At 40.4% G+C, this 57671-nt stretch carries 44 protein-coding genes (1 of these 44 running past the window's edge); 5 read left to right on the top strand and 39 right to left on the bottom strand.

What is annotated here, in order from left to right; translation table 11 throughout:
- Positions 1–378: 378 nt before the first annotated feature.
- Positions 379–2382: a right-handed parallel beta-helix repeat-containing protein gene (locus BMY66_RS12705; RefSeq protein WP_090395399.1), complete on the bottom strand. Its 2004-nt coding sequence runs from the start codon at positions 2380–2382 to the stop codon at positions 379–381.
- Between the two features lie 434 nt (positions 2383–2816).
- On the opposite strand from BMY66_RS12705, the gene BMY66_RS12710 reads away from it, so the two are divergent.
- Entirely contained in the window at positions 2817–4094 is a 1278-nt protein-coding gene (locus BMY66_RS12710; RefSeq protein ID WP_090395400.1) for a hypothetical protein, read from the top strand.
- Between the two features lie 107 nt (positions 4095–4201).
- On the opposite strand, the gene BMY66_RS12715 is transcribed toward BMY66_RS12710, so the two are convergent.
- The 29 genes from BMY66_RS12715 to BMY66_RS12855 all read right to left on the bottom strand — a co-directional run bounded on the left by BMY66_RS12715 (position 4202) and on the right by BMY66_RS12855 (position 41739).
- Positions 4202–6253: a methyl-accepting chemotaxis protein gene (locus tag BMY66_RS12715; protein WP_090395401.1), complete on the bottom strand. Its 2052-nt coding sequence runs from the start codon at positions 6251–6253 to the stop codon at positions 4202–4204.
- 160 nt (positions 6254–6413) lie between these two features.
- Positions 6414–7568: a CgeB family protein gene (locus tag BMY66_RS12720; protein ID WP_090395402.1), complete on the bottom strand. Its 1155-nt coding sequence runs from the start codon at positions 7566–7568 to the stop codon at positions 6414–6416.
- A gap of 53 nt (positions 7569–7621) precedes the next feature.
- A complete protein-coding gene (locus BMY66_RS12725; protein WP_090395403.1) occupies positions 7622–9487 on the bottom strand; it encodes a glycosyltransferase in 1866 nt (621 codons plus the stop codon).
- A gap of 61 nt (positions 9488–9548) precedes the next feature.
- Entirely contained in the window at positions 9549–10046 is a 498-nt protein-coding gene (locus tag BMY66_RS12730; protein ID WP_044938905.1) for a hypothetical protein, read from the bottom strand.
- 142 nt (positions 10047–10188) lie between these two features.
- Positions 10189–11697: a flagellin N-terminal helical domain-containing protein gene (locus BMY66_RS12735; RefSeq protein WP_090395404.1), complete on the bottom strand. Its 1509-nt coding sequence runs from the start codon at positions 11695–11697 to the stop codon at positions 10189–10191.
- Positions 11698–13747: 2050 nt separating this feature from the next.
- Positions 13748–14230, bottom strand: a complete 483-nt coding sequence (locus tag BMY66_RS12740; protein ID WP_049960431.1) for a hypothetical protein — start codon at positions 14228–14230, stop codon at positions 13748–13750.
- 84 nt (positions 14231–14314) lie between these two features.
- The gene (fliS, locus tag BMY66_RS12745; RefSeq protein ID WP_044938909.1) at positions 14315–14728 is read right to left on the bottom strand and encodes a flagellar export chaperone FliS; all 414 of its coding nucleotides are present in this window, start codon (positions 14726–14728) and stop codon (positions 14315–14317) included.
- Between the two features lie 39 nt (positions 14729–14767).
- Positions 14768–17239 carry a flagellar filament capping protein FliD gene (fliD, locus tag BMY66_RS12750; RefSeq protein WP_090395405.1) on the bottom strand — a complete coding sequence of 824 codons (2472 nt, stop codon included), beginning with the start codon at positions 17237–17239 and terminating at the stop codon, positions 14768–14770.
- An 11-nt stretch (positions 17240–17250) separates the two neighbouring features.
- Positions 17251–17676, bottom strand: a complete 426-nt coding sequence (locus BMY66_RS12755) for a flagellar protein FlaG (protein WP_044938913.1) — start codon at positions 17674–17676, stop codon at positions 17251–17253.
- An 813-nt stretch (positions 17677–18489) separates the two neighbouring features.
- Positions 18490–18711: a carbon storage regulator CsrA gene (gene csrA, locus BMY66_RS12760; RefSeq protein ID WP_033152215.1), complete on the bottom strand. Its 222-nt coding sequence runs from the start codon at positions 18709–18711 to the stop codon at positions 18490–18492.
- A gap of 2 nt (positions 18712–18713) precedes the next feature.
- The gene (locus tag BMY66_RS12765; RefSeq protein ID WP_090395406.1) at positions 18714–19166 is read right to left on the bottom strand and encodes a flagellar assembly protein FliW; all 453 of its coding nucleotides are present in this window, start codon (positions 19164–19166) and stop codon (positions 18714–18716) included.
- A gap of 15 nt (positions 19167–19181) precedes the next feature.
- Positions 19182–20813, bottom strand: a complete 1632-nt coding sequence (locus BMY66_RS12770) for a flagellin N-terminal helical domain-containing protein (protein WP_090395407.1) — start codon at positions 20811–20813, stop codon at positions 19182–19184.
- Positions 20814–20951: 138 nt separating this feature from the next.
- Positions 20952–22838: a flagellar hook-associated protein FlgK gene (gene flgK, locus BMY66_RS12775; protein ID WP_090395408.1), complete on the bottom strand. Its 1887-nt coding sequence runs from the start codon at positions 22836–22838 to the stop codon at positions 20952–20954.
- A 20-nt stretch (positions 22839–22858) separates the two neighbouring features.
- A complete protein-coding gene (locus tag BMY66_RS12780; RefSeq protein WP_090395409.1) occupies positions 22859–24676 on the bottom strand; it encodes a flagellar hook-associated protein FlgK in 1818 nt (605 codons plus the stop codon).
- Between the two features lie 46 nt (positions 24677–24722).
- Positions 24723–25235 (bottom strand): flagellar protein FlgN, encoded by a 513-nt coding sequence (locus tag BMY66_RS12785; protein WP_143064540.1) that lies wholly within the window; start codon positions 25233–25235, stop codon positions 24723–24725.
- A 17-nt stretch (positions 25236–25252) separates the two neighbouring features.
- Positions 25253–25534 (bottom strand): flagellar biosynthesis anti-sigma factor FlgM, encoded by a 282-nt coding sequence (gene flgM, locus BMY66_RS12790; RefSeq protein WP_033152224.1) that lies wholly within the window; start codon positions 25532–25534, stop codon positions 25253–25255.
- 884 nt (positions 25535–26418) lie between these two features.
- On the bottom strand, positions 26419–28386 hold the full coding sequence (locus BMY66_RS12795) for a hypothetical protein (RefSeq protein WP_090395410.1): 1968 nt from the start codon (positions 28384–28386) through the stop codon (positions 26419–26421).
- Positions 28361–29260, bottom strand: a complete 900-nt coding sequence (locus BMY66_RS12800) for an ABC transporter ATP-binding protein (protein ID WP_033152228.1) — start codon at positions 29258–29260, stop codon at positions 28361–28363. Before BMY66_RS12800 ends, BMY66_RS12795 begins: the two co-directional genes overlap by 26 nt.
- Positions 29244–29630 (bottom strand): GntR family transcriptional regulator, encoded by a 387-nt coding sequence (locus BMY66_RS12805; RefSeq protein WP_033152230.1) that lies wholly within the window; start codon positions 29628–29630, stop codon positions 29244–29246. The genes BMY66_RS12800 and BMY66_RS12805 overlap by 17 nt, the downstream gene beginning before the upstream one ends.
- A gap of 201 nt (positions 29631–29831) precedes the next feature.
- Entirely contained in the window at positions 29832–31196 is a 1365-nt protein-coding gene (locus tag BMY66_RS12810; protein WP_044938930.1) for an AAA family ATPase, read from the bottom strand.
- A gap of 230 nt (positions 31197–31426) precedes the next feature.
- Positions 31427–32356 carry a hypothetical protein gene (locus BMY66_RS12815; protein ID WP_044938933.1) on the bottom strand — a complete coding sequence of 310 codons (930 nt, stop codon included), beginning with the start codon at positions 32354–32356 and terminating at the stop codon, positions 31427–31429.
- 120 nt (positions 32357–32476) lie between these two features.
- On the bottom strand, positions 32477–34339 hold the full coding sequence (locus tag BMY66_RS12820) for a DUF4163 domain-containing protein (RefSeq protein WP_090395411.1): 1863 nt from the start codon (positions 34337–34339) through the stop codon (positions 32477–32479).
- 84 nt (positions 34340–34423) lie between these two features.
- On the bottom strand, positions 34424–35443 hold the full coding sequence (locus tag BMY66_RS12825) for an SPFH domain-containing protein (RefSeq protein ID WP_074789518.1): 1020 nt from the start codon (positions 35441–35443) through the stop codon (positions 34424–34426).
- 90 nt (positions 35444–35533) lie between these two features.
- Positions 35534–35986 carry a hypothetical protein gene (locus BMY66_RS12830; protein ID WP_090395412.1) on the bottom strand — a complete coding sequence of 151 codons (453 nt, stop codon included), beginning with the start codon at positions 35984–35986 and terminating at the stop codon, positions 35534–35536.
- Positions 35987–36015: 29 nt separating this feature from the next.
- Positions 36016–36717, bottom strand: coding sequence for an SGNH/GDSL hydrolase family protein (locus BMY66_RS12835; RefSeq protein ID WP_090395413.1), 702 nt, complete (start codon positions 36715–36717; stop codon positions 36016–36018).
- 446 nt (positions 36718–37163) lie between these two features.
- On the bottom strand, positions 37164–37781 hold the full coding sequence (locus BMY66_RS12840) for a class I SAM-dependent methyltransferase (protein ID WP_090395414.1): 618 nt from the start codon (positions 37779–37781) through the stop codon (positions 37164–37166).
- Positions 37782–37895: 114 nt separating this feature from the next.
- Entirely contained in the window at positions 37896–39086 is a 1191-nt protein-coding gene (coaBC, locus tag BMY66_RS12845) for a bifunctional phosphopantothenoylcysteine decarboxylase/phosphopantothenate--cysteine ligase CoaBC (RefSeq protein WP_090395415.1), read from the bottom strand.
- A 71-nt stretch (positions 39087–39157) separates the two neighbouring features.
- Positions 39158–40075, bottom strand: coding sequence for an ECF transporter S component (locus BMY66_RS12850; protein ID WP_074789500.1), 918 nt, complete (start codon positions 40073–40075; stop codon positions 39158–39160).
- A gap of 173 nt (positions 40076–40248) precedes the next feature.
- Positions 40249–41739 (bottom strand): methyl-accepting chemotaxis protein, encoded by a 1491-nt coding sequence (locus BMY66_RS12855; protein ID WP_177175670.1) that lies wholly within the window; start codon positions 41737–41739, stop codon positions 40249–40251.
- 166 nt (positions 41740–41905) lie between these two features.
- Here BMY66_RS12855 and ybaK point away from each other — a divergent pair, with 166 nt between their 5' ends.
- Positions 41906–42385, top strand: coding sequence for a Cys-tRNA(Pro) deacylase (gene ybaK, locus BMY66_RS12860; protein ID WP_090395417.1), 480 nt, complete (start codon positions 41906–41908; stop codon positions 42383–42385).
- Positions 42386–42441: 56 nt separating this feature from the next.
- Here ybaK and BMY66_RS12865 read toward each other — a convergent pair whose 3' ends face one another.
- Complete coding sequence (locus BMY66_RS12865) at positions 42442–44493, bottom strand: methyl-accepting chemotaxis protein (protein WP_090395418.1); 2052 nt, start codon at positions 44491–44493, stop codon at positions 42442–42444.
- A gap of 112 nt (positions 44494–44605) precedes the next feature.
- Complete coding sequence (locus BMY66_RS12870) at positions 44606–44842, bottom strand: cysteine-rich small domain-containing protein (RefSeq protein ID WP_044938965.1); 237 nt, start codon at positions 44840–44842, stop codon at positions 44606–44608.
- A 143-nt stretch (positions 44843–44985) separates the two neighbouring features.
- On the opposite strand from BMY66_RS12870, the gene BMY66_RS13860 reads away from it, so the two are divergent.
- Together BMY66_RS13860 and BMY66_RS12875 are read left to right on the top strand one after the other, a co-directional pair.
- Positions 44986–45147: a hypothetical protein gene (locus tag BMY66_RS13860; RefSeq protein ID WP_177175671.1), complete on the top strand. Its 162-nt coding sequence runs from the start codon at positions 44986–44988 to the stop codon at positions 45145–45147.
- 8 nt (positions 45148–45155) lie between these two features.
- Positions 45156–45884 carry an ion transporter gene (locus BMY66_RS12875; RefSeq protein WP_044938967.1) on the top strand — a complete coding sequence of 243 codons (729 nt, stop codon included), beginning with the start codon at positions 45156–45158 and terminating at the stop codon, positions 45882–45884.
- Between the two features lie 46 nt (positions 45885–45930).
- Here BMY66_RS12875 and BMY66_RS12880 read toward each other — a convergent pair whose 3' ends face one another.
- The 5 genes from BMY66_RS12880 to BMY66_RS12900 form a co-directional block, all read right to left on the bottom strand.
- The gene (locus BMY66_RS12880; protein WP_044938972.1) at positions 45931–47226 is read right to left on the bottom strand and encodes a UDP-N-acetylglucosamine 1-carboxyvinyltransferase; all 1296 of its coding nucleotides are present in this window, start codon (positions 47224–47226) and stop codon (positions 45931–45933) included.
- Positions 47227–47234: 8 nt separating this feature from the next.
- Positions 47235–48977: an ABC transporter ATP-binding protein gene (locus BMY66_RS12885; protein WP_090395419.1), complete on the bottom strand. Its 1743-nt coding sequence runs from the start codon at positions 48975–48977 to the stop codon at positions 47235–47237.
- On the bottom strand, positions 48970–50742 hold the full coding sequence (locus BMY66_RS12890) for an ABC transporter ATP-binding protein (protein WP_330387121.1): 1773 nt from the start codon (positions 50740–50742) through the stop codon (positions 48970–48972). Before BMY66_RS12890 ends, BMY66_RS12885 begins: the two co-directional genes overlap by 8 nt.
- Entirely contained in the window at positions 50711–51910 is a 1200-nt protein-coding gene (locus BMY66_RS12895; protein ID WP_090395421.1) for a hypothetical protein, read from the bottom strand. The genes BMY66_RS12890 and BMY66_RS12895 overlap by 32 nt, the downstream gene beginning before the upstream one ends.
- A gap of 533 nt (positions 51911–52443) precedes the next feature.
- Positions 52444–53526 (bottom strand): GGDEF domain-containing protein, encoded by a 1083-nt coding sequence (locus BMY66_RS12900; protein WP_177175672.1) that lies wholly within the window; start codon positions 53524–53526, stop codon positions 52444–52446.
- A 187-nt stretch (positions 53527–53713) separates the two neighbouring features.
- Here BMY66_RS12900 and BMY66_RS12905 point away from each other — a divergent pair, with 187 nt between their 5' ends.
- Positions 53714–54301 (top strand): ECF transporter S component, encoded by a 588-nt coding sequence (locus BMY66_RS12905; RefSeq protein WP_090395423.1) that lies wholly within the window; start codon positions 53714–53716, stop codon positions 54299–54301.
- A 7-nt stretch (positions 54302–54308) separates the two neighbouring features.
- Here the strand turns inward: BMY66_RS12905 and BMY66_RS12910 are convergent, their stop codons facing one another.
- Entirely contained in the window at positions 54309–54728 is a 420-nt protein-coding gene (locus BMY66_RS12910; protein WP_090395424.1) for an acyl-CoA thioesterase, read from the bottom strand.
- Positions 54729–55302: 574 nt separating this feature from the next.
- On the bottom strand, positions 55303–57671 hold the 3' portion of the coding sequence (gene mfd / locus BMY66_RS12915) for a transcription-repair coupling factor (protein ID WP_090395425.1). The gene runs 1159 nt beyond the window's last position; 2369 of the gene's 3528 nt are visible here — the last part of the coding sequence; its start codon lies off the right edge, out of view; its stop codon occupies positions 55303–55305.

Genomic DNA, 57671 nt, shown 5'->3' on the forward strand with positions numbered 1-57671 from the left:
TATAGCAACTCGGATTCTATTTCTGCTATAGATTTAAGCTTTTTCCAATTCTTATAGCAACTCGGATTCTATTTCTGCTATAGATTTAAGCTTTTCCAATTCTTATAGCATTTCAGCTTTTATTTCTGCTATAACTTTGAGACTTTCTTTATTCTTATAGCAATCCCACTTTCATCCCTGCTATAATCTCAGGCTTTTTCCTAATCTAATAGCAAGCAAGATTTTAAAACTGCTATAATCTTCAGCTTTTCTCAAATTCTATAGCGGCCAAAACTTTATTTCTGCTATAAAATCAGGAAAAGCCCCTCATATATAGCAAAAGGCCAGCCCGTAGGCTGGCCGAAGCACAAGAGAATTCAAATGTGCTTATAGGGTATGTTAGTCTGCGTACTCAGATACTGTAATTGTGTATGAGCTTGTGCCCTCTACGTATACAGTTCCGTCTGTACCAACGATTGAAACTGTGTTGCCGTCTTCATCAACGATTGTTCCGTTGTTTGTAAGTGATGTGAGAACTGAATCGCCTGTTACAATCCACTTAGATGAAGAATCGATTGTGAGATTTGCGTAGCCGTCGCCACCGTTGCCTGCAGCTGACTCGTCGTCGATGAATGCACCTGTAAGAACTGAACCATCTGTCATTTCCATATCAAGTGTTGAGATTGTATCCCAAATGATATCGCCTTCCATTTCCTGGTTGATTGCTGTGAATGAGCACTGTGCTCCGTTCTCTCCGCTTGTTCCCCAACCTCTCTGGTTAGCGTTTCCTGTAACCTTAAGGAAGAAATCATTTTCATCAGCGTATGTGATGTCAACGTTTTCAAGAACGAATGTTGACTCTGTATTTGTTGTGTAGAACATACCGCCATTCTTTGCAGTGATGCTACCACCTGTCATAGAGAATGTAGAGTTACCTACTTCTGAATCACCTGACATTGACTGGTAAAGGATGATATTCCAATCGCAGTCGTTCTGCTCGCTTGTTGGAATGTTACCTGTTAAGTCGCAATCTGTAAGTGTAAGTGAGTTTAGACCTTCGATACATACGGCCTCAGCGCCTGTTGCTGTAAGAGTTGCATTTGAGATTGTGATATCTGCTGTACAGTAAACTGCTGGTGAGCCTGTACCGTTTGATGTGTATGTACCACCATCAACTACCATTGTTCCGCCGCCTCTGTCTGAACGGATTGCAGCTGAAGATTCGCCGTTTGTTTCAACTGTGTTGTCGTTAGCGTAAAGTGTACCGCCGCCTGCAACGTGGATACCGCCTGAAGTGTTCTGCTGTGTTGTGATTGTTGAATTAGATACATAAGCCACACCATCGCCATATGCGTATACGCCAGCACCACCTGCTGCATCTGAGTCAATAGTCACATTGTCAACTGTAAGTGTTCCACCTGTTGTAAGTAAAGTGGCGCCAACTCCGTAAAAACTAGAATTGTCGCCGCCTGTGCTGTCATCTGAAGTTCTTGTAATTGTTGAATCCTTAACTGTAACTTCACCATCTGTTACAAGGATTGCATTTTCATCAGTGCCTGTAGAGGCGATTGACTCGCCCTCTACAGTCTCATCTGCATTGTACTCATATAATGCTGAGTATGTAATGTCTGCAGCTGATGTCATATTTCCACCTGGCTGACCCATGGCTGACTGAGTACCACCAAGAATCTCTACTGATTCAACGTTACCATCTGCGTCGAATGTAACTGCAACCTGTGTGCCTACTTCGATATCAGAAAGTGTAAGTTCTGTCTGAGCATCGCCCATATCTGCTGGTGCTTCCCCGTCACCTGATGGAGCTTCGCCGTCGGCTGATGCCCCACTGTCTGCTGGTGCTTCGCCCTCGGCTGCTTCGCCATCACCTGATGGAGCCTCGCCCTCTGGCTTGTCACCTGAAGGAGCTTCACCGTCTGGTTTGTCTCCTGAAGGAGCCTCGCCATCGGCTGGTGCTTCAGAGCCTGCTTCTACAGTAGCTTCTGTCATTGCTGTATCATCTGAAGAATCCTCTGTATCTTCTGTTGTCTCTTCATCTGTAGTTTCTTCTGTTGTTTCCTCTGTTGTCTCATCTGTAGACTCTTCTGTTGCCGCATCATCTGGCTTTGTAGGAGCTTCGCCATCACCTGATGGGGCTTCGCCTCCGCCCATTGCCATAGAGTAAGTTGTGTCATCATTTACTGTGATGTCTGCTGTTTCCTCACCCAATGTAAGTTCGTTGTTTTCATAAGTTCCTACGGTGATTGTAAATCCCGTATCACTGACTGCTGTTACCTCGCCGTAGATAGTTTCACTGGCATAAGCTGTTGTGGAATCTGATCCGCAAGCTATCAATGAACCACAAGCAAGTGCTGCAGTCATCATTAATGCAGTAAGTCTTTTCCTCATTTTATGTCCTCCGTTATCTGCATCGGGTTTCCCCAATGGTCAATATTTATCTGCGCTCCAACCTCAGCGCGTTACGAGTTATAGTTAACCACCGGATTGTGAAAATTAACGGTACTAAAAAGTGTTGATTATGTGATTGGTTTCTAAATGTTTAAATTATCCTATGAGTCTGTAGGCATCAAGCTCTGAGGTTACTCAAGTGAGACATGATGTCGAACGGAGTAACTCTCAGGCTTGTAGCCGTAACAGACGGTCTTGGCTAGCCACAACCTACATATTGTGAATAATCTGAAAATATTTCTAAATCTATGGGGTTTTCAAATAGTTTGACTTGTGGTATTATGATAGTAACTATAAATATCGAAATCTTTGCCCTGGCGTAGACAAAGGATTGTCGATGACTCAATTTTCAAGGAAGAAAGGAGGGGCGTCTTATGGCACGCATTGATGCTGCGTATAATTATTTCATGACGACCTATGGTAATAACATAGGATCACGTTACGAATCTCATAAGAAAAGCGAACTACGCGACACTTACAACAAAATAGTTAAGGCGAACAAAGAAGCTCCTCTGTACAAGATAAATGATTCTGAGGACATCGGTCAGTTTGCAATTGATATTAAAGAGCACGCCAATGCTATGACTCTTTCAGTATCAAATTTGACATCTACCGGCGAGGATATTTCTTCTGTTTTAGAGAAGCGAATTGCATCTTCATCAGATCCTAATTCTGTTGATGTGCTTTACGTTGGCGATAGTGCAGATGGCGCTGAGGATTTCACAATCCAGGTTGATGCGCTTGCAAAGCCTCAGGTGAATACCGGCAATTTCCTTCTTTCAGATGGACATGATTTTGAAGAAGGCCAGTACTCATTTGATTTGGATATTCGAAATCACTCATATGAGTTCCAGTTCAATGTAAATAAGAACGAAACCAATCTTACCGTTCAGAATAAGATTGTTCGTTTGCTTAATACTTCAGATGTAGGCTTGAGTGCAAAGTTACTTTCAAATGACAGAGACGGAAGCAAGGCTATACAGATTGTTTCCAAGTCTACTGGCGTGGCAGATGACGAAAACACATTGTTTAATATTTCCTCATCAATCTCTTGGAGAGAGTTGAACATCCTTGGAATTGACAATGTTACACAGCAGCCTTCCAATTCAGATTTCAAGCTGAATGGAGTTTCGCATCAGTCATTGTCCAACACATTCACAGTAAACAAGACCTACGAGCTTATTTTAAAGAGACCATCCAATGGCGAAGTAAGCATCGGTCTTATGAACGATACTGAAGCTCTTTCAAATGGAATCACACAGCTGCTGGATAGCTATAATGGAATGCTTGATATCGGATTGAAGTACAACGAAGCTCATCAGAATCGTACACTTTTCAATGAGATATCTTCCATTGCAAAGAATGATGCAAGCAAGCTTGCTGCAGTAGGAATTCAGAGCGATTCTATGAATCACCTGTACTTAGACAAAGATGTTTTATCCGATGTGATAAACAGTGAAAACAAAGAAAGCGCTTTTGAAACTCTTAACAACCTTAAGAATTCAATTTCAAAAGCTGCATCGAAGGCCTCTATCAATCCGATGAATTACGTAGATAAATCGATTGTAGAGTACAAGAATCCTGGAAAGACACTTAGCGCACCATATGCGTCAAGCGCTTACTCCGGTATGATGATGAATTATGGATTATAGGATATTTAAAAATCCCCTGTAATTCACAAGCTCTTAGGTTTCTCAAATGAGACGTGTTGTCGAATTGAGAAACACTAAGGCTTGTGAATGTAACAGGGGATTTTTTATTATTCTGAATCGTCTTTAAAGAATTCCATCTCCTGGTTCAGCTTAATTGCGATGTCCTTCAGATCGTCAGCTGAATTAGCAAGGCTTGCAACTGTAGCAGAAAGCTCCTGTACAGATGCGCCTGTAGTTTCAGATGAAGCTGCATTCTCTTCTGAGATTGCTGAAAGTGATGACATAGCATCTGATACAACGTCGTTGGAGGTTACGCATGTAGATGCGCCACCGGCGATGTCTCTAATACCGTCAACTGTTCCATCAATATCTTCAAGCATTCCATTTACAGATTCAAGGGTGCCACCGATAGCCTCCTGCTGCTCAAGGTTGCCCTGCTTAACAAGATTTGCTGCCTCTACGGCTGCTTCTGCCTGCTTCAAAAGCTCATCCATTTCTGTACGAATATCCTGTGCCATGCTATCTGAATCATCAGCCAGCTTTCTGATTTCCTCGGCAACGACTGCGAATCCCTTACCTGCTTCACCGGCGCGAGCTGCCTCAATAGAAGCATTCAAAGAAAGGAGGTTTGTCTGAGCTGCAATGCCGGAAATACCTTCAACGCGCTCATTGATATTTGCAACAGCATTCTGTGTAGCAGAAATTGTTCTGGCAATCTCCTCGATTTTAGCTGTCATATCGCTACTAGAATCCTGAAGACTGACAAGTGATTTGCTGGATGTCTGTGATGCCTCCTTCATTCTGCCTGCCAAGCTTTCAACATTATCTGTAGATGCCTGTACGCCACCGACTGCGTCTGTAATCTTTCCAACATTTTCTGCTGCTTCCTGAATCTCCTCAGCCTGCTGTACAGCACCTGTAGCAATTTCCTGGACTGCATTTGCAACTGTATCTGTTGTGGCTGCAATCTGGTTTGCCATGTCTGCCAAATCCTCAGAAGAAACTGTAACTGTAGAAGCCGATTGCTTAATAGCGGCAACTATGCTTCCCAATTTTTCGATAACGGAATTGGTGCTTCGAACAATTTCACCGAATTCGTCTTTACGTTTTGTATATCCATCAATCTTTTTGAATCGACCATCGGCAAGCTTGGTCATGGTATCTGTAACTGCCATGATTGGTTTTGTGAAGCTTGTTGCAACTACGAGGGAAATAACTATACCAAGAATCAGCATTATTGTTCCAATTATCACTATGATAAGTGCTGATCTAATTGCTGATGCCATGATTTCGTTTCTAGTTTTTGAAACCACAACATAGTATCCACTGATAGGTTCTTGTTCCCAGGACATATATGTGATTTTACCATCAAATTTCGATGTCATCAGTCCACTAGTATCTGTTGATTCTACGAAACCGAAAGCGCTTAAATCATATTCATCCTCTGGGCTGATTTCGAACTGAGCATGTGCAACCATCATACCTTTTGTATCAGCGATGTAACCGTCGCCAACATTTTCAGCAAGGAATTCATGAAGCACATTTAAGTCAAAGCTTCGCTGAACTGTACCAATCACCTGAGTGTGGGTTTCATTGTAAATTGGTACGCAAATGATTGTTATTCTATTTCCAACACTCTTGCTGACAACAACATCCGATATAGCTGGTTCTCCGGTGGTAACGGCCTGAACAAAGTAATCTCTGTCTGATATATTTGTAAGTTCTGCTCTATCTGTTCGTACAAGCTGATCACCCGAGACTTTACTGATGATGATATTGTCGTTACCATCGTTCATGTAAGCATTCAACTCGTCAAGCTGGGCCAACATCGCAGAATCCGGAACTGCCTGTCCTTCTGTGCCATAGGATTCAACAAAAACTATCGCACTAGGAGAAGTTGCAATTGCCTCCAACATGGATGTATTTTTCTCAACAATTTCAGCAAATTTTGCCTCAACAACTCGTGCATTAGAATTTAAAAGTTCCAGCGCATCTGCCTCTGCTTTCGAGGTAGAGCTGTTGTAGCTGATAATGATAGAAATTAATAATGGCACAGCCACCAAAGCAGCCATCAAAAGAATTAGTTTCGTTTTAATGCTGTCCTTTGGGCTAATGCCACCAGCTAGATTTTTATTAGACTTTTTTTGCACCTTACTCATAGAAACCTCCTTAGTCAGTCCTTAAAATAAAGAAAAATTTCTATATTGATTTTATAATGTACATAATCAAATTGTGTGTAATAATTATAAATTTTTTGTGAAAATATGTTTTTACAAAAATTGAGTGTAAAAAAGCACATCTTATCGATGTGCTCTTAGTCTATATCTGTTCTAGCATTTCCTTGATTCTAGCTTCGTAGGTGCAGGCTTCCCTGACGTACTCCTGGCCGGCTGCTGCAATACGTTCTCGCTCGCTATCATGCTTTAGATAGAAGTCTACTTTGTCGTATAAATCCTCATTGTTATAGTACCAGACCAAGTGCTTTTCATTTTCAAAGAACATTGGCAACTCCGCTTGGAAGTTTGTCAGACAAAATCCACCTGCTCCTAAAATATCGTATACACGAAGTGGAACTCCGCTTTTTATATTTGGAATGGTCATGTTTAGATTGATTTTGGACTGGTTAAATACCTTTGGCATCTCGCTCCAATAATCAACGCTGCCTTTGTAGTTTACTCGGAGCAAATCCCTAGTGAAGGAATTGGTGTAGATGCTCACATCATGATGCTTTGACAGGTCGATAAGAATTCGTCTACGTTGCTTTTGAGCTATTTTGAAGCCCAAAGTTGTTACTGAAAAGATTAGGTTTAAATCTGAAAGTGAATCCTCAGATTTTTCCAGTTCAAAGTAGTTCTCCAGCTCCATTAGGATTTCTGGTGTGAGCATTCTATCGATGATGTTTACACCCATCAAATCACGCTGAGCTTCCATGGTTGCCTCGAAATATCCACGTAAATAATCTGGCAAAGTGTATTCCATTTTGTCGTAGGAATTCTTTTCGTAAAGGGAGCCTACGAAGCTGATTTCGTTTTTGTAGGCCTCCAAATCTGTTGAGTTGCCGAACAGGTAATCAAGTCTATTACAGTCCACGGCCAGGGGAAGATGGTAGACATGCTCCACTCCCATGCCACGGAACTCTTCTACATTTGTCAGGTCAAACAGGAAAATGCGATTCACATCATTGAAAACCGACTTGTGATACATGGAAATCAGCGGGTTATCGCAGCTCCAGCAAACGTAGCGGAGGCCCTGTTCCTGGCAAACATTTGAAATCAGAGGAAAATAATTTACCGTAAAGAAGAAATCATAATTGTCGGCCTGAATCATGCCGCGAAGCTTTTCTGCGAACTCTTCATCTACATCATAATTGAGGAGGTCCTGGTAAACCTCCTCAACTTCATACCCTAGTGTCTCGAATGTGTGCTTTATATCTTTGTAGTTGTACGCCTTCCATCTGTACATCAAAATCTTCATGTTGTTCTCATACCTCTAGTCCGCTAGTTACAGCAACAAGCCTACTAGCTCATTTAAATATGTAGCGTATCGACCCCATATGAGCCCTGTAGGATACCTACCAACTGTTTATAGGTAGCTACGGCTTCGTCGCTGCGGCCGGCTGCGTCAAGCTCGGCGATTTGAGCCAGGATGGTTTCCTCTAGCTTATACATTTCGTTGAATTTATCTGGGTCGTTGCGCTTAGCGTCGCGAATCTTAATACGCATTGTGTACAAGCGCGACAGTTCCCCAAGAGCCCCAGTCATGGCTGGCCTGAATCCAAAGAGATTCTTGAGAATCTTCAAGCTGGCAGTCACATCCACATCAGCCTCTGCAATAAACTGCTGCAAGCCCTGGCCAAGCTTTGTAGAGTGGTTCAACGGCTTGTCATCATCCTCGTCAAGAAGCCAACTGTCATGCATCTGCTGCCATGTCAAAGTCATATTACCGTAGTTTGCAAGAGCTTCAATAAGTTCATTATAGCTATCCCAATATTCGATGCCGGCAAATTGTTTTTCCAGCAAACGAATGTCGATATATAAGCGAATTTCCTTTTCGCCGTCTGTTGTCTTAAATGCGGCTGCTATGTTTTCAAGCTCCTGCTCGCTAAGATCTGGCGCCACCTTATCAATGTGGAACTCAATCATGTCGCGGAAGCCTGAGGATGTAAAGAACTTGTTCAGCACATCGCGAAGCTCCTTCTTGTAGCCTAGTTCCGAACACTTCTTAAGAAGCATGACGATGAAGCCACGGTTTAGACGAACAATTGGGGAATCCCAGGCGATGCGTCTGTAATAGTGAACCAGTGGGCCAAAGTCATCATTTTCCATGCCGATGGTCATGATAAAGCAGTAGACCATGTTGACCTTTGTAGTATCGAAAGTGTCTGCCGAGAAAAGGCCACCCTGGATGAACATCTCAGCCTTGTTGTTGGCAAGCTTGTCACATATCTTCAAATAATAATTGCAGGCAGCCAGGCACTCGTCATTTTTCTGCTCGTTAAAATATGCAGTGGAAACATAAAATGCTAGGCAGGCAAGTGGGAGCTCCATGATTGTTGGGTTCTTCGCCTGTGTTTCGTAAAGCTCTTCCAGCTCCTTATTCTTATCAGTCTGATGAAGGGCGATTGCCATACCGCAGATAAAGCTTCCGCGATAGCGCATATCGTCACTATCATTTTTAATCAGGGATTTTTCAGCTGCAGCCTTGCAAACATCGTACATTTCATCAAACTGCTTGATAGCTTTAAGCTCCTGTGCCAGCTGATATGGCCAGCGTAGATTGTCTGGATCCTCCTCCATCATCTCTCTAAGCAGAGGCACATTTCGCATGGAATGCTTGATGTTTTCCTCCTCTGTGGCGTATACATATCCGAAGTGGGCAGCCTTGGCGTCCATAAACATGGCCCTTCCATAGGATGGCTCGATGTACTCATGAATCTTGCCCACGAAATGGGTCTCTGGAGTAACAGAGCACATACGGCATACCTCAATATCCTGGTATTCCTTGCCGTCGAAATCAAGATAATTGTGCTGGAAATATCCGCCGATATTGTAGGTTGTGCAGTCTGGCTGCTGGAAAAATTCGATGATATATTTGCAGTCAAGGAACCACTCATCATCGTCTATATACAAGAACATCTTGCCGTTGGCCTGATCCAACTGGAAGTTTCTGGCCTTGGCAAAATCGTTGCACCATTCAAATTCAAAAACTTCATCTGCATATTTTTCAATAACCGCTCTGGTCTCTGGGCTGCAGCCTGTATCTACAACCTGAATTTCAGAATCGATTGCCTCTCTGATTGGCATCAACGACTGGAGGCAACGCTCGGTTGTCTCTGGTCTGCCGCAGCAAAGAAGTGAAATTGTAAGCAATTTAGTTTTAGGTTTGTTGTTCATATTGTTCCCACCCTTTAATCACTAAAAGGCTCGTCATCTGACGAGCCTTACTTTATTTATATTAATATGTTCCAATTACAAGTGGTCTGTACATTTCCTCTCCTTCCACGAGGCCCTCCACCTTGCCAAGGCAACTATCAATCAATCGATTGATTTCCTTGCTAACGATGAGCTTTTCGCCAGGTGCTTCAACCAAGCCTCTGAAGTCATATACATCGATACTTCTAATTTCGATTATTCTGTTTTCGATTTCACTTAAGATATCGCTGAGAACCATGTCGATTCTGGCTTTGTGATCCATAATCAATGCTGTGTCTCTTAAGTTCTCACTTATATCGTATATCATATTGCAGTACTTTTCAAACTTTTCAACGATGTCCGAGTAATCCATTCCCATGGATTCCAGGTACTCTCCCAATACTAAGGCTTTTTGCTGACATCCGATGAGCACCTGTAAATCTGCTGCGTCATCGCCTGTACTTCCCTGTGCAAATCTATGGTTTGCTGTGTAAAGCTCTAATACCATTGTTAACATCTTGTTTCTTGTGAAATATGCCATACGCCTTACCTCTATTCTATAAATCCCTCTTTCGAAGGAGTTGCAGTCGATTTTAAAGTTACTATTCAATTTTCTTTTTAAAATCATCCCCACCCCTGTGAAAGAGGTGGGGACATTTTATTTATGGTTTTCCAACCTTAGGTTACTGAAGAAGATTCATAACACCCTGTGTAGCCTGATTTGCCTGAGCAAGCATTGACTGTCCAGCCTGCTGGAGGATGTTGTTCTTGCTGTACTCAACCATTGTGTCAGCCATATCTGTATCACGGATACGAGATTCTGCTGCTTCTGTGTTCTCAACTACGTTGTCGAGGTTCTTGATTGAGTGCTCTAATCTGTTCTGGATAGCACCAAGTTCTGCACGCTGTGCTGATACTCTCTGGATTGCATCTGCGATAGCGTCGATTGCGTATGTAGCTGCCTTACCAGTTGCATCTGATACGTTGATACCGTTGATACCGATTGACTTAGAGTTCATAGCCTCGATAGTAACGTTGATCTTGTTTGTCATGGCTGCGTCAGCACCAACATGAAGGTTAAGTGTAAGTGCGTTCTGAACATTTACATGTCCCTTTGTAAGTGTGAAGCTAATAGATGTTGTCTTTACAGGATCTGTCTCGCCAGCAATTGTCTTACTAATAGTTCTTACTTCCCAAATAGAACCTGTTCCGTTTTTATCACTTTTATCCATATCTTCAAGCTGTGCCGAACCATCTGTTGCACCAACTGAAGAAGCGGCCTTAAGCTCTGTTGCTACCATGCTATATGCTGCTGTTGCCTTAACTAATGTTACATTAGCATCATCAATACCTGTGCTTTCATTGTAGCTATCAGAGAATCTTGTTACTTCATTACCGTTATACTTAATTGTAGAACCCTTAGTAATGAGCTTATCAAGGTATCCGTTTGTTACCTTTGCATTTGCTACATCTGTTCCGACATCATCCGAGTTAATTGTATATGTCTTTCCATCTATAGAGATTGTATCGCCAGCTGCAATCTTCCATGTTACTGTGCCGTCTCCATTATCTGTATACATATCTGATGTAAACTTAAGTGCCTTAACAACTTCTAAGTTATCTTCTGCACCGATTGTATACTGAACACCACCAATACGATATCTCTCACCTGCTTCAAGAGATTCCATTGTAAATGTAGCCTTTGTTGTATTCTGGATAAGTGTTCCATCAAGACCAGCATCATGAGCTGAGATATACATTCTCTTTAATCCGATATCGCCCTTTAATAAGAAAGTCTCGTTGAACTTTGTTGTAGATGCGATTCTATCGATTTCCTGTGAAAGCTGATCAATTTCGTTTTGGATATCATCACGATCTGACTCTGAGTTTGTTCCGTTAGCTGCCTGTACTGCTAACTCGTTCATTCTCTGGAGCATGTCGTGAACTTCTGTGAGGGCACCTTCAGCTGTCTGTACTGATGAAACACCGTCAGATGCGTTTGTAGAAGCCTGGGTCAAACCACGAATCTGTTTTCTCATTTTCTCAGAAATTGAAAGTCCAGCTGCATCATCTGCTGCTCTGTTGATTTTATATCCAGATGAAAGCTTCTCTGTACTCTTTGACTGAGAATCAGTTGTAATGTTCAATGTTCTTGAAGCATTAGCTGCCTGCATGTTGTGTTGTACTACCATAATAAATTCCTCCATGAGATTCTGCTAAATCCTTTTAGCATTTAAATCCGTTTTTTGTGATAGCCCAACATCCGTGTCTGGCCTGGTTATTAAATTTGATTTTTAAAAAGATTCGAATTCGATTTGTAAGGTAAAGTTTTTGTGTTCAATTGTTCCTTACACCTTATTTATCGTTCTGGGGCAAAAAAACTTTACCCCTTTAAGCAAAAAAATTTAATTTTGTTCCAATTTTCTTATTTTTTGTGCAATAGAAAAAAGTCGCTAAGCCCTTGATTTTACTGGCTTTCTGCGACTTTTATTTTTGTTAAAATTTATAACAAAATTTTTGTAAAATTTGCCATAAATTCTATTATATTCTCATAATTTACGGGTAAATTGGCGGGATTTGGAGGGGGAATTTGAGGGTGATTCAGGGTGTTTTGGGGTTGGAATTTTCAGTGTGTTTGGGAAGTTCAAATGCTGTGTCAGGAATTTGTTTTCAGGAATATAGCTGTTTTGTATTTAGATTTGAGATTTAAAACTGGATTATCTGGATTCTTATATATTTGCTGTAATCTACTTCTTGTTTTTCCAATCAAATTAGATGAATTGTTGAGTGATATTGTATTTTCTCCTTAAAACACTTACCTGTTTGTTCCAATTGTTAAGCGTAATTATCCCACATCCTGAAAAAGCTTACTTTTTATTGGAATAGTTAAGCGGAATTCTGCTGCAGTTGATATAACACTTATATAGATATGGGTGCTTTATCAATCCCTATAGGAAACACTTAACTATGCCATAGTATAGGATAAGCTTATTTCTGCTTCTCATGAAAACCACTCAACTTCTTTTTATAGTATGTAAATTCCTATAAGTGTTTTTACTATTCCTCATGAATACACTCAACTATTATCAAAAAAAGTAAGCTTTATATGCCTTTCTTTGAAATGCGCTTAACTATTTTCCCTTACCAGGGTGACAGAGTAATCCCCGCACAATAATCTATGCCTATTCTTTTCTCAACCTAGCTTCTTTTGCCAAGCTTCCTCTCCAGAATGAAATACATTCTTCACTTTCTTCAGCTCTCACTGGATGACAGAGAATCATAGTTCAAAAATCTATGCCTATTTATCTGCACCTGCCGAAGATAGAGGTTGGCTCTTCTATATATTAGTAAGTGATTCACTATATTCTTGTAAATTCACTTAACTTTTTACAAAGAGCGGCATGACTAATAGCTCTAATTAATAGTTGATTTTCATTATTAATGCCTGAGTTAAGTGAATTTAATGATTCCTCATTTTCACTTATATAGAAATTAGTAAAAAGTTAAGTGAATTTCAAATCTATATAATCTCCACTTAAAAGTGCAACTTGCTGTAAAGTTTATCTAGAATTTAAGCAAATCCACTTAACTTTTTTACTTTGATTTGAGGCGAAGTTAAGTTTTATTCTACAGAATTAGAAATAAACTGAATCTCACATCACACTTTGTTAAGTGAAAACACATACTTATAAAATAAACTTAACTTTAATTCAAATATTTTAATCTATTTTAAGTTTATTTCATTTTTTCTCATATAAACTTAACAGCTCCCTCAGTTTTTAAGTGAAGCCTAGAGAATTTATTTTTTCACTTAACTATTTCCTCACCAGGATGACAGAATAATCCCAGCACAATAATCTCTGCCTATTCTTTTCTCTACCTAACTTCCTTTTCTATGCTTCCTCTCCAGGATGAGCTACAATCTCCACTTTAATTAGCTTGAACAGGGTGACAGAGTAATCCTAACCAGGTATCTGGGACTATTTATCTTCTCTACTTAGGTTAATTTAACAAGCTCACTTCCCTAAAGAAACTTCAGTCCTCACTTTAATCAGCTCTCACTGGATGACAGAGTAATCTTAACCAGATATCTATGCCTATTATCAAGACAAAACAATGAAATTGTCAGCAAGTATCCTAGCCCAAAAATCTATGCCTATTAAAAAAAGACCTTGCACTGCTGCAAGGTCTTAGTATCCACATTAATCTCAGAAGCCACATAAAACAAGAGCTCCTCCACCCTTATTTTTTCTTATCCAAAAAGGCTGGGTCGGCGGTGGTTTGTGGGCTCATCATGTGCTTGTAGTATGATGAAACAACATCGCCGGATCTTTTAATTTCGCGGGCTTCTTTTTTTACATTGGCGAAGCGAGTTTTGGCATACTCTTTGTTGCGATATTCTGTAGCCTCCACATCTGCTGTAAGGTCTGTGACCTTTTTGATGAGCTCCTGCATGAGCTTGATTTCATCAGCGTAAGAAGCGCGGTCCTCATCAAGGATGGCCTTTACTCTGTTGAACAGCTGCTGGAAGCCATCATCAAGCATCACGATTCTATCGATGAGCTCAGCCTTCATGTTCATGTTTTTCTCTAAATCGTCTGGAGTGGAATTAGGATCCTTAAGAATGGCTTCCTGTTCCTTGTTTCTAATAAGAAGAACTCTAAGAATATCTGCCTTCTTTTCCAGCGACTCTCTAAGCATTATTACGTAATCTCTGTTATCCATGGTTCCCTCCTAGACTTTATCTCGAGCGCAAGTGTATAGCTTACCCTCCACATAAAGACAGCCCCTCGCGTGAGGGGCCATCCTTTAACCTGCTATATTTGTTGAAGTACCGTCTAGCTTTTTGCCGTTGGCGGTGAGCTTCATTACATCCTTCCAAGTATCTCGCATTGTTCGAAGGTGCTTAAGCACTTCCTCGAGCTGTGCTGGGTCCTTGGTGATCATGGCATGTCTCAAGCAGCTCCTAAGATAAGTATACACTGCATGGAAATCCTTTGCCACAGGATATTTCTCATCGAGAGTCAATTCAAACTCTTCGATAATTCTATCTGTCTTTCTGATATTGATGTGTGCTTTCTCAATATCGTGATTCTCGCAAGCTACGATTGCTATGTTACAAAACTTGATTGCTCCTTCATATAGCATCAATGTTAACTCAGCAGGGCTAGCTGTAAGTATTCTGTTTTTTGCGTATGCATCATAACCATTTGTTGGTGTCATAGTACCGCCTCCAAAAATCTAATATTGTATTACTTACTATCAACCACCTAATAGTGATGATATTGAAGAAGAATTGCTTTGTAATGTAGCCAACGCAGACTCCATTGCGGCAAATTTCTTATAATAAGCGTCTTCCATGTCCTGAACACGATCAGTCCATGTCTTAATCAATGAGCTGTAGTTTGAATACTCAGATGCCATTTCCTTATCATTGTAAACAGTGTAAACAGATTTAACTGCCGTAGATTTCATCTTTTCATCTAGCGACTTGTAAAGGCCAGATGTCATCTGCTTAAGGAATTCAATAACTCTATCTGGGTCCTCAGCTAAGGCTGCGCGGAGCTTTTCTTCATTACCAGATGTTTTGCTATCCTCTGAGTCACCATCGATATGGTATGCATAGCCTTCGTTCTTTTCTGCATTTAATGTACCAAGTGTATGGATACCGAATGTAGACCATGATATTTTCTCACCATTTACCTCATACACTGACATCATTGACATAGTCATTGCAGAAATGATACCGCTCAAACTTGTATCTCTACGAAGAAGCGAATCCTTAATCTTCTGCTCCCACTTCTCGATTTCTGTCTCAGACATCTCTGCCTTTTCATCATCTGTAAGTGGCTCGTAGTCCTTAGCAGAATCTGCATTGTAAAGCTTCTGCATCTCGTTCATCAAGTTGTTATATGATGTAAGGAAATCCTTAACTTTGTCGTAAAGAGCGTCAGTATCGTTGGAAACGTTTACTGAGATTGCACTTGTAGTCTTTGCTAAAGCTTCAATTGTAAGGCCATTGACAGTGATTGAATTAGTGTTTGATGTATATGTAACGTCATTTAATTTGATTATTGCATCCTCGCCATTTACCTTTGTTGCAGTATTTGAGTTATCAAGAGCAATATTTCCTGCTGTAACATTAGCAGCCAAATCTACTCTGTAGAATACACTCTGGACTAACTCAAGGTTATCGCTCTGAATCCAGAAGTCGCTGTAGCTACTATCATAAGCTGAATTCTTTACACCAAAGTTAGTTTCTACATATTCCTTCCACTTTTGGTTTGTTGGGTCAGCTAATGCAGCATCAAGTTGCTCCTGAGCAGCCTGCATTTTAGCAGATCTGATTGCGATTTCTTCTGATGTAGTAGCTGGAAGAGCTTTTGCCTCAGCTACTGCCACATACCCATCTCTGATTTCATTGATAGACTTTGAAATCTCCTGATAGGTTGCATCATTAGAAATATCATATGTTGATTTAGAATAAATCTGCTTTGCCAATGCTTCTAATTTATCAGAGTCACCAGCAATCTCAGACCAATCTATTTCGCCATCAGTACCAAACTTCAATACTTGAATTCCAGCATCTGTGGTCTCTGTCTTGTACACTTCCCCTGCAAATGTCTTGTTCAGATAATCTCTGAGGGCAACAACATCTTCATCTGTACTGTCACCTATTTCTGCAAGCAACTCTTTCCAGCCATCAAGATTCTTCTGGAATGAGTACTCTTTTTTATCGTCCCCTTCGCCAACCGAGAACTTAAGAGTTCTTGTAATAGCCGTACTCTTTGTTCCTGTTGTGTCGTATGTTGCAGAGTTATAAAGCTTTGTAGCTAATGTAGATAAATCGTCCTCTGAAATAGTCGACCAATCTACTGCGCCAAATTTATCAGTATCGCTTGCGATATATGAAACAATTTCATCATACTCAGTGTTTGCTGTAGCTGATGAATCATTTTTATATTCCTTGATTTTTGCTAACAGACTCTTTGTATCTGACAGGTCATAGTAATTTTTTGCAGTTGTAAAATCAAAGAGCTTCTTAGCCAAAGTGTTGCTGGTGCTTTTAGTGATATCTTCAATTTCAGTGTTAGACATCAATCCCAGCTTATTTAACGCACTAAGTCCCTGTGAACTATTTGCAGAAATAGAGAAATCACCTTCCTTACCAGACGTTTTGGAACTGATAAAGAAACGCTGATTCTTCTCATCGAAATTGGCAATAACTCCAGCTTCATTAAGCTTATTTACAAACTGATTGATAGTCATAGAGCTATCGATCTCGATGTTTGTAGTCTTAGTACCTGTTCTTACAGCGATACTTGCTTTATCTAATGCATTGCTGTTCTTTATTCCAAGTGAAACCATAGTTGATGAGCCAGTAACTGATCCATCAAGCTCTCCACCTGTGATAAAAGCAGTCTTTGCAAGCTGGTTGATTTCAAGTGACTGGGTACCATTAATAGCGCTACCACTGGCTGTTGCTGTAGCCTTAGAAGTATCGCTAACTGTAGTCTTCTTTGCTGTATAGTTTGAAGAATAGCGCATAGTACCAACGCTAGTATACAAACTATATACTTTACTATTTAGGGTGCTCCAAGCTTCCTGTTTCCATGAGAGCTTTGTCTGCGCCTTTACATATTTGTCTTTCTTGTAACTGTATGCAGATACGAGGGCACCTACAATCGCCTCGGTGTCTAAGCCCGAAGCCAAACCAGATAATCTAATAGGCATAACCCTACCTCCTATCTCTTCTCATCGACCATGATTCCTGCAAGCTCCCATGCCTTTGCAATAAGGTCAAGTGTCTGCTCTGCTGGGAATTCCTTAATGACTTCCTTTGTCCTTTTGTCGACCATCTTAATCATTACGCGATTTGTTCCCTCATGGATACCAAATACAGCCTCTGCATTTCCTTGTGCAGAATTAATTTTTTCTACAGCTTCTTTTAAAGAAGAAGATGCCTGCTTTGAAGAATTTTCCTCATCTTCGATTTCAGGGTTTGTAGAATAGTTTCTATTCTCAAATTCAGCAGCTTTGCTTTCTTTTACAGCAGCTGAAAAATCAACTATAGCATTATCTTTTTGCACTGCTTGTGCTGGCGCCGCTTTTGCTGAACTTCCCTGTCCCTGGTAGTTGCTAACTGCACTACTTACTTCGCCTATTTTCATTGTTTTCCTCCTTACGCCCAAGGGAATTTAGTCCCATTCTAAACTCCATTTGGACAATATACATCCTTGTACTATGGGAAATTATTAGTTTTCTAATTGCTATATCGACCGGTGGGATATTAAAGTTTATAGAGATTTTAAAAAATTTTCTTTTTTCTTAGAAAAGAATGATGATGTTCTGATGTGTGCTTTCAATTGATGGGCTTTTTGATAGCCTTTGGGGTAGCTCTTTGATGAGGTTTTAATGTTTTGCTGGCGTCAGAGGCCAGAGTTAAGTGGATTTCAGCATTTTCAAATTTCACTTATATAATTCTCGGGTGAAAGTTAAGTGGATTTTATATTTGGATTATTTCCACTTAAAATCGCTCTTCGCTCTTAAGTGAAAATAGGATAAATATAATATCACTTAACTTTTTCTTCTCAATTCTCGACCGATTTAAGTTTATACGAAAGAAATGAGATTCCACTTAACTCTATCTTAATTTTAGTTAAGTGAAAATATACATCCTGAAATTTAACTTAACTTTAATTCAAATTTTTTAACCTATTTTAAGTTTATTTATATTTTTCTAGAATAAACTTAACCGCACTACGACTTTTTAAGTGAAAAATATCCATAATAATTTTTCACTTAAAAATTCCAAGCACTATCCATGAATCTATGCCCTTATAATGCACCAAGTTTTCATTTTTGTCACTCTACTTTTGGTAGAATGCTATATTTAGGCCTTTTTAAATAAAGATTTCTCCGCAGGAGAAATTTCCTACTAAAATAAAAAAATCCAGCAACCGCAGTTGCTGGATTTATCCTTACTAAAGTAAATTCTTGAGTGCTTCCAGGTCGTCCATGCTGATTGCCTGTGCTTCCTCGTTTTCTTTTTGAATTTCTAAGTATACTTCTTTTCTGTAGATAGATACTTCCTTTGGAGCTGAAATACCGATCTTTACCTGATCACCGCGAACCTCAAGGACTGTAATCTCGATGTTGTTGTTGATCATGATAGCGTCGCCTGTTTTTCTTGTTAATGCCAACATCGTTACTCACCATCCTTTCCATGTATTGCGTCATGAATAAGGTAGCGTACTGGCTCATTGCCCTCGATGATAATCTGGTCACCGATGTTTGTGTCTGTATTGATGATGATAGGTGCCTTAAGATTAATCGATGCTTCCTTAGGGTTCTTTGGTACTCTGACTGTGACAAGCATGTAAGTATTGTCTGCTGTGAGCTCTCCGAGCTGCTCAAGCGCGCCAACGTTGAGCTCAGGTGCATAGTCTGGCTTAACCACGTGAGGCAGCATTACTGGCATAGCAAAGTCTGTCTCATCAAGTGACTGAAGCCACATGATATTACCTTTGTCTTTCTTCTCTTCGTCGAAAATGAGTGTGTATCTCTTCATGTCTGGGAAACCAATAAGACCATGGATGAGATTGATGATTTTTTCTTCTGCAATTTCAATTTCGCCGAACAGTCTAGTTTTTACCTGCATTATCCCTTCTCCTTTTTAGATGTAATTTAGTAATGTCGAATCACCCAGCTTTCCTGCTGCGGTGAGCGAAGCCTGATATGCGGTGTAAGCTGCTGTGTAGTCGATGATGATTTGGGATAGATCTACATCATCATTCTCTGTCTGTAACTGCTGAACAGTCTCTCTTTGATCACCTACTCGAACCTTTGTGAGGCTTAAAGACTGCTCCTTACAACCCAAATCAGTTAAAGCTAATGTTATTTTATCACAATATGACTGAATATTGCCTATTTCTGAGTCAAAAAGTTTTCTCATATTGTTATTATAGTAATCATATTCCTTCTGAGCTGCATCCTGCCACTTGTCGAGCCATTCCTGATCCTCGTCTGAAGCATACTGAGTTTCACTCTTCATCCCCTGGATTGTATCAAGTTTGTCGTATGCAGCGATAACTCTCTGTACCGCATTCATCATTTCATCAAGGTCGCGCTGAAGAGAGCTGTCGAAAACATCCGAAGCCTCTGTGTTAATTGCGATAGTCTGATTTGCAGCTATTGTATATTCGATATCAAAGTGGATTACGTTTCCATTTGCATCGAATTTTGTGTATTCATTGTTGGATGTAAGTGTTGCACCTGTGCTATCAATCATCTTGGTGCAGTTGTAGTAATACTCTGGACGAAGCTGGCCCTCTTTGAATCCTGTCTTGTCGTACTGAACTGCAAGCTCAGCTTTGTTAGTCTTAAGAGTAGATGCAACAGTATCGCCAAAAATAATATCGCCTGTTTGTCTAATGAAAACTATTTCGTTATTTTCAACCTTCTTTACCTTATCGGTTGTATCTGCATTAGCCCAATCAGTTTCATTCTCGTATACCCTCAATGAAAAACCATTGGATGTTAACGCTCCACCAGAAGTATCATCATTGTATACTCCGTTTGTTTCTGTAAACGCAAAAGATATATCAGGTGTATCTGATGTATTACCTTCATACTTTATGTTAATGCTATTTACAGAATCAATATCCTTGTAGTTGAGGCGAAGTCTGTAATAGTCTGTCTCAGTAATGTCTGAAATCAAAGTTGCATTATCCTTTGGTGCAATAACCTCTGCCTCTGTTGTAGGAACAACTACATTTCCAGAATAATATCTGTGCTCTTCCATTAAATCCTCAATGCTAAGAGTCTGGTCGATTCGATATTTTGTCTTTGTCTCATCTTCTGTAAATGTAAGATTTGAGTTTGTTCTGTATCCTGTGAAAACTGTACGGTTTGCATAGTCTGCGTTACCTTCTGCAAAAAGTGCCTTCTGAAGGGACTCAAGCTGAGTAAGCATAGTCTTTCTATCACTCTGGCTGTTGTAAGAATCAGTAGAACCGCCTACGCAGATTGTCTTGCAGTCTGTAGCAACATCTTTGATATTAATGAGAGCAGTCTCAGTAATATCAAGCCACTGATTTGCATCAGGGATGTTCTTTGAATAATACTGTGATACCTGTGATAATGTTGTTGCAAGTCTCAGCGAACGAACAGCGATTACAGGATCATCCGATGGTTTGTCAATTCTCTTCTGAGATGTCATCTGCTTATTTCTAGTGTTGACTACCTCTTTCGCGCTATTAATGTTTGACGCCGAATTGTTCATTATCATCTTATTAGTTACTCTCATAATACTTACCTCTAGTCCGTTAGTTACGCTCTCAAGCATCATATTACTCAGTTCAATACACATTTCACTTGAGTAACATGATAGCTTGATAGCTACTAACTCATTGAAAAACTTAAATTGTTCTATTTACTCGAATTGTCACACACCAGTATTTAGTATCAACCTATCATATATTTCGGAGAATACGGAAATACATTTAGATGCTAGGTTGTATGCGTTTTGGAACTTGATTAAGTCCAAAGCCTCTTCATCTTCATCAACACCCGCAACTGACATTCTCTGCTGAGAAATTGAAGACTGGATGTTGGTAAAGTTTGTTGTGAAAATCTGGCACTCCTGTGTGTCGATTGTTACATCGGCGTAGATACACTGAAGGAACGCATCACCACCACCGCCTCTGAACATTGTTGTTTTGCTCTGAAGTTTCTGAAGCTCAACTACCAAATCCGCTGCATCAACACCTGATGTAAAGTTTTCCTGTGTTGTTGTAGCAAACTTTCTTGCATCCTTATCAGTTTCCTTGATGATGGATACGTTGCCGGCGGTCATTAAATAATATGTTTCATAAGAATTTGAAAATGTTTTTCCTGTGACAGATACTACATTTCCATCTGTATCTTTTACTGTATCTACAAGCTCGTCTCTCATCTGGTGCTCTGAGCTGGAATCCAAATCATCCTTTGCAATAAAGAATGCAGTCATTGCATTTCCATCCAAATCCACACCGCTCTGCTCGATTTGATTAAACTTCTGGCAGAAGTTTCTCAGGAACATGTTCATCTGATTCTGATAATATGGGATACCCATGTAGTCCACATCGTCACCAACCTGAAGTGAACGGCCTGCCAGCTTGCTTGCTACATCGCTTGTGATGGCATCTGCGTCATCCAAATTGAATGTGACAGAAACCACATTGCCTTTTGAATCCGTTGTGAAGTCAAAACTCTGATAGCTGAACAACATGTTGTTTGTGCTTATCTGTCCACATTTTGGCATGTTGAACTCGTTTATATCAGTGATGCTAAGGTTTGTAACTGTGATTGAAGTTGCAGTTGCAGATGAAACTGTTGCATGCAAGTTTTCATTGTTGTTTCCGTCACGAACCTCGAACATAGCCTTCAGCTCACCACCGCTTGAGCTTGGAGTAGCATTAAATGCATTTCCATCCTCTTCCCAAACAATGTCGTAAAGACCATCGATATCTGACTGATTGTACATCTGGTCAGTTTCTCTTGATACAACCTTGAGTCTGTTGTACTCGTATGTGTCTACAAGCTGCTGGCCGTTGATGTATACCTGGAAGTAGGTTGCACCTGTGTACATATCAGGGTTGTTTGAATTTGTAACTGGTGTCTCAACTGCCTTAACATCAACAATCTTTGAAAGCTTATCAATCAAAAGTGAGCGCTGATCTCGAAGTTCGTTGGCTCGGCCACCGCCCTGCTCGATTACGTTAATCTGCTTTGTAAGGATTGCCACCTTTTCTGAAACAGAGTTGATATCATCAACAGCAGTCTTGATTTCATCGTTGATAGAGTTCTGTAAATCCTGCAGCTTTGTGGATAACTGGTTGAAGTATTCTGTAAGCTGCTTTGCAGTAGAAATAAACTGCTTTCTAACTGTATCGTCACCAGGGCTTCCCTGAAGTGTGCTCATGGCGTTAAACATTTTTGTGTAGATAGTGGTGAATCCAGATTCCTTATTAGTCTCATTGAAATAATCCTGAATCTGATTCATGTAGTACTGCTTTTTCTCGTAGAAGCCCAAAGCTGTGCTGTTGTTCCAGTATTTCTCATCGTAATATAAATCACGGCTCTGAGTTACAGACTCAACCTCAACACCTGTACCGGTTGTACCATATGCCTGGTAAACTCGAAGTGCAGATGATGCAACTGTGTTTACAACCTGCTTGCTATATCCAGTAGTATTTACATTGGAGATATTGTTTGCAGTTGTATTAATCTGAGCCTGAGCTGTGTTCAGTCCAGAAGATGCAATTGTCAATCCAAAGAATGTTGATGACATAAGCTATTTCCTTTCCTGCTTTACAAAGATGTAAGCAGATGTTCTATCATTTCATTTACTACGTTTATATATCGGCTAGCTGCGTTGTAAGCTGACTGATATTTAATCATTATTGTAAGCTCTTCGTCTGAAGATACTCCGATAACACCCTGACGGCTGAATTCGATTTCTTCCTTTGTGCCTTCAAGAGATTGCTCTGTGCTAGAGTAAACGCTACCTGTGTTTGCTATTTCGCCAATCCACTTTACGTAGAATCCGTTGTATCCACATGGTGTTGTATCGCTTGGATTCAAATTGAAATCTGTCTTGTTCCAAATAGCACTAAGATTCTGACCAAGTGTCATATCCACCTGTGTCTGGTCCTTGTAAACCTTGTGTGGAATGTAAGATTCCTGCTTAATCAAATCTTCGTTAACTGTCAAAGATTTGAGAGTGTAGCACTTTGATGTGTCTGTAATATCCTCTTCGTTGTAAAGATATATCGTCTTTGTTTGAGTCTCATTATTTGCGTCTGTGTAAGTGATTGTCGCTGTTGTATAGCGGCTGCAACCATTTCTTACAAACAACTCACGTGGTGGAAGCTCTCCATCAGATCCAACCGAACAATTTGCCTCATCCATAACCTGGATGTTCTTCATCTGGGCGTCAGTAGGGTTGACTGTAACCTGATATCCCTCTTCGTTTACATATGTGTAGGAAACGTTTGTAACATCTCCTAATGCAGATGACATTGATGTAAGTGGGCTGTAGATATTGTTGATATCAACTACCAATTTATGAATCAATGTATCAAGCTCTGCCTCTGAATTCATCATGATTGAGTTTGCAATTCCATCCTCGTATACATCAGCGGAAATGGCATTGCCATTCTCATCGCAGTAGCCAAGGTAATTGCTCCAGCTATCTCCTCTTGCAAGAAGAAGGGCCTTTATTTCACCTTTATCTGTATCTCTTTCAGCACTTACATTTCCTAAGTTAAAAATAGGATAATATGTGTTAAGAGACTCATCATCCTCGCTTACAATATCTGAAAGCTGAGGCCAGTAAGGTGTGATGAAACCTGTCTTCTTATCTTTTAAAATACCTACTTCGTAGTAGTTATTTTCATCGATAAACTCAACACCTTCGATTTCAACATGAACGATACCGTTGTAATCCTCACGGTAGCTCATCTTTGTAAGGCCTGAAAGTTTATCCAAAAGTAAATCTCTGGTATCGCGAAGGTCCATGGCCTTTTCAACACCAGCTGCTTCAATCGCCTGTATTCTTTTATTTAAATCGACTATCTTCTTTCCGATATCGTTGATTGTTTCCAAATCTTCCTGAATCTTCGAGTTGATGATAGTCTGATAATCTTCAAATCCATCCTCTACAGCCTGAGCTCTAGACAAAAAAAGACTAGCCTTCTGCAATACAAGGTTCTGATTAACTGTATCAGAAGGATCCTTGGCGAACTCCTCAAATGCCTCTTCGAAATCGGCAATTGCCTGCTTGAAAGCCTCGCCCTGGGTCTCCTGAAGCTGTGTCTGAACCTCCTGCACTGCTTCTGAACTAGCGCTATAAAAAGAATATCGTCCATTCTCTGAGCGATAAGCTTTATCTAAAAAGATATCGCGAGCGTGGACGATTGTTCCTACCTGCACACCAAGGCCAGCGTACTGTGTGCTGACCGATGCGTTTCCTATTTTTCTATAATCTCTGTCTTCGTAAACAACCTGCTCACGTACATACCCTTCAGTATTTACGTTAGAAAGGTTGTTTGCAGTTGTATTTAATCCATGTGATGCTGACTGTAGGCCTGATGCCCCAACATATAAGCTTCCAAAACTATTAGCCATAGTCTATCCTCCAAAGTCTTACTAAAACTTTAAGGACATCCTTTTCCTACTGTTTAGCATCAAATCGTATATTACCTAATATTTCGCCTGTAGTTGTAGCATCTTTTCCGTAATTTGCTGTCTGTGGTGCCTGCTTCACACTCTTAATAAGAGTAATATCAAACTCCACCATTTCAATTGCCTGCTTCAGCAAGTTCTGAGTCTGAAAATTCAGCACCTGAACTTCATCAGCAACCTTTACCAATTGATCTCGTGCTACAGTAAGCCTTTCCTGCTCTACAGGTTGGTTAGCCAGATTATTTATCATCCATGAAACAGTAACCTGCTCACCATCATGCCCCATTACCGAAGCAATACTCTTCAACAAATGGGCGCGTTTATCCTCCAGTTTAAGCAGGGAGTCTGCAATGGCCTGCTCCTGAATGGTAATAGCTTCAAGTACGTCAAGCTTCTTATGGATAATAGAATCCTTCTTTTCTCCATTAAGATTAATTAACTTTTCATATTTCGACCTTTCACCATCCATAGTTAGGATCAATTCATCCAGTAAACTAGCCACGCTTTTCCCTCACAAAACTAAAGAATAGAACCAAACTGAGACATAAGCTTATCAGCAAAGTCCTCTGTGCTAACTTCATAAGTGCCAGCCTTAATTCTAGCCTTAATATCAGCTACAAGATCCTCTCTGATATCTGAAGCCTCAGATACTGCTGCCTTTGCAACATTAAAATCACGACCAGTAGATGAAATCTGAACCTCATCGCGACCCATGCTGTTTGTTTTTGCAGCCTGTGATGTGTTTTTAGTGTTTGATGTCTGATAGAGCTGAGCTACCTGGTTGTAAGCCTCTATACGCATATCGCCACACTCCTTTCCTCCCTGTGTTTACGTCGTTTTATGTCACATTAATTCTAGATACACTTTTCTTTACAACTCATTTATCGGTACTCCCAATCAAAACTTTAGAGCATTTTTAAAATTTTTTCAAATTTTTCTGAAAAAATCACTTTATATATGCCACGCCCACTAATACGTCAGGAATCTACCTACTTATTTACTTGCATCGTCTGCGGATTATGTTTTTCTAAGCATCACGTGTCGCATTTATTATGGTGCGTGTTCTTTAAATTCTTTGCACTTCTAACACCGCTGTTGGTAGAGTAGGCAGACACACACTATTTATAAGTATTAATCTCCACAGCAAGCTTAGGAATAATTGCCGCGACATTTGAAGTGAGCCTAGAAAATTAGAAAGGGGTATTTTGCGATGAATAGGCGTGAGGCGCCACGGACGGCGCCGAGAGCCCGACAACGAAACGGACTGAGTTAAAGGGCGGCGCCTAAGCATCCAAAATCCCCTTTCATAATTTTCTTGGCAAACGGAGTATGAGCGCAATTATCCTAAGCCTTGTGTGGAGACTAATACGTAGACTTCAAGTGTCTGCCCTCTACCCACAGTGGCTTCGAAGTGCAAAACCAATTAAAGGACACGCACTTAATGCTCCCTTGTGATGCTAAGAAAAACTATAATCCTTGCGCTGTCGGCGTAAATAAGTAGGTAGATTCCCTCCTATCAGTGGGCGTGGCATTACAATCTACTTCATAGGGAGGGATGAGGGCCCCACAGTTACCCAGGCGGGGCGGGGGGCGGCGGGATTTGGGCAAAATAAGTGCCCCAGGGGTGAGAGGTCCCTGGGGCTGTTAGAGAATTGTATCGGATAGAGAATTAAGATGTAAGCAATTTAATAGTAGTCATAACCCATACGCTGGTTATACTCGCCGTATGTGAGGATTTCCTCATCATCGGTATAGAAGCCTTCTTCTTTGAGGGCCTGCAATGTGTTTGTGCAGTCTCGTGTGAGCTGTACGTATATGCTCTGCTCATATCTGACATATGAGCTTCCGTATTCGTAGCCCCAGAAGAAGTCTGTGTCTGAGAAGTATGGAGTCTTCTTGTTTTGGATTGTGAAGCTGAAGTCGTTGTATAGTTTGTCTTCGCTATTGTAGTAGTTAGTGCCAAAGCTTGTAGTGAATAATTTGCCGGCATCTACGTCCTTCAATACTGCTTCGTAAACTCTTGCGAATTTTTCCTGCTTCTCTCGGTCTGTAAGATAGTCAAAATCTACGTATGTAGAGTAATAATCTTCAAGGCTTTCATCATAGAGGTAGCCGCTAAAGCTCATCTCTGTGATTGTGCAATCATCGTAAATATTTCCGATGACATGCTCTTTAATCTGGATTGGTGAATTTACAAAATCAAGGATTGGTTCTGTAGCTGCAACATACTGTGCGCTAACCTCTTCTGATTCTGTGTCTACAACTGAGTAGTCACGAATGATTGTCTTGCCATTCTTGAGCTTGTATTTGATTGTAAATGAGTTGCCAGGTACATCTGAGTAAAGCACATTTACATCACGAAGCTCCTTTTTGTCTTCAAGGAAGTTCTTGTGAAGCTCAATCATTGTGCCTATTTCGTCTTCATCAGTAAATACCATAGCGTAATCACAGTTGAAACCTACCCATTCAACGTCGTTTGCATTTGGCACTTTGTTTTCGATTTTGAAAACATCAAGTCTAAGGCAAAGAAGAACTACCAAAGCTGCTGCAGAATAACCTGCACAGTATAAAAACTTCTTTGCTGAGAATACTCGTACAGTCTTCTCTATCATCATCTGTGTCGCGTAGAAAAGTATGCATCCGATGATAATGGCCGATACGATAGCGATAGCAAACTTTGTGCTGTATGTAAGTGTTTTTGCCGCATTGATCATTTCTGCAACAAATCCACCTGCAACCATTGAAATGAAGAATGACATTCCAACAGTAAATACTGGCTTGAGGAATGGTACGGCAATGAAATCGTGTACTGTTTCAAGCTTCTTGTATTTGTAAAGCATGTAAGCGATGAATGTAATCACTACTGCTGCTACTACGTAAATAGCAAGATATTTGGCTCCAGTCAATTCATATGAGAAGCCTATAAGTTTGCCATAATCATCTGTGTCGACAACTGCGTTTATTCCACAATTTGCGCTAATGAAGAATGATGGTGTCAACATTGTTGAGTCTAAATCAGACAATGCTGATGACATACCAAACATCAGGAATGATGCTGTGATTCTAAAAGCAACTTCCATCAGTGTGTATAAATAACAGAAGATGAAGTAGAATACCACGCTTGTAATAATCTGACCTGATGTCATCATTGAGAAAACTGCTATTGAGATGAACAGCTCTGTTGCAACTGCAACTATCAATGTCCAGTACCAGATAGCATCTATAGCTGGTGCCTTTTCAACAAAGGCAACGATTGTCATGATGATGCTGTTTACTACAAGTGGCACAAGGCTCACAAGGGATGCTGTTGTAAATCCTGTAAAGAACAAGCTCTTTCTGCTAACAGGAAATGCGTGCATCATGTAGTTGTCGCGCTTGTTAAATAAGAACCAGAATGTAATGCCTGTGGCCACAATGGCAACTGTAAGTGCCAGTCCTGACTTTGGCACATACTGCATATGCTGATAAAGCATGATTTCACGTGTGTATCCTGATTCGACATACCATGAATTATCAAAATCAGCCATGGTAAGCACAAATGATATAGGAATCATGAGTAATAAGGCGATGAAGTATAACAGTCCTACTATCCAAGTCCTACTAAGATTTTTCTTAAACAAAGCCATGTTAAAAAATGATGTCTTTGACTGCATAGTTCTCACCTCCCAACTCGTAAATAAAGATTTCTTCCAATGTAAGTGGAAGCACATCCATCAAAAGTGGATTGAGTGCACCGATTGCTCGCTCGGCAGCTCTAGGCTCGCCCTTAACAATAAGTGTGTGTACTCGTCCATTTGTAATCTTCTTAAGCACTTCTATTTCTGGTGGGAGGGCAGGCATATCACCATCAAATGCGATTTGAATCTTTGTGATAGATGTCTGCAACTCATCAAGTGAACGTTCGATGAGAATCTTTCCATTATTCATGATTCCCACATGGTCACATACATCCTCCAACTCTCGAAGGTTGTGTGAGCTGACCAAAACTGTAAGTCCATTCTCCGAAACATCAGACATGATAAGGCTCCAAATCTGACGTCTCATTACAGGATCAAGGCCATCAACAGGCTCATCCAAAATCATAAGCTCTGGACGGGCTGCAATGGAAAGCATGAATGCCACCTGCTTTTGCATACCCTTTGAAAGTGTACGAACCATTTTCTTTGGGTTGATGGCTGGGAAGCAATCCATGATTTTCTTGAATAGTACTTCGTCAAACTTTGGATACATGTCCTTGTAGAATTTCATCATATCCATGGTGTTGGCCTGAGTAAAATAGAAAATGTCATCTGGAATTACAGTGAACATCTTTTTCAACTCAGTGTTTTCATATACTGGCTTGCCATCGATTGTGATTTCACCAGCATCCTGTTTATATACACCGCAAAGATGGCGAATGATTGTGGATTTACCAGCGCCGTTTGGACCTACAAGACCATAGATGGCGCCGCGCTCAACGTGCATGTTTAACCCATCGAGGGCTGCAAAATCGCCAAACTTTTTAGTTACGTTATTTACCTGTATCATGTTCAGTCCCTCCCTTCGCAAGCTCTTCAATACGTTTGATAAGAATGTCCTTATCTTCGCACAGATACAGAAGTTCTTTTACAATCTCATCGAATTCTTTCATCAATTCTTCATTCCTCCCTGATGCAACGTCAGCTCGCTGTGCAGCGAAGCTTCCCTTGCCCGCAATCGTGTAGATGTAACCTTCTTGCTCTAGCTCTCGATACGCCTTCTGAATAGTATTTGGATTTATTGACAGGTTGGTGGCTAGCTCCCTTACACTAGGCAACTTTTCATCCTGCTTTACCGCACCAGATACTACTAGGCGCCGAAGCCCGTCTTTTATCTGCTCATATATAGGCTTCGAATCTCGGTAGTTTAACTGAATCATCTAATACCTCCCCTACTAGGTATGTGTGTATGACACTGTATTACGTGTTCTAATACACTTATAGCACGATTGTTTTTTTTCGTCAAGGGTTAAAAATAGATTTTCTACTAAAAAGAAAGAGAGAAGTCTTCAAAACTTCTCTCTTCCTTTTGTTATTGTTAATTATAACTTTCTAATATATTTTCTACTAAAAGCTCAGAATTAGGTAAATAACAACATTTCACCATCGATCAGACTGTATTTATTACTTTTAAATTCGAAGCCGTTGAGATTAACAAACCCCAATTCTATAACACCTAGATTTCCGATGTTTTTTACTTGCTTCTCCTCATCTTCGCACTCCTCTAACGTCATCTTACGGTTAAAAAACTTGCATTCATAAATGAGATACTCGTCTTCTTTCTGTAGAACCACATCAAATTGTCCGTTCTTTTTTTCTTTAGGGTCGTCATACCAGTACGAACCAATATTTAGGACTCCTTTTATTGAACGAGATCTAACTTTTCTTTTGAAATATTGAACAACAATCCCTTCAAAACGCCTCTGTATAAATTCATCTATACTTTTCTCTATATATGTTTCATAAAATACTTCTTCACCAAGCATCTTAATAACCATGTCATTTCCAAAAATATATGTAAAATAGAATCTCATAAGATTATCAGAAATAACATAAAACTGCTTTTTCTTGTCATCAAGTTTGTTTATTGGGGCAATTTTTTCTATGGCTTCCATATTAATTAAATTCTTTAATTGCTTATCAAGAAGCCCATTGCCACCCCCTCCTAATCCTGATGTTAAATCTGAATACTTCTTGCTACCATTACCAATAATCTGGAATATCCTAATATCATACACCTTTTGAATTTCCTTCAAGATTACATTTTCGATGTATGTTCTTAAAATACTCGTTTCTGGAAGCAGCAGCTTTATTATATTTTCTTTTATCGATTTTTTTGAATCTATTGCAGATAGCACATATGGACTTCCACCAAATATGGCATAATTTTCGAATTTACGTCTTAATTCAGCCTCCGGATATAATAGGGAAGCGTCGTAATAGTCGAACTCTTCTATGTGCATTATCTCTGTAAATCTTCCAAATAATGGATTGCCTTCTTCCATTAATTCTTTCATTATTGTGATATATGAACCACACATAATAAGTTTCACGTTACTAGGAAGCATATCTATTATTATCTGCATGTAAGAATCAATTTCATTTTTCTTTCCAGCCTGCTTTAAATATTGATATTCATCAATTACAAATAGGAATGTTCCATTCTGACTTCCCAAGTAATCGAATATATCCTTCAATGTTTGAAATCTAATTTCAGGAATTCCAAGAGCAATAGAAATACTTCTAGACATTAATGTTAAATTACCCTCAAGCGTGGATTGAACACACATATAATTTATGACTTTACCATTAAATGTTTTTGATGCTTCTGCGATAAGCGTAGATTTTCCTACTCGACGTTTACCATATATCAGTATGGCAGCCTTATCTCTACTATTTAATTGTTCTTTTAGTTTAGATAATTCTTCAACTCTACCTACAAACATACTTCCTACCTCTATTGCGCTATACTGAATTATTTTTCACTGAATAAGTTTTCACTGAAAACATTTTCACTAACCTTTAATTCATTATAAAATATTTAATTCTTAATCGCAAGCTCGCATTTCCATTTCCAAAACAGTGCAAATGTATTAATCCCCAAAATAAAAACAACCCCTTTTTTTCTTTTGAAAATAAGGGGTTGTCTCCTTTTTAAGATGCATAGATTTAGTTTTTATCCAATCTGATAAGAAGTGAATGCCTGCTTTCTAGCTTTGATAACATTCAAGATTGTTGGAACTGCGCCACCTGCTGTGAAGAGGTATACAAGAGCAAGATCACCGATGAATGATGATGTTGCATCTGCGTATTCCAAAATATCCCAGAAATAGAAGGAAGCTTCTGATAATGAGAAGTCTGCCTCTGTCATCATGGTGATCATCCAATCAAGCTTCTCTCCGAAGTATGTCATGATAATCATGACGATTGAACAAATGATGATGCCCTTTGTGCTCATCTTTTTACCTAACATTTCGTATCCCTTTACAGTACAAACACCCATAACGAGACCAGAAATAACTGCTACATAACCCAGCTGACCAAGAATAATGATTGTTATCACGCCGATAACTGAACCAAGGAAAGCTCCTACAACTCCCGCAACAACACTTTCTTTTGTGTTGCTCATTTCTACTTCACTCTGCTGCAATGACTGTGTCACCTGTGTGTAACACTCATCGCAGAGGAATGATACGCTACCTGAAACGCAATAGCTGCCTAAGTTTGTGTGAGGCTTGCCGCAAGATTCGCAAACATCCTCAAAACCGTACATGTTGAAAGCTTCTGTCAAAGCCTTAATTGCGTTGATAAGGTAAGCGATGACCTTTTTAGTTGTCATGCCTCTGACTGTTGCAATTACATAATTGCCTTGAACTCCAAGAGACATCATGCCCTTATTTGCTTTGCAAATGCTCTTTAACAATTCCTTGTCTGGAAGCTGACCGTTCTTGCGAACTGAAGCGTAGACCATGTAATTATTGTTTGCCATATCCACCTTGAGATGGAAACCGCTGGCCTCTCCCATTAATGTATCTGTTTGTTCGTTTATGCGTAAACCTGTTGCCTGACCTACTTCGTCGTAAATCTTTCTAAGTCCTTTGTTCATATTTTTCTCTCCTTATCTAAGAACTGTATTCATCATAATAATTATTATATCGCTTGTCAATAGGTAGTATAATAATACTCACATTGTTTTTGAATAAGTACAATTTTACTACTTAACATATTATCTAACCATTGTGGCTGTTCCAAATAGCTCCTGGTATGAGAACTCATAGAACTTGAAACCATCTGCGTATGAACCTAAATCATATGGATAGAAATATACAAGGACCTTATCATCCTGGAATGCAACATTTCCTGAATTAATAGATGCATATTCGTACGCAGTGTCATATGCATCCTGATCTGTGGCTGCAAAATATCCGCCATTATCACCATCTGTGCTGTTTTCCAGGTAATCCTGGCGAACCTTCTCAGCAACCAAGGTCTTGAACTCTTCCTCAGTGCCTTTATAAAAATCTGCAAATGTCAGCTCCTCACCTGTCTGCAAATCAAAAATGTACTCATACATGCTAGGCATGCCGTGGGCGCCGCCACCATACCAATATCCGTTGAAGTCCACAATGAGATACCTGTCATTTATGATATTCACACCTGAGACATTATATGTGTCTGTCTCATGGTATGTGTCTGGATATTCCTTATGGTCCTCGCAGTCAGTTTCTTCTGCTTCCGCAACTGTCACTGGCTCATAAGAAACCTCTCCATCCATATACTCTTTCAGCTTTGCATTAATCTGATCTGCCACTGGTGAGTACTTGCCATCAAGAACAAATGCTTCTGCGTAGCATGAATACAAAGGTGTGCCGCAATATGGGCAGACAAAATTGCTTGTTCCGTAGATTATGGTGCCGTATTCGTATGCTTGGATTGTATCACTTAAAATGTCGATATCTGTAAGCTTGTCAGCTCCATCTACTCTGTACCATTTTACATCGGCCCCTTCCAACTTCATTACATATGGTTTTCCTGCTCTAAAGATTACATTATCAATATATGAAGCTCCTGGCGCAAACTCACTTTCGTACATCTCACTATAGGTATCTGCTACCGCATCGTATTCTGTAATCTTTTTTGTAGTTACATTGTACTGGTCAGTTTCGATTGTGGTAGCGTAATATACCTTGTCATCTGTCACGCCAACTACTATTACAGTCTCAGCATCGCCAAACTGCTTTGCTTCGCCAGTTTCAATATTGTAGACATATGACGTACTTTTGTAATCATCACCATCGTCGATGTCATAAATAATAACTTTGTCATTGTAGGCCATCACATATGAGGCATTGCTATTAAGGGCATCCAGCTCAGTGATGTTTCCTTCGGCATCCATTGTGGCAAACCGCTTATTTTCATAATCATATGAGGACAACTCAACATAGCCGAACATATCTATTTCTCTGGCAATGCAGTCTCCTCTACCGCTATCATTTGTGTCCACTGAATATCCGTCAATCTCTGTCTCAGAATCCTTATCCTCAGTCATCGTTCCATCATCGGATGGAACAAAGCAGAACTCCTTGAACTTTTCAGCATCATTGTTTATGCCAGCAATGTACAATTTTCCATCATAAAAATCTGAGTAATTAGCCCAATAGCTTGATTCCATTTCAAAGAACACATCAGCCTTTTCTGTGCTTAAATCCAAAGCAATGAATTCATATGTGCTGTCCCCATTATCATCAGTGGCATACTGTCTTAAGTACATCTTTCCATCATGGATTGCTTCAATCGTTGCATCTTCATCACAGCCGTTGTCTTTTAAAATCTTCTTAATAACGCTTCTGTCATAGGTGTTCATCTTATTTCCATCGGCGTCGACAGTATAGAAAATATCAGTGTCATAATCTGATTCAAAATAATACTCATCATCAAGCTGTTTGTTTTCTTCAGTTGCGGTTTCAGTCTTTTCCTCTGTCTGTTTCTCCTGAGTGGAAACCTCAGTCTTTGCCTCATCCTTCTTACAGCCCGTGATAGCAAATGTGATTGATGCAGCCAGCATCAGGCATATAAAACTCTTTTTCATATATTTCTCCATTTAAACATTTGTAAAGCCGCACAACATAGCGGTGCTGTGCGGCTTTTTGCATTCTATTTATGATTTATAGGATTAGTTCTGTCCATCAAAATCTGTATGTGTTGTTGCAAAGTGCTGTGTTGTTGCACTCTTCTCACCATCATTGCAGCAAGGGTCAGCCTTCTTTTCAACTGGCTTTGATGCTGGAGCCTTGTCTACTGGAGTGTTGTTGCCAAAACCAAGCATCTCTGTCTTGAATGTAAGATCTGATGCAGCGCCTGCAAGATCTGTAGGAACTACAATCTTTGTAGCGCGGCCATCGCCAAGCTTTGAAAGAGCTTCGAGCTTCTTGATAAGAAGAACTCTCTCATCCATGTTTGCTTCCTTGAGCATTTCAATACCGCGAGCCTCTGCCTCGTATACAAGACGGATTGACTCAGCCTGACCTGTTGCTCTTGCAATAGCAGCATCTCTCTCAGCCTCAGCCTTAAGAACGAGGGCCTGCTTATCACCTTCTGCACGAGTGATTGAAGCCTGCTTGTGACCTTCTGCCTCAAGAAGAGTCTCACGACGATCACGCTCAGCCTTCATCTGCTTCTCCATTGAACGCTGGATCTCTTCTGGTGGAATGATGTTCTTGAGCTCAACACGGCCTACCTTGATACCCCAAGGATCAGTAGCCTCATCAAGGATAACACGCATCTTTGAGTTGATGTTGTCGCGAGATGTAAGTGTCTGGTCAAGCTCCAACTCACCAACTAAGTTACGAAGAGTAGTAGCTGTAAGATTTTCAAGAGCAAGGATTGGGCGCTCAGCACCATAAGCATAAAGCTTTGGATCCTGTACCTTGAAATAAACTACAGTATCGATTTTCATGATAACGTTATCCTTTGTGATAACATCCTGTGGTGGAAAATCTGCAACCTGTTCCTTTAATGAAACACGCTTTGCAACACGATCAATGAATGGAATGATTACATGGAAACCTGGTACCAATGTGTTGTGATACTTACCAAGTCTTTCAATGACAAATACGTATCCCTGTGGTACAATGCGGATTCCAAATCCAACTGCAATCAAAACTAAGACTAATACAACAATTAAAAATCCCATAAAATGTCCTCCCTTTTGTAAAACATCTATTGTCATTATTGTAGTCCATTAGAATTAGAAATGCATCAAGTTTTTTAACTTAACTTTCACTTAACCCGGCAGCTGAACACAATTCACCGCAACTATCGCTAGCATTATAATTCCTGCCCCCATAAAGGAAATCATAAAAATATTTCCTACCAGCTTCAAATCTTTATCCTGCGAGTTGTTTTTGCTTACTGAAAAAACCCTTCCCAAAGCAAATCCCAGAACTGTAAAGAAAATCCCCATAAGCAACAGGAATAGATCACCCTCCTCAAATTCAAAAATTAGAGAGTGTGAGTTCATAAAATAAATGACAATTGCTGCAACCACTACAGCCCAGACTACCCCCATTATTCTCACAACCCGCAGTGACTTTTTGGCAGCATCTTCTGTATTTCTATCTGCGCAGGCTATATCATCCCTCAATATGTTTTTGCTATTGCTTCCCACATTTACCAATATGAATAGCCACACTCCCGCCACCATTACAACGGGTACTATGAAAAATAAATCAAACATTTTCTCCCCTTTGTTTATGGAATCTGATTCTATGCAAATTCCTTCTCAATATTATCTCTGATGATTGATACTATGTTTTCTGGAATAGTAATTCCTTCATCTTCTACGGATAATTTTACATGATTCCAAGCGTCATCTGATAGTGTAAAATCAAATGACTCTCTGAAGCTTGCATCTGGAAGCTTTCCTGTGATTGTCTTTGTAAGAGTCATTGCCACTAGATAATCGCCTATGCCCGATGCGTGGGCTCCATCTTTGTAATACAAATCTGCATCAGGTTCATTTACCAATTCCTTCAGAACATTGCTCCAGATTTCTCCAATAGGAGCTAGCTTCGCGCCTTCATCCTCTGCAATCTTTCTATATCTGCGATTCATCTCCGACTGATTTTCCGGCTTATCCTTCTCCGCCCATGTTTCAAAGATAATTGGAGTTGTATTCACTTTCTTACATAGTTCTATAATCTCGTGAGTGTACTTGATTGTATCCTCAAAGTCTGTCATAGGATGCGCACACTCCTGAATGATGCAGTAATCATATCGGCCATGCAGGATATTAAATCTTTCTGAGAAATACTCCTCATCCATGTGCCACTTCAAGCTTCTTCCTGAGTAAGCCAGCATAAACACCTGACATTCTTCACCTGTAGCATTTTCCACCATACGCCTTACCAGCTCCGGCATGTCATTCATGTACGTATGACTATTGCCAATAAACAAAATCTTCTCCATTTCTTTCCTTCCGACACGCGAATTTCAAGATTCTTCAATTCTGCGTGTCCACTTTTTACCTTCCAGACACGCACTTTTGTTGTTTCTTAGATTTTGCGTGTCTATTTTCACTATCTCAGACACGCACTTTTGCAGTTTCCCGGATTCTGCGTGTCTATTTTCACTATCTCAGACACGCACTTTTGCCATTTCCCGGATTCTGCGTGTCTTCTTGCTCTATTTCAGACACGCACTTTTACTGTTTCTCTGATTCTGCGTGTCTTCTTGCTCTATTTCAGACACGTACTTTTGCAGTTTCCCGGATTCTGCGTGTCTTTCGCTTTAAAACCCGACACGAAAAACAACTCATTCTCTGTTATTTCGTGTCGAGTCCACTTCTGGCACTGAATGCTATCTCAACCTACCCCACCAAAGAATCAACTAGCCTACAAGCTACTCCACTACCTCTACTTCTCAATCACCACTACTCCAGAGCAGTAGCTCTTTGGTTCGTACTTGATTCCTGGGAAATGCTGCTGCAATTCATCCAACACAAAATAGATTTCATCGTCATCCCAGCGTTGGCCTTCTTCTACCTTGCACTGCTCGAGCTTTTCGCGAGTTTCAAAAGCAACATCTCCAAATAGGATTTTTCCACCATCATTCAACAAGCCAAGGAGTTCCTTGATGAACTCCACCTTCTGCTCATCATTAAGATGGTGAATTGAATAAGTACCAACGATGAAATCAAATTTCTTCTCATGTAACTCTGGCACTAATCCCTTAGTGATATCTCCTTGATAAAGCTTTGCATCTGGCATCTTCTCTTGGGCAAGCTCAATCATACGAGCCGAGAAATCCTGACCATATACTTCACAGCCATGCTCATAAAGCTTAGAAGTAAGTGTGGCTGTTCCAAAGCCGATATCTAGAACTGCTGCACCGGGCTTTTCCATAATCACTTCATAGATATACCCTAGCACATTCTTATAGCCAGCAAATGGATAAACATTGCTCTCCTCTGATAATCCAACTGCCTCGTCATATCCATCTGCCCATAAATCAAATCCTTTGTTGTCTAACATAATCTGTCTCCTCTATGTATGTCATTTTCTTACCTGTTCACTTTATCAATTTACCCTATAAAAGTAAATAACCAACAAAAAAATGAGCAACTCCATTAAGAGTTGCCCATTTTATTATCTCCCTACTATTTCATCGAAAATGGCTTGTGCCACTTCTTCTTTTGTCATGATTGGAAGCTCTTTGGCACCATCAGCCGTGATAAGAGTTACCACATTGGTGTCTGTGCCGAAGCCTGCCCCCCGTGTACGTAGATTGTTGGCGACGATCATGTCCACATTCTTTTTCTTCAGCTTAGCGCTGGAATTCTCAAGCATGTTTTCCGTCTCCATTGAGAATCCGCAAATAAACTGTCCTTCTTTTCTGTGGGCACCAAGGTATGCCAAAATATCTTCCGTTCTCTCAAGCTCTATACAGCTAGCTTCACCATCTTTTTTCTTTATCTTCTCCGTTGCAACATTGATAGGTCTGTAATCTGCAACTGCTGCACTCTTTATAATAATGTCGCACTCCCCGGCCGCGTTTTTAACTACCTCAGCCATTTCAGCAGCGCTTCGTACGGGAACAACATTTACAAACATAGGTGACTCAATTGCAACTGGACCAGACACAAGTGTGACATCGGCGCCGCGCTCCATGGCAGCCTTGGCGATGGCGTATCCCATCTTGCCAGTGCTGTGATTTGTGATGTAGCGGACTGGGTCGATTGCCTCCTCTGTAGGGCCTGCGGTAACAAGCACCTTTTTGCCAACCAAATCGTGATCGTGGGCAAGCTCTCGAAGAATGTACTGAAGGAGTACTTCTGGTTCAGGCATCTTGCCTGCCCCTGTGTCTCCACATGCTAAATATCCATTAGCTGGATTGATTATTTCAAATCCGTATTTACGAAGTGTTTCAAGGTTGTCCTGAACGATCTGATTTTCAAACATGTTTGTGTTCATAGCTGGACTGACAAGCTTTTTGCATTTTGCTGCGAGAATTGTTGTAGTAAGCATGTCGTCTGCTATGCCATGGGCCATCTTGCCAATTACATTGGCGCTAGCGGGTGCCACCATAAAAATATCGGCTCTCTTGGCAAGTGCCACATGTTCAACGTTGAACTGAAAATTCCTATCGAATGTGTCAACTAAACATTTATTTGAAGTAAGAGTCTCGAAGGTAATTGGATTGATGAAATTGGTGGCGTTCTTTGTCATGATGACATTTACATCCGCTCCCAATTTTACAAGTGCCGAAGCAAGACTTGCAATTTTGTATGCTGCGATGGAGCCTGTTACTCCAAGGACTACACATTTACCTTTTAACATAATCCTTTGATACCTCCGAAAACTACTAACTAGATTGCTACTTTACGCTTATTTCTCCCTAGTTGTTTATATTAAAGTGCTGCCTGCTTTGCTGAATCATCAGAAGCTACAGCTTTGATTTTCATTGCCTTATCTGAATATACACCTGCTGGCTGAATCTTATCAAGTACGATGCCTACTAAATAAACAATTACGGCACCAACGATAGCTTCGATAACACCATTGAAGCTGATAACACCAGCGATTACTGCCATAAGAGCATCTGGGTCAATCTGTAAAAGCTCAGCGTATGGAACCTTATAGAAAAGATAGATGCTTCCCATAACAAGAAGTGTATTTGTCATTGCGCCTGCAATACCAGCTGTGATAAAGCCAAGAGCCTTTGCATCCTTGTTCATGAAAAGGTATTCAATACCAGCGAATGCTGCGATACCAACAACGATACCGATTACTCTTGCAACTGAAACTGACATTCCAAGTACGCCTTCTGAAATCATTTTATTAAAGAATGCGAACACGCCAAATCCAAGAATGAATGACACAACTGCATTGATAATTGAACCAACTACAGCCTTCTTATCAGAGCTGATTGCCTTCTTGATACCAACATATACGAAGTAAGGTACCACACCGATAAGAATTCTTGGTACGATAGCGATGAATGTACTCTTGAATACGATTAAGAGTGCTGCTCCAACTGAATCATGTGGAAGCATTGTCAATGCAGCTACAGGCGAAAAGATGAATGCTGATGCTGCTGGTGCGATTGAACTCTTAATGAAACTGCTGAGTCCGAATACGCCTCCAAGAAATGCGCCCTTCTTTGGTCCTAAGAATAATGAACCAATGATAACTGGAATATGAAGTGTTGTTGCATTAATAACTACAAGTGGAATAAATCCGAGTGGTGTTGAAGCCATTACTACAATAATGGCTGTGAATAACGCTGTGAGCACAAGCTCATAGGTCTTAGAATTTCTGCTTTGCATTTGTTCCTCCTTTTGGTAGAAGCCTCGACGGGTCTCCTCCTAGTAAAACCTTGCGTAAAGCGTAGCAACCATATATTACCATCTTTTTTTCAGAAGAACAATAAATTTTTAACAATGTCTGATTTCTGGCAAAAAAAGACCAGCCCTGACGAGCTGGTCTGTAATATCTTTTCTTATTTGAGTGCCATCTCTTCCATCTCACGAGCGATGCGGTTGATTACATCAAGAGTATCATTCATATCATGGAGGGCATCCATTGCGTTTTCGCTGACAGATCCAACTGTATCTGTAGCTGCTGCAACCTCTTCTGATGTTGCAGAAAGATTTGTGATGTTATCCATAATCTGTGAGTTTGCTGAAATAACTTCATCCACAGAAGACTTAACCTGAACAACTCCGTTACGAAGTTCATCAGTACCTTCTTTGATAGTATCAAGCTTTGTGCCTGTCTCAGAAATAAGTTCGTTCTGCTTGTTAGCATACTCTGCTGACTTTGACATTGCAGATGCAGCTGAACGAGCATCGGATGTAAGGCGCTCGATAATCTTTGCGATTTCTTCTGTAGCCTCGCGTGTGCTTTCTGAAAGTGCACGAATCTCATCAGCAACTACTGCGAATCCCTTACCTGCCTCACCAGCACGGGCTGCCTCGATTGAAGCATTAAGAGCGAGCAAGTTTGTCTGACTTGAAATACCAAGGATTGTCTCTGTGATACCCTGGATATCCTGAATGCTATCGTTAAGAGCCTGTGTGGTTGTACTTGTTTCGATATTGATATTTGCAACCTTTTCTGCCTGGCTCTTAAGCTGGTTGATAAGGTCAACACCTTCATTTACAGAATCTTCTACTCGGCTTGAAACCTCATCGATTGTTGTAGCTTCTTCGCCGACTGTCTGAATGCTTTCCTGAATGATTGCAGTCTTGTTTGTCTGATTCTCAATAGCCTCTGCAATATTCTTTGTACCTTCAACGATTTCCGTAACTGAATCATTAACAGTGTTCATTGAATCATTAAGGTTTGTAGAAACGTCATTAGCTTCCTCAAATTTCTTATTGAGCTGCTCTGCCAAATCAACGATTGTTTCTGAAGTCTCTTTGATATCCGCTGCATGCTCTTTAATAGTATCAAGAGTCTCTGTTGTCTGACGGCGCTGTTGCTTACAAACGATAACTGCGATTGTACATGCAATCAAACTGAATACAAGCTGTGTGACAAGCTCTCTTACTTCTAGATTACCTCTTAAAATCTCATTTATTCCCGATAATAGCAGTCCAAAGTTTGCAATAATAACGCCAATTCGAACTGTTCCAGCCTCACCGTATATCATTACAATAAGGATGATGGCATACATGAAAACATACATGTGCTCATCGTTAGGACGGATAATCGTCATTAAGAAAAGCGCTACCATTGATAATGTTACACAATATTTATAACGATACTTCTCCCCAAATGCACTAAAGCAAACCTGGAACAAAATGATATCAAGTACTGCCACAGCCAATCTGACAATATCCAGCACATTGATGCCTGTCACAACCAGTGCTCTAACATTGAAAAATACCAATGCCATGGCTGTGATTGTTCCACAATATCTAGCTAGTCTGTTTTTTTCGAACATCTGTCTTGTTTGGATGCTCATGTTTTCATTTGCCTCACCCATTATTGTGTCCTCCATACTAATATGTGATATATTATTAACTGTACCACATGAAATCACTGTCATACTAGAGTATAAATCATAAATTTTTTCATTTTGTGAATTTTATTCAGTTGATTAAAAATATTTTTTGTATTTTTTTGTTTTTATAAAAGGAGTTTACACATATATGGCTAAAAAAGAAGACAAAACAAACGTAATGAGATTACTTGATCAGAAGAAAATTCCTTATGAACATTTTTCCCTTGAAAACGCTGATGGACTTTCTGGAGAAGAAATAGCTGATAAGCTTTCAGAAAACCCAGCCCAGGCATTTAAGACACTTGTAACAACAGGCAAAACTGGCAATCACTATGTATTCGTAGTTCCTGTAGCCGCTGAGCTTGATTTAAAAAAGGCGGCCAGCGCTGTCTCAGAAAAATCTATCGAAATGCTTAAACAAAAGGATTTACTCCCACTTACAGGATATGTACACGGAGGCTGCTCTCCTATCGGCATGAAGAAATTCTTTACCACAGTCATCGATGCCTCTGCTAAAAATTTTGACCAGATTTATTTCTCAGCTGGCAAGGTGGGCCACCAAGTAAAAATTGCAGTAGAAGATATTTCTAAAATTATCAGAGTTGAGTATGAGGATATTATAAAGTAAAAAAAGGATTCAGAAATCCTTGATTTCTGAATCCTTTTACATTTATACTATTCGCTTTATTCCTGAGGCATGTCGCTTTCAATCTTGAACTTAGAAAGCTCATCGTTGATAGCAAGTGCAGAATCTGATACTGAGTTGGCTACGTTTTCTACGCCTTGGCTTTCTGTGGCAATCTCGTTTGCACTTTCTGCTAATGTGTAGATTGTAGCGGTGATTTCTTCTGAGCTTGCTGACTGCTCTTCTGAAATGGCAGCTACTGATGATGCGATGTCGTTTACTTCGCCCATCATGCTAATCATCTGCTTCATAACCTCTGCTGCTTCGTTAAGATCTTCGTAAATCTTAGAGAAGCTTGTGCCAGCTTTTTCTACAACCTCACCACTTGCATTGATAGAATCCATGTTTCTCTGAGACTTGTCAGCCAAGTCTGTGATAAGGCCTGTAATCTGTCTGATGATGTCGCCGATTTCCTTGGCAGCGTCCTGTGAATTCTGAGCAAGCTTTCCAATCTCATCTGCAACAACCGCGAATCCCTTACCAGCTTCACCGGCGCGGGCTGCTTCAATTGAGGCATTAAGTGAAAGGAGGTTGGTCTGTTCTGCGATAGAATCAATCATCTGAACAATATCCGTAATCTGCTTAGCAGAATCTCCAACAGTTACAACTACGTCGTTCATTTCGCTCATAGACTCGTTGATGTTGTCCATGCTGCGCTGAACCTCTGTCATGTCTTCCTGACCAATCTTTGCCTGGTCTACAAGAGCCATCATGGTTTCGTTTGTGCTGTTTCCATTATCAGTCAAATCAGATACTGCGTGAGCAAGATTTGTTGCGTTTTCAGCAAGCTCGCCAACAGCATTTGAAATATCGTCCATTGTCTCCTGAATCTGGCCCATAGATACTGACTGATCCCCAGCCTGAGTGCTCATCTTGCCAGAAGCAGTCTTTGAACTTTCGGAATCTTCCTGAAGCTTTTCAGCACGTCCCTGAATTGAACCAATGGCACCGTTCATAATCTGAACGAACCTTGTCATCTCTCGGCTGATAAGACCAATCTCATCACCCTTATCAGCTGGCATCGTTGTTGTAAAGTCACCATCTGAAATCTTAAGAATGCTATTTGAAAGGCCATTAACTGGAGCTGTAATAACCTTATTAATTGTAATAAGAATAACAGCGATAATTACAATAATAAGAGCAAACATAGCTCCAAGTGATATAAGCATAAAGCTATTTGCTTCTGCCATAACATCATCCACTGCTACTGATGAAATAAGTGTCCATGTTGTACCTGGTATAGAAGCTGCACAAACATAATAATCTGTGTTTGTTGAATCTTGATTGATTATAACTGGTTCTGTTGCACCGCTTTCCACATATGCTTTTACTTCTTCGAGGTATTTACTTCCTGATGTGGAAACCTGACCACCATTAAGTGCTGTATCAAAGTAGGATACGATATAATCTCCATCAAGCACCATAGAACCACCAGTCTTCATAGGTGTAAGAGCTGCCACTTCTTCCTGAAGAGCTGTTAAATAAACATCAACAGCTGCAACACCAAATTCGCCGTTTGCAAAATTTACATTTCGTACAAATGTAACGCAAAGCTCGCCGTTATTAGCATCGATATATGGTTCTGTACATACAAATGTCTCCTCATCAACACCTTCGGCGTACCAACCACGCTCTGTTGGTCTCCAGTCAGCTGGCTGAGTCTGGTGATTTGCAAAGAAATATGAATCATCTGAGAATCCAATATAAATACCAGTATTATCTATTGCATCATAATCTGCAGATGGCTCCACATAACGAAGCATTGCTGCATGGTCCTCAAAATATACATTTTCCAATGTATCGCAGTACTGGCCATCCTTTGCAGTCAGCATCTGGATATCTGAACCTAATCTCAGTGAATTGTACTGGCCCTCAGCCTGTAAATCCATAAGAGATACTTCTGTGATAATCTTTCTTGCATTATAGGAAATAAAAACAATGATTCCTGCAATACCAATCGCAATAATTGGAAGCAGAATCATCAACAGTGTTGTTCCTATACTGCGTTTTACTTTTGGCGCATTAGCCATTTCTTTTCCATTCTTAGCCATGATGCCCTCCTCCTATTTTCACAGATTCGCAATCTGCATATGTTCACTTTCACTATTATTGCGCACATTTGTTACTTTTCTGTTAACTAATAGGAAGGTTTTATTTATTTCACTAATTCTTCACAAGTGTCTCCTTGATGAGGTCATAGTTTTCCTTGAGATGTGGCCTCATGCAATTGATGCAGGATTTTACCCCTTTGCTTGTGTATGTGAAATTGCCGCCGCACTTGTCTCCTAGATGGTACAGTGGGCAGTAGCAAAACAGACAATTGAAATTGTCTGGGTCATCTGTCTTGTGGCAAGGGAAGTACTCGCACTCTCTATTTTGAAAATATTTGTAATGTTCCATATGTATACCTCTTTGTTTGAAAAAGCCTACTAGAGCAGGGTATTTCCTTCGCGTTGCTCGGAAAACCCTACTCCTATTATACACTATTTTTTCACACCTATTTGTTAGGATTGCCCTATAAACACCTATGTGAGGTAAAAAGTATGTTTAAACACGAAAAAAAATCTCATACTCTGGTGGATGACACTGGTATTCATGAAGATACAAAAGTAAAAAAGATAACCTTCTTTGTAGGACTGTGTCGTCTCGTTACAGTCATTCTTATTGTTCTTGGTGTACTGAATCTGATATACGGAAATATTTGAGGGGAAATATGGAAGATTTTAAGCGAAGAGTCTATGAAGTTGTAGAAGTTTCCAGCATGGGAGACAAATCTAGCCGAGCTTACGATGTTATGATGAACACCGCCATCATCGTAAGTTTAATTCCTATGACTTTTAAAAGGGATATGGCAATGACATTTTGGCTTGAAATATTTGTCACTATTATCTTTTTAATAGACTATGCTGCTCGTGTTTACACTGCTGACTATAAGATGGGCTACAAGAGCTATAAGGCCTACATTGCCTACATTCTTTCACCACTTGCGTTATTTGATTTCATATCAATCCTTCCAATTATATATTGGTTTACTCCAGTTAAATCCTGGATTGGACTTCTACGTCTATTCAGAGCCTTCAGGGCAATAAAGCTGGTACGTTATTCCAAGACAATGATTGTCATTTCAAATGTAATCAGGAAGGTAAAGAAGCAGCTGATGGCAGTTCTCCTTTTGATTACCGTTTATATTTTTATGTCAGCCATGTTGATTTTCCAACTGGAGCCTGAGCTTTTCAATAACTTTTTCGATGCGCTTTATTGGGCAACTATTTCCATTACAACAATTGGTTATGGAGATATATCTCCTGTGACACCAATTGGCCGTATGATTACTATGATATCTGCTTTGGTGGGTGTAGCTGTGATAGCTTTGCCGTCCGGTATCATTACGGCAGCCTATATGAATGAGATAAATAAAAAGAAATCGAAATATGAATTGTAAAATCTAGATTATAAAAGGCACTGCATTACGCGGTGCCTTAACTATTCTATGAAACTTTTAATTTGAACTTCTGAAGATCATGCTCAGAATCAACTTCTGCTAAAGTTGCGCCAAGCTTTGAGAACTTGCCAACGATATCTTCGTATCCACGCTGGATGTACTTGATATCATCAATAACTGTAATGCCATCAGCTGCAAGACCAGCAATGATAAGTGCTGCACCTGCACGAAGATCTGATGCCTGTACCTGAGCACCTGTGTAACGCTCAACACCAGTAACGATAGCAACTGTGCCTTCGACCTTGATGCTTGCGCCCATGCGAGCAAGCTCATCTACATATTTGAAACGGTTTTCAAAGATTGACTCTGAAACTGTACTAGTACCCTCTGCAATAGCAAGAACAGCAGTGATTTCTGGCTGCATGTCTGTAGGGAAGCCTGGGTATGGCAATGTGGTAACGTGAGTATGTGTAAGCTTACGTCCCTTTGCAATAACTCTAACAGCATCATCGTATTCTTCGATTACACAGCCTGCCTCGATAAGCTTTGCTGATGTAGCCTCCAAATGCTTAGGGATGACATTCTTGATAAGAACATCACCGTGTGTAGCTGCTGCCGCACACATATATGTACCTGCCTCAATTTGATCAGGAATAACTGCATAAGTAGTGCCGTGAAGCTCTGGAACACCAACGATACGAATAACATCTGTACCAGCGCCACGGATATTTGCACCCATACTGTTAAGGAATGATGCCACGTCTACAACGTGTGGCTCCTTAGCTGCGTTTTCGATAGTAGTCTTGCCCTCTGCAAGAACAGCTGCAAGCATGATATTGATAGTGGCACCAACAGATACCTTATCAAGGTAGATGTGGTTACCAACAAGCTTGTCAGCACGTGCAGACCAAAGACCATAAGACACGTCTACATTGGCACCAAGAGCCTTGAGTCCCTTAACGTGTAAGTCGATTGGACGCGAACCAATAAGGCAGCCACCTGGAAGTGCTACCTCTGCATTTTTATATTTGCCAAGAAGTGCTCCCATTAAATAATAAGAAGCACGAATCTTTTTGATGTACTCATAATCTACTGAAAGACGAGAGATGCTAGAGCCATTAATCTTTACAGTGTGCTCATCCACACGTGTAACTGATGCTCCAATATCCTCGATTGCTCCAATAAGAACATTTATATCTTTAACATTTGGCAGATTTTCAATTGTAACAGTCTCGTCTGTCATGATGGCGCCTGCCAAAATACCGAGAGCTGCGTTTTTGGCACCGCTGATTTCAACCTCTCCTGAAAGGGCTGTGCCGCCTTTTATAACATACTGCTCCATATTAACTCCTAACAATTCTCAATTTGACTCCGATATAATTTAGCATAAAAGCCGTTTTTCTGCAATAGCTCCACATGGCTTCCCTGCTCTACGATGCTTCCATCTTTTACAAACAGAATAACGTCAGCCTCTCTAATTGTTGAAAGTCTGTGGGCTACAATGAATGTAGTACGGCCTTTCATCATCTTATTAAATGCTGATTGTATTTTCTGTTCTGTGCGAGTATCGATTGAGCTGGTCGCTTCATCCAGAATCAACATTGGTGGAATATTTAGCATTACTCTTGTGATACACAAAAGCTGCATCTGGCCTTGGGATAATGAGCCGCCCACCGATGAAAGTATTGTATCATATCCATAAGGCATTCTTTTAATGAAGCTGTGGGCATGAGTTGCCTTTGCAGCCTCAATAATTTCTTCTTCTGTGGCATCTGGTTTTGCCATTCTAAGATTTTCTCTTACAGATGCGTTCTTTAACCAGGTTTCCTGAAGTACCATTCCAAATTTGCTTCGCAAATCTTCAAGTGATAAATCTCTGATATCAACGCCATCTACTAGAATCTCTCCGGCATCAACATCATAAAATCTCATCAAAAGATTTATGATTGTACTTTTTCCAGCACCTGTTGGTCCAACGATGGCAACTCGCTGTCCACTTTTGACATTTAAGTTAAGGTGCTCGATTAATTTTTTGTTCTTGTCATAAGAGAAGAAAACGTCGTTGAACTGAATCTCGCCCTTTACTTCAGGGATGGTTGTTTCGCCTTCATCCACTTCAACTTCTGCATCTATCATTTCAAACAATCTGGCTGCGCAGGCCAATGCATTCTGGAACTCAGTGATTACACCTGAGATTTCATTGAATGGCTTTGCGTATGTGCTGGCGTATGACAGGAAGCTGGTGAGGCCACCTACCGTGATGCCGCCACCAATTGCCATGATAGCACCAAACACACCGACAGCTGCGTAGATAATATTGTTAATAAGTCGAGTGCTAGGATTAACTGTTGATGAATAGAAAGTGGCTTTCATAGATGCATCTGCCAATCTATCATTCATCAATTCAAAACGCTCAAGGGCGTCATCCTCGTAATCCATATTTCGGATGATATTCTTGCCTGAGATTATTTCTTCTATATAAGAAGTTTCTGTTCCGCGTAACTTTGCCTGCTCCCCGAAAAACTTGTAGGTTCTCTCGGAAATGAATTTGGCCAAAAGCAAAGATGCAGGTGTTGCGATAATGACAATCAAGGCAATCTTTACTGAAATCATCAGCATGAAATATATAGTGCCAAGGATTGTAAGTACTCCTGTGAAGAACTGTGTGAAACCCATCAAAAGTCCATCTGCAAAAGTGTCTGCATCAGACACAATTCGACTGACGAAATCACCATGTGGATGTGAGTCCACAGTGGAAAGCTTCATGTGCTGTAACTTAACGAATGCTCTGTCTCGCAGGCTCTTTGTAACACTGTAGGTAATGTCGTTGTTTACACGATTCATAATCCACTGGGTAAAGAATGTAGCGGCGATTGTCACTGTCATAATCTTTAGCACATGAATTAATCTGTCGTAATCGATCTGGCCGGGAGCAACTATGCAATCCACTGCCTGACCAGTGAGAATTGGAATTCTCAGGGTCAGGTAAACTGTTGCCAGGGCGCAGATAAGTGAAATAAATATTTTAAAACTGTATGTTTTTAGCTCTATTAAAACGCAATTTAATATATGAGATTGAGACTTTTTATTCATTGCAAGCCTCCTCTCTAGGAAATTGACAGTAGTAAATCTCCTGATATGTATCGCAGCTTTCCAAAAGCTGGCTGTGTGTGCCAAGGCCTACTGCCTTACCATCCTCTAATACGAGGATTTGATCTGCATCCATTACAGATGATGCTCTCTGGGAAACCAAAATGATGGTTGGCTTCCATGGCAGGCTATGGAGTGCTTTTCGAAGCTTTGCCTCAGTTGCAAGATCCAGGGCGCTGGCAGAATCATCCAGGACAAGGATTCTTGGCTGGCCTACTAAAGCTCTTGCAATTGTAAGTCGCTGGCGCTGGCCGCCTGAGAAGTTTGTGCCCTTGCCGGAAACCTCTGCATTAATGCCGCCTTCCTTTGCTTCCACAAAATCCAAAGCCTGTGCTATATTAAGTGCCGATTTAATTTCCTCATCACCAGCATCCTGCTTTTTCATAGTCATGTTGGACTTTATTGTTCCGCTAAAAAGGGATGCCTTCTGTGGAACGATTCCAAATAGATTGGATAGTTCTCCATCTGTCATGGATTTTACATCTGTTCCGTCGATGGATACCTGCCCTTTTGAAACATCATAAGTGTGGTTCATAAGCTTGAGCAATGTGCTCTTACCTGAACCGGTGCCTCCGATTACACCAAGGACACTGCCCGCAGGAATATCCAACGTAATATCCTCTACATCGTAATCATTTGTGCCATTGTAGCTAAATGATACATTGGAAAGCTGGATTGAACCGGCATTTTCATTTTGCATATTGCCGGTGCTGTTCAGATGCATTCTTTCATCGGACTTCATTTCCATCAGCTCCTGCACACGGTCAGCTGAAGGGAATGCCTTCATAAGAAGGACGATGAGATTGGCAAGCTTAATTAGCTCTACCAAAATCTGGCTCATGTAGTTTACCAGAGCAACTACATCACCCTGGAGGATAAAGCCTCCATCTACACGTCTCATTGAAACATAAATCAAAAGAACAATTCCAAGGTTTACTGCCACGTATGTGACCGGATTTAAAAGTGCAGAAATCTTTCCTGTGGAAATCTGCATGGAAGCAAGCTCTCCCGTCTTGGCTTCAAATCCTTTCTTTTCCTTATCCACCTGGTTGAATGCACGAAGAACTCTGGCACCCTCCAAGTTTTCAGATGTGGCGTGAAGCACCTTTTCAAGCCTTGCTGCGATAGTTTTGTATCTAGGTAATGTGTATTTCATAATGATAAACACAATCAGTGAAAGTACACCTACAACCAACAAGAAAATAAGTGCTGATTTAACATCCACAATAAACGCCATTATAGTTGCACCGAACACGATAAATGGTGAACGCAGGAATAAGCGAAGGACCATATTAATGGCATTTTGAATCTGATTTATATCGTTGGTGATTCGTGTTGTCAGCACCTCGTCACCAATCTTTTCTTTTGTACCCTGAGACAATGAAAGAATCTTTGCAAAAAGATCTCTTCTGATTTCGGCTGCTGCATATACAGCTACATTTGCGCTAAAGTACTGGGCTGTAAGCGAAAACACTAGTCCTACAACTGCCAGCAAAAGCAAAACCCCACTCATCCTAATGATGTAGTGGGTATCTGAGCTTGCGATACCTTTGTTGATGATTGACGCCATAACAAGTGGTACCAAAAGCTCAAATATCGCCTCTAGCATTTTGAATAGTGGGGCAAGTATTGCTCGTATTTTATATTTTTTGAGATAAGTAAGTATAAAACTCATATTACTCTGCTTCTGTTTCCTCAGTTGATTCATCTGACTCTTCAGATGTTTCTTCAGTATCCTCTTCTGCTGATGTATCTTCTGTGTCTTCTACTTCTGTGTCTTCTGTTGCATCTTCAGATTCTTCTGTATCAGTTGTCTCCTCTGTAGTTGCATCATCTGTTGTCTCTTCTGTTGTTTCTTCTGTCTCAGTCTCAAGTGTCTTGAACAATGTATCAAACTCTACCTTTGCCCAAGCCTTCTCATCAACTGTCCATGTGATAGCTGCCTTCCATGTCTCAAGGAGATCATCGAATGCATCTGACTCAAGTGATTCTTTCTTTGTCTGAGAAGCATCCTCATCGTGATCTGCATCAAGGTGAATTACATAGTAACCAACGCCTTCGATTTCGATAACATCTGATGTCTCGCCCTCATCGAGTGCCTCTGCTGCTTCGATGATAGCCATATCCATTGTGTCATCCTCTTCCTCACCCTTAAGGTAAGAGTATGTAGATGCTGTTGCCTCAAGCTCCTCTGCCTTTGCTGCGTAATCATCAGCTGCTGCAAGCTCTTCAGCGTTAGCCTTTAAATCTGCGATTTCTTCTTCTGTGTATTCAACTGCGTTGCCATCCTCATCTGTAGTGCCTGTTGTATCGAAAAGCACATATGAGAATGTACGCATCCAGCAATCTTCATCAGAAATGCTTTCGCCTGCTTCTTCCATTGCTGCATTAGAAACTAATGAATAGTATGTTCTGTACTCTAAGTACTGCTTTACATATTCCTCTGTAGCACCCATCACCTCAAGTGTCTCTGCTGGGTTGTCTGAAATGAACTTTGCAGCTGCTTCTGCAATTGCTGTATTCTGCTCATCTGTAAGAGTGATATCGTAATCGCTAGCGTGAAGCTTTGCTAAATACTGATTCTCAATATCCTCTAAGACACCTTCCTTTGTGTCATCCTCCATTGTAGAGCCTGTACCAGTCATATCTGTTGACCACATGCCCTCACCATAGTATGCAAGCAAGTACTGGTCGTACATTGACTGCTGATATCTGGCTGCGAAATTTGCATAGCCAAGGGAGATTGTATCCTTTGTGCCATCTCCTGTATTTATTGTTACAAGAGTAGTGTCAGGATTGAACTTACTACATCCTGTAAAAAGAACTGCTGCTGCAAGTGCAGCAATACCTGCTGATTTAACCATATTTTTATTCATTATAAATTCCTCCTGAGTGAACCCACCCATATTTTTTCAAGCCTTTTTATTATAGTTAATCCTGCCAAATTAATCAATTATTGGGGCGTATTCTGATTTAAAAGTATAGTAATCTTTTGTTTCTATAGTTGACTTGGACTGTGATTATTGATTGTATTCTTTTTTCATTGTCATCTTGGGCGGAAAGTATTGAATTTGATTTATTTTGAGATTTAATACTTAAAAAATTATGATATTCAACTTGCTTTGTAATATGAGTATTAATGTAGCATTAATATAGTATTGAATTTAAGTTTTTCTTTATTTTAATACTTAATAACAATAATCTATGCCATTTTCAGGTATTAAATTTTAAAATCGATTCATTTTAATACTTTTAATTTTACTTTAATCATTATTTTCTTCTTTGGGCTCGATATTTCTCTCAGTATTTTGAGATTGTTAGAATTCCAGCAGGATTGTTTCGATGCCTCTAGAATTCACGAGATTAACTAATATAACAAAAGCCTGACCACTGCGGTCAGGCTTTTGTTTTATACGCATCTTTTATAATAATCTCGCTTGCTTTCATACATCTTTTCATCTGCAATCTTGATGATTGTTGAGATGTCTTTGTGGCCGTTTCTTGAAGCAACGCCATGTGAAATGGTAAATCCATTAACAAGATTTCCTTTCCAGTTAGCAGTTAATTCATCTAATGTATTTAGGCTTTCTGCCGCCTCATTAGCAGTGCCAATGTGAATCACACAGAACTCATCTCCACCGAAGCGATAAATATATTCATTTCCTTCAAATGCTTTTTTCAAACACTGTGCTGCTGCTACAATTAATTCATCACCTGCATCATGGCCAAGTGTATCGTTGGCCTGCTTCAGACCATTTAAATCTAGCATAGCTAAACTAAACTCAACCTGCTGTGCTTCTATCTTTTGTAAATCTTCTTCAAATGCACGTCTATTTTTTAGGTCTGTCAGCTGATCATAGTAAGCGTACTTCATCTGAATATTTGCGAGTTCCTTTTTAGACTCGGCATATACAAATCCAGCACATCTTTCCTTGCTGATAACATGACTCATAAGGATACCAGCAATGGCGAATATAATCAGGTTTGTGAATCCCCAAGAATATATCTCTGGCTCGATGACATTTCTGCAAAGTATCGCATATACGATAATTGCAATTGTCTCCATCACACAGTCTGTAAAGGTATTTTTAATAACTAGCGTTGGCACAATGATAGTGAATGCAATCATTGTTGCTGTTCTAACATCTGGCTGGAAATAAGCGATTGCTATACCTGCCATCAATACCATGAACGAAAATGTAGCCACTAATAATTTGATTACTCTTTTGTTTTTCCTTGCAATGGTTTGACTAGTTATGAAAATTGCAATACTAAGAATCAGTGAAACTATAAAGACTAATCGACAGGCGTTGTACGCGCTAGCCCTCAATGACATCAATAGACTCATTACACAGAACTGTATTGCGCACATGGATCCGGCCCCAACAGTTCGTCTGTTGTCCTCGAAAACCACATCCTTTACCTGGTTGAATTCCTCTTTGGACACTCCCATGTAAAATAAATCGTTATATAATTTTTGTGAATTTAACATAAAACTACTGCTCCCCAGACTTTCTGTTGTGCTCAACACAACGATCGAATTGATTATACTCTTTCCTAAATTCATCTACAATAACTCTATGTCTGTCCCCCAGAAAATTCACAAAATTATCACTTTTTTTAATGTCATTAATACTCTACTATTCTTTTCAACAAATCAATTGAACAGGAGGATATTTATGAAAAACGAAAACATAACACGACTAACAATTTCAGGTTTAATAGCTGCACTTTGCTATGTTGGCTACGCTGTATTTCCAGCTATCAATGCTTCTGGCACCAAAGTTCACCTCGGTAATGCTTTTGTTGTTTTGGGAGCACTATTAATTGGAGGCTTATATGGAGGATTAGCCGGAGCTGTAGGACTTTCACTGGCTGATATTTTATCTGGATATGCTGCATCATCACCTAGAACTTTTATTACAAAGCTTGTAATTGGTCTTATTGTGGGATTGATTGCTCACAAAATTGCAAAAATTAATGAATCACACAAAAACTCATACATCATCAAGTGGTCTGCCATTGCTGCTGTTGCAGGTCTAGGCTTCAACTGTATTTTTGAGCCTGTGCTGAAATATGTTTGGTATACATTATTAACCCCAGACGCAGAAAAAGCGACTGCTGCAATCGCTGCACTAGTAGCTGTAACTACTTATGCAACAATTATCAACGCCGCTATTAATTCTGTAGTAGGTGTAATTTTATACAATGCATTGCGCCCCGCTCTCTACAAGGCAAATATCTTCCCTGTAAAAGCTAGCGCTTAATATAGATTTACTGGTCTTCAACCATCTTCATTAAGCACTGGTAGAAATCTGGATAATCTTGCTTCATCCTGATTGGCCTACCTTGTGTATTCAAAAAAGCGTGACTTGTTGTGCCAGTACAAACCACTTTACCTTCTTCATTTTCCATTGTGTATGAAAGAAAGAGTTTTACTCCTTTGAACTCCTTCACTGCTACTGCTATTGCAATCTTTTCAGAAAAAACAGTGGAAAGCTTATAGTCGCAAGAAACATTTAAGACTGGGGATACAATTCCAAGAGTCTCCAACTTGTCAAAGGGCCAGCCAATTTGATTAAGAAAATCAACTCTTGCCTCTTCCATCCACCTAATGTAGTTAGAGTGATGTGTTATCCCCATTTTATCTGTTTCATAGTACTGCACTATGTGAATATACTTACTGGTCTCCATATTCCTTCTCTCTATTTACTATCTAGCTTATAATTTTCTATTTCAGATAGTAAGCTTCCATCCTTTTCTTACTATCTATTCTCTATTTTTTCTTCCAGATAGTAAGCTTTTGCCTCTTTCTTACTACCTATTCTTCATTTTCTTTTTCAGATAGTAAGTTTCTTTCTCTTTCTTACTATCTAATACCCATTTTCTCATTCAGATAGTAAGTTTCTGCCCTTTTCTTACTATCTAATATCCATTTTCTCATTCAGATAGTAAGTTTCTGCCCTTTTCTTACTATCTAATATCCATTTTCTCATTCAGATAGTAAACTTCTGCCTTTTCCTTACTACCTATTCTTCATTTTTCCTCTCAGATAGTAATCAGCACTGGTGGTGTCGCCACAGTCCCAGTTTCAAACCTGCTTGGCTACCCCATATCTGCATGCTGGCGCAGTGTCAAGAGGCGAAGCGCCGCAAGGCCTTGCTCTTGACGCAAGACAGCTGCTGATATGCTGTAGCTAGCAGGTTGAAACAACCTCAAATATTTCCAACAGCTTTTCCACCTAGCACCTATCGCACCTGCGCCAGCTTTACTCCTCCACCTTTATAGACTTCAAATCCAGCAAGAAGTCCTGCAGGTAGTCAAACACTTCGTTTGGCTTTATGCGGGTGTTGGCCTTGGTGTTGAAGATAAAGGCCGGGTTCTTTGGGTCAGCTGCGAATGTGATGTGTGGGTTGTTGCGCTCCAGGAGGGCTGGAATCTGAGCCACATCGATTTTGGCTTTTTCGTACATAACGATGCGGATGAAATCGCCCTTCTGCTCGATGGCTGTGACGTATGCGTCGTGAGCCTTTACGCGGAGCATTGCCACCCAGAGAAGATTCTGTACGCATCGCTTTGGCTCGCCAAAACGGTCCACAAGCTCGTCCAGCATTTCGTCGCGAGCTTCCTCAGAATCGATGGCCGCAATACGCTTGTAGATATCGATTCGCTGCTCCTCGTTGGATACGTAAGTATCTGGCAAGTAAGCCTCGATATTGATGTCCACTGATGTGTTGAAGTTCTCTTCTTTTACTTCGCCCTTTTCTATCTTTACTGCCTCATTCAGCATCTTGCAGTACAGGTCGTAACCTACTGCTGTCATGTTGCCGTGCTGCTCCACTCCAAGGAGGTTGCCGGCGCCGCGGATTTCCAAATCACGCATGGCAATCTTGAAGCCTGAGCCAAGATCTGTAAACTCCTTAATTGCAGCAAGTCGCTTTTCGGCAACTTCCTTTAGCATCTTGTCTCTGCGATACATTAAGAAGGCATATGCGGTACGGTTGCTTCGACCAACTCGGCCACGAAGCTGATACAACTGGGACAATCCCATGTTGTCTGAATCATGTATGATTATCGTATTTACGTTAGAAATATCCAAGCCAATTTCAATGATGGTTGTAGCAACAAGCACGTCAATTTCATGGTTGATGAACTGCATCATAACATCCTCAACCTTGGCCTCGGTCATTTGGCCGTGGATGTAGCCCACTGTTGCCTCCGGCACAAGTCGCTCGATTTCCGCAGCCATATCCTGAATTCCACGGACACGGTTGAAGACATAATATACCTGTCCATCGCGGGCCATTTCTCGAACGATTGCCTCACGGACCATTTCCTCATTGTATTCAAATACGAATGTCTGGATTGGTGTACGCTCCATTGGAGCCTCATCCAATACACTCATATCACGTATTCCTACCAGCGACATGTGAAGTGTACGAGGAATTGGTGTGGCAGAAAGTGACAGCACATCTACAGTCTTTTTCATCTGCTTTATGCGCTCCTTGTGGTTTACACCAAATCGCTGCTCCTCATCGATTATGAGCAGACCTAAATCCTTGAACTCCACATCCTTTGAAAGCAAGCGATGTGTTCCGATAACAATATCTACTGTACCTGCCTTCAATCCTTCGATAGTTTTCTTTTGCTCAGCTGCTGTTCTGAATCGGCATAAAAGTCCCATGTTTACTGGGTAGCCGCCCATTCGCTGAACGAAATTATTGTAGTGCTGCTGGGCAAGGATAGTGGTTGGAACCAAGTATGCCACCTGCTTGCCTTCCTGAACTGCCTTGAAGGCTGCACGCATAGCAACTTCTGTTTTGCCAAATCCAACATCACCGCAGATAAGACGGTCCATGATTTTGGTAGATTGCATATCTGACTTAACAGCTTCGATTGCTGAAAGCTGGCCCTCAGTCTCTTCGTATGGGAAGCTTTCCTCGAATTCCTTTTGCCATACAGTATCTGGACCGTATACAAAGCCATCTGTGTTCTGGCGAAGAGCGTACAAATCCACAAGTTCCTTTGCCACAACTCCAACGGCAGACTGAACCTTCTGCTTTGTTCTAGTCCACTCCTGAGTACCTGCGCCAAGGCTGTTGAGCTTTGGCTTTTTACCGTCTGGGCCGGAATATTTTTGAATCATATCCAGCTGAGATGTTAGGACATAAAGGTTGCTGCCCTTGGCATACTCAATCTTGATATAGTCGCGGATAACCTTGTCTATTTCCATCTGCTCGGTACCCTTGTAGACACCGAGGCCATAGTTTTCATGAACAACATAATCCCCTACATGCAAATCAGAGAAGGATGAAATTGACTCTCCCTCGTACTTCTTTACACGATGCTTTTTCTTGCGGACGTGGCCGAAAATATCCCCATCTGAAAGCATTACAAAGGCACTATCAGGATAGTCGTAGCCGCGCTTTATATTTCCTACACAAAGCATAGTTTCACCAGGATTTATCTGATGATCCAAATCTGATGTGAAATATGCATTTAATCCTTCCTGCAACAAGTCCTCTGCAAGGCGCTGTCCCTTGGTAGATGAGCTTGTCACGAGAAGCACTTTGTATTTACGTTTCTTGTACTGTAAGAGCTCCTTGGTGAGAAGCTCGAAGCTGCCGTTGTATGCGT

The organism is Pseudobutyrivibrio sp. C4 (assembly GCF_900111635.1).
GTDB lineage: Bacteria > Bacillota > Clostridia > Lachnospirales > Lachnospiraceae > Pseudobutyrivibrio > Pseudobutyrivibrio ruminis.

What these genes read in the sequence shown, in the direction of transcription:
- BMY66_RS12705 (WP_090395399.1), bottom strand. Translation starts at nt 2,382, where the DNA reads ATGAGGAAAAGACTTACTGCATTAATGATGACTGCAGCACTTGCTTGT.
- BMY66_RS12710 (WP_090395400.1), top strand. Translation starts at nt 2,817, where the DNA reads ATGGCACGCATTGATGCTGCGTATAATTATTTCATGACGACCTATGGT.
- BMY66_RS12715 (WP_090395401.1), bottom strand. Translation starts at nt 6,253, where the DNA reads ATGAGTAAGGTGCAAAAAAAGTCTAATAAAAATCTAGCTGGTGGCATT.
- BMY66_RS12720 (WP_090395402.1), bottom strand. Translation starts at nt 7,568, where the DNA reads ATGAAGATTTTGATGTACAGATGGAAGGCGTACAACTACAAAGATATA.
- BMY66_RS12725 (WP_090395403.1), bottom strand. Translation starts at nt 9,487, where the DNA reads ATGAACAACAAACCTAAAACTAAATTGCTTACAATTTCACTTCTTTGC.
- BMY66_RS12730 (WP_044938905.1), bottom strand. Translation starts at nt 10,046, where the DNA reads ATGGCATATTTCACAAGAAACAAGATGTTAACAATGGTATTAGAGCTT.
- BMY66_RS12735 (WP_090395404.1), bottom strand. Translation starts at nt 11,697, where the DNA reads ATGGTAGTACAACACAACATGCAGGCAGCTAATGCTTCAAGAACATTG.
- BMY66_RS12740 (WP_049960431.1), bottom strand. Translation starts at nt 14,230, where the DNA reads ATGGATAACAGAGATTACGTAATAATGCTTAGAGAGTCGCTGGAAAAG.
- fliS (WP_044938909.1), bottom strand. Translation starts at nt 14,728, where the DNA reads ATGACACCAACAAATGGTTATGATGCATACGCAAAAAACAGAATACTT.
- fliD (WP_090395405.1), bottom strand. Translation starts at nt 17,239, where the DNA reads ATGCCTATTAGATTATCTGGTTTGGCTTCGGGCTTAGACACCGAGGCG.
- BMY66_RS12755 (WP_044938913.1), bottom strand. Translation starts at nt 17,676, where the DNA reads ATGAAAATAGGCGAAGTAAGTAGTGCAGTTAGCAACTACCAGGGACAG.
- csrA (WP_033152215.1), bottom strand. Translation starts at nt 18,711, where the DNA reads ATGTTGGCATTAACAAGAAAAACAGGCGACGCTATCATGATCAACAAC.
- BMY66_RS12765 (WP_090395406.1), bottom strand. Translation starts at nt 19,166, where the DNA reads ATGCAGGTAAAAACTAGACTGTTCGGCGAAATTGAAATTGCAGAAGAA.
- BMY66_RS12770 (WP_090395407.1), bottom strand. Translation starts at nt 20,813, where the DNA reads ATGAGAGTAACTAATAAGATGATAATGAACAATTCGGCGTCAAACATT.
- flgK (WP_090395408.1), bottom strand. Translation starts at nt 22,838, where the DNA reads ATGTCATCAACATTCTTTGGATTGACAATTGCATCTTCTGGACTGAAC.
- BMY66_RS12780 (WP_090395409.1), bottom strand. Translation starts at nt 24,676, where the DNA reads ATGGCTAATAGTTTTGGAAGCTTATATGTTGGGGCATCAGGCCTACAG.
- flgM (WP_033152224.1), bottom strand. Translation starts at nt 25,534, where the DNA reads ATGCGTATAGAGGCTTACAACCAGGTAGCTCAGCTCTATCAGACATCA.
- BMY66_RS12795 (WP_090395410.1), bottom strand. Translation starts at nt 28,386, where the DNA reads ATGCAGTCAAAGACATCATTTTTTAACATGGCTTTGTTTAAGAAAAAT.
- BMY66_RS12800 (WP_033152228.1), bottom strand. Translation starts at nt 29,260, where the DNA reads ATGATACAGGTAAATAACGTAACTAAAAAGTTTGGCGATTTTGCAGCC.
- BMY66_RS12805 (WP_033152230.1), bottom strand. Translation starts at nt 29,630, where the DNA reads ATGATTCAGTTAAACTACCGAGATTCGAAGCCTATATATGAGCAGATA.
- BMY66_RS12810 (WP_044938930.1), bottom strand. Translation starts at nt 31,196, where the DNA reads ATGTTTGTAGGTAGAGTTGAAGAATTATCTAAACTAAAAGAACAATTA.
- BMY66_RS12815 (WP_044938933.1), bottom strand. Translation starts at nt 32,356, where the DNA reads ATGAACAAAGGACTTAGAAAGATTTACGACGAAGTAGGTCAGGCAACA.
- BMY66_RS12820 (WP_090395411.1), bottom strand. Translation starts at nt 34,339, where the DNA reads ATGAAAAAGAGTTTTATATGCCTGATGCTGGCTGCATCAATCACATTT.
- BMY66_RS12825 (WP_074789518.1), bottom strand. Translation starts at nt 35,443, where the DNA reads ATGGGATTTTTAATTGTTGTATTAGTCTTAGTTTTGATTGCAGTTGGA.
- BMY66_RS12830 (WP_090395412.1), bottom strand. Translation starts at nt 35,986, where the DNA reads ATGTTTGATTTATTTTTCATAGTACCCGTTGTAATGGTGGCGGGAGTG.
- BMY66_RS12835 (WP_090395413.1), bottom strand. Translation starts at nt 36,717, where the DNA reads ATGGAGAAGATTTTGTTTATTGGCAATAGTCATACGTACATGAATGAC.
- BMY66_RS12840 (WP_090395414.1), bottom strand. Translation starts at nt 37,781, where the DNA reads ATGTTAGACAACAAAGGATTTGATTTATGGGCAGATGGATATGACGAG.
- coaBC (WP_090395415.1), bottom strand. Translation starts at nt 39,086, where the DNA reads ATGTTAAAAGGTAAATGTGTAGTCCTTGGAGTAACAGGCTCCATCGCA.
- BMY66_RS12850 (WP_074789500.1), bottom strand. Translation starts at nt 40,075, where the DNA reads ATGCAAAGCAGAAATTCTAAGACCTATGAGCTTGTGCTCACAGCGTTA.
- BMY66_RS12855 (WP_177175670.1), bottom strand. Translation starts at nt 41,739, where the DNA reads ATGGGTGAGGCAAATGAAAACATGAGCATCCAAACAAGACAGATGTTC.
- ybaK (WP_090395417.1), top strand. Translation starts at nt 41,906, where the DNA reads ATGGCTAAAAAAGAAGACAAAACAAACGTAATGAGATTACTTGATCAG.
- BMY66_RS12865 (WP_090395418.1), bottom strand. Translation starts at nt 44,493, where the DNA reads ATGGCTAAGAATGGAAAAGAAATGGCTAATGCGCCAAAAGTAAAACGC.
- BMY66_RS12870 (WP_044938965.1), bottom strand. Translation starts at nt 44,842, where the DNA reads ATGGAACATTACAAATATTTTCAAAATAGAGAGTGCGAGTACTTCCCT.
- BMY66_RS13860 (WP_177175671.1), top strand. Translation starts at nt 44,986, where the DNA reads ATGTTTAAACACGAAAAAAAATCTCATACTCTGGTGGATGACACTGGT.
- BMY66_RS12875 (WP_044938967.1), top strand. Translation starts at nt 45,156, where the DNA reads ATGGAAGATTTTAAGCGAAGAGTCTATGAAGTTGTAGAAGTTTCCAGC.
- BMY66_RS12880 (WP_044938972.1), bottom strand. Translation starts at nt 47,226, where the DNA reads ATGGAGCAGTATGTTATAAAAGGCGGCACAGCCCTTTCAGGAGAGGTT.
- BMY66_RS12885 (WP_090395419.1), bottom strand. Translation starts at nt 48,977, where the DNA reads ATGAATAAAAAGTCTCAATCTCATATATTAAATTGCGTTTTAATAGAG.
- BMY66_RS12890 (WP_330387121.1), bottom strand. Translation starts at nt 50,742, where the DNA reads ATGAATCAACTGAGGAAACAGAAGCAGAGTAATATGAGTTTTATACTT.
- BMY66_RS12895 (WP_090395421.1), bottom strand. Translation starts at nt 51,910, where the DNA reads ATGAATAAAAATATGGTTAAATCAGCAGGTATTGCTGCACTTGCAGCA.
- BMY66_RS12900 (WP_177175672.1), bottom strand. Translation starts at nt 53,526, where the DNA reads ATGTTAAATTCACAAAAATTATATAACGATTTATTTTACATGGGAGTG.
- BMY66_RS12905 (WP_090395423.1), top strand. Translation starts at nt 53,714, where the DNA reads ATGAAAAACGAAAACATAACACGACTAACAATTTCAGGTTTAATAGCT.
- BMY66_RS12910 (WP_090395424.1), bottom strand. Translation starts at nt 54,728, where the DNA reads ATGGAGACCAGTAAGTATATTCACATAGTGCAGTACTATGAAACAGAT.